Here is a 54,546-nt window from a genome sequence, read left to right as displayed (position 1 = left end):
CGCAGAACCGCTTCTTGTGCGGCTGGAAGGGCATCATGCTGGTGACGCCGTTCTCGTCGATGATGATCATCTCGCCGGGTTTCACGTCGCGGACGAACTCCGCGCCCACGATGTCCAGCGCGCAGGTCTCCGACGCCACCATATGCGCGTCGCCCAGCCGGCCCAGCACCAGCGGCCGCACGCCCAGCGGGTCGCGGATGCCGATCACGCAGCCCTTGGCCAGCGCGACCACCGAATAGGCGCCCTCGATCTGGCGCAGCGCCTCGACCATACGGTCGATCACGCTGCCGCCCCGGCTGGTCGCCATCAGATGGACGATCACCTCGGTATCGGTGGTCGACTGGAACAGGCAGCCGCGCCGCACCAGTTGCCGGCGAAGCTGGTAGGCGTTGGTCAGATTGCCGTTATGGCCGATGGCGAAGCCGCCGAATTCGAAATCCGCGAACAGGGGCTGGACGTTGCGCAGCAGCGTCGCGCCCGTCGTGGCGTAGCGGTTGTGGCCGATGGCGGCATGGCCGCCAAGCTGCGCCATCACCGCCTCGCTGGAGAAATTGTCGCCGACCTGGCCCAGCGCCCGGTGAGCGTTGAAATGCTCGCCATCGTAGCTGACGATGCCGCACGCCTCCTGCCCGCGATGCTGCAGGGCGTGCAGGCCCAGAGCGGTCAGCGCGGCGGCTTCGCCATGGCCGAAGATGCCGAAGACCCCGCATTCCTCCCGCAGCTTGTCGCCGTCGGGGTCGAAGGGGGAGTCAGGCGCTTCAAAAGGGTTTGTCGTGAGCATTCCGAACCCGGATGCGCGGCTCCGATCGGCAGGAGCGGCTACTGTGAATTCTCGATCAGGCGGTCCAGCTGGTTCCGCTGCGGCTGGTTATAGCTGGGTTCGTCCTCCGGCGCACCGTCATTTGTCGGGAGTTGGGGTTGCGTAGAAAGCGCAGGTCCGTCTCCGTCGGAAGGTCGGGTCAGCCGTTGCAGCGTATCCACCGCCTCGACCCCCTGGTCGACCTGTTCGCGCGCGGCGTCCAGGCTCTCCGTCCCGGCCTCCAGCGTGCTTGCCGGCACCATGTCGCGCAGCGCGTCGGCCCCGCGCTCCAGCCAGGGCTGGGTCCTGGCTTCTTGCACCCATTCCGGCCGCTCCGACGGCGTGGGGTAGAAATAGACGATCAGCAGATAGGCCAGACAGACCAGCACGGCCCCGCGCGCCAGCCCGAAGACGAATCCCAGCGACCGGTCCACGGCGTTGACCGCCGATCCGCGCACGCCCTTGGCGATATAGTGGCTGATGGCGGAGAGGATGATCAGCGTGACCACGAAGATGGCGACGCCGGTCAAGAGGTCCGCCAGCAGCTCGATCGTGATGTACTGCCGCAGGAACCAGGTTGTCTTGGGAAAGGCGTAGATCGTGATCAGCGCGGCCCCGACCCAGCCGGCGATCGACAGCACCTCCCGCACGAAACCGCGGATGAAGGCCAGAAGCGCCGACAGCAGCAGGATCACCAGCACGGCGATGTCGCCGGCGCTCACGGGCAATGAATCCAAATCTCGCTTCCAGTTCTCTAGCGGTCGCGCCGGGATCGCTCAGCCGCGTCCCCGAACAACGGAATCAAATCGTCCAGATGCCCAATCTCGCGCAATAGCGGCCCGTCCTTCAAGTTCGCCATCGCCCGGCCCTTGCGCGCCCGCCGACGGGGCATGATCGCGCTGGCGAATCCCAGCTTGGCCGCTTCCTTCAGCCGCGTCTCCGTCTGGCTGACGGCCCGGATCTCCCCGGACAGGCCGATCTCCCCGAAAACCACGGTGTCGGCGGGCACCGGCTCCCCCGACAGGGAGGAGAGCAGCGCCGCCGCGACCGCAAGGTCGGCTGCCGGCTCCGTGACCCGCAGGCCTCCGGCGACGTTCAGATAGACGTCGTTGGCCCCGATCGCGACGCCGCAGCGCGCTTCCAGCACCGCCAGGACCATCGCCAGCCGGGCGGAATCCCAGCCGACGACGGCGCGGCGCGGGGTGCCCAGCGGGGAGGGGGCGACCAGCGCCTGGATCTCCACCAGCACCGGCCGCGTGCCCTCCAGCCCGGCGAAGACGCAGGCGCCGGAAACGTCGCCTCGCCGTTCCGCCAGGAACAGCTCCGACGGGTTGGCGACCTCCATCAGCCCGCCTTCCGTCATCTCGAAGACGCCGATCTCGTCGGTCGGGCCGAAGCGGTTCTTGACGCCGCGCAGGATGCGGAACTGGTGGCCTCGCTCGCCCTCGAAATAGATGACGGCGTCGACCATGTGCTCCAGCACGCGCGGGCCGGCGATCGCGCCTTCCTTGGTGACGTGCCCGACCATCAGGACGCAGATGCCACGCCGCTTGGCGACCCGGATCAGCTCCGCGGCCGACGCGCGGACCTGCGCGACCGTGCCGGGCGCGCTGTCCAGCGCGTCGACATACATGGTCTGGATCGAATCGATGACCACGACCCTGGGCCCGTCGCGCACGTCCAGCGTCGCCACGATGTCGCGGACATTGGTGGCGGCCGCCAGTTGGACCCGCGCCTCCCCCAGCCCCAGCCGGGTCGCGCGCATCCGCACCTGGTCCACCGCCTCCTCGCCGGATATGTAGGCGCAGGGCGTCTCCGCCGACATGCGGCAGACGACCTGGAGCAGCAGGGTGGACTTGCCGATGCCGGGATCGCCGCCGATCAGGATCGCCGATCCGGGGACCAGCCCGCCGCCGGTCACGCGGTCGAACTCCGCGATGCCGCTCGCCCGCCTCGGCTGGTCGGGCGACACCGAATCCAGCCCCACGAATTCCAGCGCCTTGCCGCCGCGCGACCCCAGCCCCTTGGGCGCGGCGTCGGGCACGGCTTCCTCGACGATGGTGTTCCATTCCTGGCAGGAATCGCAGCGGCCGGCCCATTTGGCCGTCACCGCGCCGCAGGCCTGGCAGACGAAGCGGGAGGTCGCGCGGGCCATCAGGCCGCCATCGTTGCGCCGGGCGGCGGCGGGAGTCGGCTCACGACGCCCGCACCTGCATCTGGATCGGGCCTTCGGCGCGGCCATGGACGAACTGGTCGACATAATCGTTGCCGCTGGCGTCGATATCCCCGGCCGGTCCGCTCCAGACGATCCGGCCCTGATGGATCATCGCCACCCGGTCGGCGATCTTGCGGGCGCTCGCCATGTCGTGGGTGATCGACAGCGCCGTCGCGCCCAGCTCGCGGACGCATTTGACGATCAGATCGTTGATGACGTCGCCCATGATCGGGTCCAGGCCGGTGGTCGGTTCGTCGAAGAAGATGATCTCGGGGTCCGCCGCGATGGCGCGGGCGAGGCCGACCCGCTTTTGCATGCCGCCGGAAAGCTCCGCCGGCGACAGGTCGCCGACTTCCGGCCCCAGCCCGACGGCGGCCAGCTTCTCCAGCGCGATCTCCTTCGCCCGGCCGCGTGCCACACCCCGGCCCTGGATCAGGCCGAAGGCAACGTTCTCCCAGACCGGCAGGCTGTCGAACAGGGCGGCGCTCTGGAACAGCATGCCGAACCGGCCCATCAGCTCGACCCGCTCCGATCCGCTCAGGCCCACGACATTCTCGCCGTCGATCCGGATGCTGCCGGAATCGGGGCGGATCAGCCCCAGGACGCATTTCAGCATCACAGACTTTCCGGTGCCCGACCCGCCGATGACGACGACGCTCTCCCCCGCGCCGACCTCCAGATCCAGCCCCCGCAGCACCTGCTTGAGGCCGAAGCTCTTGGTCACGCCGTCCAGCTTGATCTTCGGTGTCGTGCTCATCGCGCGAAGAACAGCTCCGTGATGCCGTAGTTGAAGACCAGGATCAGGATCGAGGCTGAGACGACGGCCCCCGTCGTCGCGGCGCCCACGCCCTGCGCACCGCCGCGGGAATGATAGCCGTGATAGCAGCCCATCAGCGCGATCAGGAAACCGAAGACGGCGGCCTTGACCAGGCCGGACACCACGTCCAGCGGCTCCAGATATTCCCAGGTGGAGGAGATGTAGGCTGCGGAGTTGAAGCCCAGCTTGTAGACGCCGATCAGGAACCCGCCGAAGACGCCGATCAAATCCGCGACCAGCACCAGGAAGGGCAGCATCAGCGTCCCCGCGATCAGCCGGGGCGCCACCAGGTACTTCATCGGGCTGGTCGACAGCGTGGTCAGCGCGTCGATCTGCTCCGTCACCCGCATGGTGCCGATCTCCGCCGCCATCGCCGCGCCGATGCGCCCGGCGACCATCAGCCCGGCCAGCACCGGCCCCAGTTCCCGCGTGACGGAAAGCACCACGACGGTCGCCACCGCGCTTTCGGCATTGAACCGGGCGAAGCCGGTATAGCTCTGCAGCGCCAGCACCATGCCGGTGAACAGGGCGGTCAGCCCGACGACCGGCAGCGAGTAATAGCCGATATCGACGATCTGCCGGCCCAGCAGGCGCGGATAGATCGGCGGCCGCACGCAATGCGACACGGCGTTGGCGGTGAACAGGCTGAGACGGCCGACGCCGGCGAGGAAGCCCAGGAACGTCCGCCCGATTGGCGCCACGAAGTTCATGGTTCCCGCATTTCCGCAGAGGGGCTTCCACCGACATAGCGCCGGGCGTAGCGCCGGCCCAGCGAGGTCAGGATCTCATAGCCGATCGTGCCGGCCTCTTCCGCCACCTCGTCCGGCGTGCGGCGCGGCCCCATGATCTCGGCCGTCGCGCCGGCATGGGCGACGCTGTCCGGCAGCCCGGTCACGTCAACGGTCATCAAATCCATCGACACGCGTCCCACGACAGGGGCCGGATGATCGCCCAGCCACACTCGCCCCACATCGCTCAGGCGCCGTTGATATCCGTCGGCGTAACCTACTGCGATTGTTGCTATTTTGGCCCCTTTGGCCACTTGACGGGTGGCACCGTATCCAACGGTAGACGGCCTGTCAATCGACCGCACCTGAAGGATGTGCCCGTCCAGCCGCACCGTCGTCGCCATCGGATTCCGGCCGTAGGGGGCGGGATTGATCCCGTAGAGCGCGCAGCCGGGCCGGGCGATGTCGAAATGGAAGCCTGGACCCAGGAAGATGCCGGACGAGTTGGCGAGGCTCGCCTTCGCCTTCGGCAGCCGCGCCAGCGCGTCGATGAACCGCTGCCGCTGGGCTTCGTTCACCGAAGCCTCGGGTTCTTCGGCGGAGACCAGATGGCTCATCCAGGCCGCCACCTCGATGCCTTCCAACAGGTCCGGCGAACCGGCCAGCCGGTCGGTCTCCTTCGGCCCCAGCCCCAGCCGGTTCATGCCGGTATCCAGATGGACATAGGCGGACAGGGGCGTTCCGGCGGCGCGCGCCGCCTCCCGCCATTGTTCGATTCCGCCGAGATGGTTCAGGACCGGAATCAGCCCGCGCCGCCGGTATTCATCCTCGCACCCCGGCATCAGCCCGTTCAGCACGCCGATGGAGGCTTGCGCAAGAATTTCGCGCAGGCGGATGGCTTCCTCCAGATGGGCGACGAAGAACCGCCGCGCGCCCGCCGTCCACAGGGCAGGGGCGACCTCCGCCATGCCCAGGCCGTAGGCATCGGCCTTGACCACGGCGGCGCATTCCGCAGGGGCCGCCTTCTCCCTCAGCAGGCGGTAATTGGTGGCGACCGCGCCCAGGTCGATGGTCAGGATCGCGCCCGCGCCCTTCAGGCCGGGCGAGGGTTCAATCGTCAAAGTGGTGGGCCGTGTCCAGATTGGAGAAGCGGGTGAACATGCCTTCGAAATGCAGCCGGACGGTGCCGGTGGGGCCGTGGCGCTGCTTGCCGATGATCACTTCCGCCATATTGTGGACCCGCTCCATGTCCGCCTGCCATTCGGCGTGTTCCGGCGTGTCCATGTTCGGCTCGCGCTTGGAGACGTAGTAGGCCTCCCGATAGATGAACATGACCACGTCGGCGTCCTGCTCGATCGAGCCGGATTCGCGAAGGTCGGCCAGTTGGGGACGCTTGTCCTCCCGTTGCTCGACCGCGCGGGAAAGCTGGGACAGCGCCAGCACCGGCACGTTCAGGTCCTTGGCGATCATCTTCAGGCCACGCGTGATCTCCGAGATTTCCTGGACCCGGTTGTCAGACCGGCCGGTCCCGCTCGGCCGCATCAATTGCAGGTAATCGACGACGATCATGCCCAGATTGTGCTGCCGCTTCAGCCGCATGGCGCGGGTGCGCAGCGCCGTGATGGTCAGGCCCGCCGTGTCGTCGACGAAGATCGGCACCCGTCGCAGGGTCTGTGCCGCCTCCACCAGCCGGGGAAAGTCGCTGCGCTTCATCTCGCCCTTGCGAATCTTCTCCGACGCGATCTTCGCCTCGTCGGACAGGATACGCACGGCCAGCTGCTCGGACGACATCTCCAACGAGAAGAAGGCGACGACCGCGCCCTCCTTGCCGTCGGTCTCGGCATAGGCGCGGGCGGCGTTGAACGCCATGTTGGTCGCCAGCGCCGTCTTGCCCATGGAGGGGCGGGCGGCCAGGATGACAAGGTCGCTGTTCTGCAACCCGCCCAGCATCCGGTCCATGTCTATCAGCCCGGTGGTGGCGCCGGTCAGGCTGGTGTCGCGGTTGAGCGCCTGGCCCGCGCTCTCCAGCGCCCGGTCCAGGATGGCGCCGAAGGCTTCGTAATCCTTCCGGAAATCCCCTTCGTTGGCGAGCGTGTAGAGCTTCTCCTCGGCGTTGCGGATCTGGTCGGCGGCGCTGACCTCCAGATCGTGCTTGTAGGAATCGTTGACCGTCTCCTCGCCGATCGCGATCAGCTGCCGCCGCAGATGCAGGTCGAAGATCGTCTGGGCGTAGTCGTCGATGTTCTGGACCGAGACGATGGCGCCGGCCAGGTCGGCGAGATACTGCGCTCCGCCGATGCTCTGAAGGTCGCCATCCTGTTCGAAATAGGCTTTCAGCGTCACCGGATCGGCGACGCGAAGCTGCTCCCGCAGCCGGAGGCACGCGGCGAAGATGCGGCCGTGGGCGGGGTAGTAGAACTGCTCTGGCTTCAGGAAGTCCGAAACGCGGTCCAGCGCCTCGTTGTTGATCAGCACCGCCCCCAGCAGCGCCATCTCCGCCTCTTCATTGGCGGGCACGGTGCGGTAAGGGGTTGAGGCGGTGTCCGAGACGAGATGAAGCGAGGGTTCGGCGCGTGAGGGTTCCATGCCGAACACCCTAGCAAAACCCTCCGACGGGAGGGGAGGGAATTGCTCCCGACCCCCTGTGGAAACCCGGCACCGAAAAGGGATAAAAGCGGGGATAAGCCGGATATATTTTTTATATCAAAGCTTTGTGCGGCGTTTCAGAAGCGTTTTGTCAGGCGGCCAGTTCGCTCCTCTCCTTCAGCAGGTGCTCCCATTCGCCCACATAGTCCCGTGTCAGCGGCACCGTATCGACTCGCTTGGCGATCTGGATCTGGAAGACCATGTGCCCGCGATGTCGGAAGGTGATCTCGCTTCCGATCAGGTAGAACTCCCACATCCGGCAGAACCGTTCGTCATAGATCGCCGCCACGTCGCTCCAGTGCGCCATGAACCGCTCGCGCCAGTGGCGCAGTGTTTCGGCGTAGTGGAGCCGCAGGATTTCGATATCCGTCACCCACAGCCCCGCCCGCTCGATCGCCGGCAGGACCTCCGACAGGGCGGGGACATAGCCGCCGGGGAAGATGTATTTGCGGATCCAGGGGTTGGTGACGCCGGGGCCGTCGGACCGGCCGATGGCGTGCAGCAGCGCCACGCCGTTGTCGGCCAGCAGGTTCCGCATCTTGCCGAAGAAGGCGGCATAGTGCGGCACGCCGACATGCTCGAACATGCCGACGGAGACGATCCGGTCGTAGAGGCCCCGCTCGGCGCGATAATCCTCCAGCTTGAACTGCACCCTGTTCCCCAGCCCGGCGTCGGCCGACCGCTTCTGGGACAGCGCAAACTGCTCCTTCGACAGGGTGATGCCGGTGACGTCGACATCCGCCGCCTCGGCCAGATAGAGCGCCATGCCGCCCCAGCCGGAGCCGATATCCAGCACCTTTTGCCCCGGCTCCAGCAGCAGTTTTGCCGCGATGTGCCGTTTCTTGGCGAGCTGGGCTTCCTCCAGCGTCGCGTCCGGCCGCTCGAAATAGGCGCAGGAATACTGCCGGTCTTCGTCCAGGAACAGGCTGTAGAGCCTGTCGTTCAGGTCGTAATGGTGGGCGACGTTGCGCTGGGACCGGCTCATCGGGTTGAATTGCTGCAGCCGGCGCAGCGCGCGGCCCAGGAACCGTCGCAGCGACTCGCCCGGCAGCGGATCGGCGACGCCGAAATTGCGGCCGACCAGATCCATCAGCTCGTAGAGGCCGCCCTTCTCGAAGGTCAGCGTGCCGTCCATATAGGCTTCCCCCAGCGCCAGTTGGGGGTGAAGGGCCAGCTTCCGTTCCAGGGCCTTGTCGTGAAGCCTGATGACGATCTGCGCCGCGTGCGCCTTGTCGCCGACGACATGGCGCCGGCCATCCGAATCGATGACGGTGAACCCGCCTTCCCGAATGATGGGGTTGAGAATCCGATCCAACAGCATCGCTCACTCTCCCGCTTCAAACGATCTCCATCGGGATATCTCCCGGCCGCATCAGCCGGTTTCCCTCTCTTCCTCATGACGAAGGTTAATATTAATCATCGCCGCGCCGTGCTTGTAAACAATGCGAACGGGCTCGCGTTCCGCGTCCGGACGCGAAAAAGGGGCGCGGCCCTCTCGGATCGCGCCCCTTCCATTCGGCTTCCGGAAAGAAGCCGCCCCCTTGTCAGTCGACGTCAGGTGGCGGTTTCTTCCTCGGTCGTCTCTTCGCCGGCTTCGGCTTCAGCCTCCTGGGACTGGGCGGCCTCCTCGGCCTCCATGTCGTCCCGGGTGACCATGCCGCCGTGCTGGGCCTGAAGTTCCGCCTCGTCCTTCGACCGGGCGACGTTCACGGTGACCGTGACATGCACTTCCGGATGCAGGTTGATGCGGACCTCGAACAGGCCGAGCGACTTGATCGGCCGGTCGATCTGGACCTGGGCGCGATCGACGGTGAAGCCTTCCTCGGTCACGCTCTCCGCCACGTCGCGGGCGGAGACGGAGCCGTAGAGCTGGCCGCTGTCACCGGCCTGGCGGATCAGGATGACGCGGACGCCGTCCATCTTGGCGCCGGCCTTCTCGGCCTCCTCGCGCTTCTTGAGATTGGTCGTCTCAAGCTGCGCCTTCTGCTTCTCGAAATAGGCCAGGTTCGACTTGGTCGCGCGCAGCGCCTTCCGGGTCGGCAGAAGGTAATTGCGGGCGTAGCCCGGCCGCACCTTCACCAGGTCGCCCATCTGGCCCAGATTCTCGACCCGCTCTAGCAGGATGATATCCATGATTCTTCCTCCTTCTCCGGCCTTACTTCAGCACGTAAGGCAGCAGGCCGAGGAAGCGGGCGCGCTTGATGGCGCGGGCCAGCTCACGCTGCTTCTTGGCGGACACCGCGGTGATGCGGCTGGGGACGATCTTGCCACGTTCGGACACGAACCGACCCATCAGCTTGATGTCCTTGTAGTCGATCTTCGGGGCGCCCTCGCCCGAGAACGGGCAGGTCTTGCGCCGGCGGAAGAACGGGCGGCGTGCGGGGGCTGCGCTCATTCCTCATCTCCCTTGGCTTGAGCCGGACGGTCACCACGATCGCCGCGATCACCACGGTCGCCTCGCGGTCCCCGGTCGTCGCGATCCCCGCGGGGGCCGCGATCGTCACGATCGCGCGGACCGCGGCGGTCGTCGCGGCCGCGGCTCTGCATCATTGCCGACGGGCCTTCCTCAAGCTCGTCAACGCGAATGGTCAGGTTGCGCAGCACATCCTCGTTGAGGCCCATCTGACGCTCCATCTCCGCCACCGCCGGGTGCGGCGCATCGAGATTCATCAGCACGTAGTGGCCCTTCCGGTTCTTCTTGATCCGGTAGGCCAGGCTCTTCAGGCCCCAATACTCGGTCTTGGCGACCTTGCCGCCATTCTCCGAAAGGATGTTGGTGAAGGTCTCGGTCAGCGCCTCGACCTGGGTGGACGGAACGTCCTGGCGCGCGATGAACACGCACTCATAATATGGCATCCGATACTCCTTATGGCTGTTCCGCAGCGCGGCGCTGTGCGGGCCGGAAAACCGGGCCGTCAGCCGCCCGCGCCTAGCCGGCCGAAATGCCAGGGCCGGCAAGGAGCGTTTTCACGAAGCGGCGCACTATAGCGAAAGAAGTTCCCGGCGCAAGCGGCGTTTTGGCCGGGAGACCAGTCGGCCGCTCAGTTGCCCGGCGCGCCCTGCATCATGTCGTCCATCTGCATCCGCATCGCGCCGGCGGGAACGGCGAACAGCGACGGATCCTGCGGCGTGCGCTCCAGCGACTGGACCTCCATGTTGCTGCTGGCGTTGCTTTCCAGCATCGCGTCCAGGCGCATCAGGATGCCATCCTCGGTGATGCAGGCCGTCCCGGTGTTCGGGCTTTCGCCGCTGCCGTCGCCGATGCGGTAGATCTCGCACTCCTCTCCGGCCACCGTTTCGGTGTCGCCGGCCTTCTCGATCTCCGCGCCGCCGAAATCATATCCCGCCGCCATGTCCATCTGGCTCGCGGGCAGGTCCATGACCATCGTCGCGCCCTCGACCGTCATCACCATGACGCCGGTGCCGGCATTCTGGTCGACGATCACCTTCCCCGGCAGGCCGCCGGCATCCATCTCCATCATGAACAGTCCCTCATGATGGCGCATCTGCACCTCATGGCTCTGCCCCGCCGCGTCGACCTGGGCGGTCGCTTGGTAATCGACGGTGGGGAGAGGCAGGGAATCGGCCTCGGCCTCCGTCCCCGAAAAGGCCATGAGGGCGATGGCGGCTACTGCAAGGCGTCGCATGGGGGAGGGGCTCCTCGAAGGGGGCTGAAAGGGCGCGACGCTTATATCACGGGCGCATCCGCATCGCGATTGTTGAAAGCCGGCGGCCGCCGATGCTTGACTTCAAGGACGACGCCGCTATCACTGGCCGCCTTTTTCAGGGCCGCCTTCTTCGGGGCCGCCAGAAGCGTGAGGGCGCGGATGACGCGGGCATTGGTGTTTCCGGGGCAAGGCAGCCAGGCCGTCGGCATGGGCAAGGACCTCGCCGAAAGCTCGGCCACCGCCCGCGCCGTGTTCCAGGAAATCGATGACGCGTTGGGCGAAAAGCTCTCCGCGCTCATGTTCGACGGCGATCCGGAAACCCTCCAGCTTACCGAGAATGCGCAGCCGGCCCTGATGGCCGTCTCGCTGGCCGCCTTCCGCGTGCTGCGGGAGCGGACGGGCAAGGAGCTTCCCGATCTGGCCGCCTTCGTCGCCGGCCATTCGCTCGGCGAATATTCCGCGCTGGCCGCCGCCGGAGCCTTCTCCATCGCCGACGCCGCGCGCCTGCTGCGCCATCGCGGCCGGGCGATGCAGAAGGCCGTGCCGGTGGGCGAGGGGGCGATGGCGGCCCTGCTGGGCCTGGACGTCGACGCCGCGCGGGAGATCGCCGCGGCCGCCGCCGAAGGCGATGTCTGCGCCGCGGCCAACGACAACGCGCCGGGCCAGGTGGTGGTCAGCGGGCACAAGGCCGCCGTGGAGCGCGCGATCGCGCTGGCGTCGGACAGGGGCGCGAAGCGCGCCATCCTGCTGCCGGTCAGCGCACCGTTCCATTGCGTCCTGATGGCGCCCGCCGCCCAGGCGATGGCGACGGCGCTGGCCGATGTCACTATCCACCCGCCTTCCGTGCCCGTGGTCGCCAACGTCACCGCGTCGGCCGTCACCGACCCGTCGGAGATAAGGCGGCTGCTGGTGGAACAGGTGACCAGCGCCGTCCGTTGGCGGGAAAGCGTTCTCTATATGAAGGCCCAGGGCGTGACCGAACTGGTCGAGGTTGGGGCGGGCAAGGTCCTGTCGGGCCTGGCCCGCCGGATCGACCGCGACCTTTCGGCTTCCGCGATCGGCGGGCCGGCCGATCTTGACGCCTTCGCCGGCTGACCCCTTACGAACGAGCCAGAGAGGCATTCCCCAGATGTTCGATCTCACCGGCAAGACCGCTCTCGTCACCGGCGCCTCCGGCGACATCGGCCGCGCGATCGCCGAGGCGCTGCACGGCAGGGGGGCGGAGGTCGCCCTGTCGGGCACGCGCGAAGCCAAATTGAAGGAGGTCGCCGACTCGCTGGGCGACCGGGTGCATGTGACGCCGGGCGATCTCTCCAAGGCGGAAGGCGCGGACGCCGTCGCCAGGGCGGCGGAGGAGGCGATGGGCCGGGTGGACATCCTGGTCAACAATGCCGGCATGACCCGCGACAACCTCGCCATGCGCATGAAGGACGAGGATTTCCTTCAGGTGCTGGAGGTCAATCTGGTGTCGGCCTTCCGCCTGTCGCGCGCCGTCATGCGGGGCATGATGAAACGGCGCTGGGGCCGGATCGTCGGCATAACCTCCGTCGTCGCCTTCACCGGCAACCCTGGGCAGGCGAACTACGCCGCGTCGAAGGCGGGGATGGTCGGCATGACGAAATCGCTGGCGGCGGAACTCGCCGGCCGTGGGATCACCGTCAACTGCGTCGCGCCGGGCTTCATCGCCAGCGCCATGACCGACGTGCTGACGGATGAGCAGAAGGAGCGCATCCTCGGGACCATTCCCGGCGGCCGCCTGGGGAACCCGGCGGAGATCGCCGCCGGCGTGGCCTATCTCGCCAGCGAGGAGGCCGGGTATGTCACCGGCCAGACGCTCCATGTCAACGGAGGCATGGCGATGCCCTGACCGGCCCTTCAGGCCGGTTTGGACGGTCGGTTCGGGCGGCCCCTGACGCTGGTGTCGCCCAACCATGTGTGTTATGTGACGCCCGGATTTCCGGGTCATTGAACTTACCCGGTGATCACGGATCCAACCGGGTAATTGCTCAAAGCAAACGAAAGCAGTCGAAAGGCCCTGATAATGAGTGATGTCGCCGAACGCGTGAAGAAGATCGTCATCGAGCATCTGGGTGTCGAGGAAGCGAAGGTGACCGAGTCCGCCAGCTTCATCGACGATCTGGGGGCCGACAGCCTCGACACCGTCGAACTGGTGATGGCGTTCGAGGAGGAGTTCGGGGTCGAGATTCCCGACGATGCCGCGGAGAAGATCATGACCGTCAAGGACGCGATCGACTTCATCGAGGCCAATACCGGCAAGTAAGCCGTTCGGGCATGGCGTGGGGACCAGCCTTTTGCGTCCCCCGCCGCCCGGTCAATCCGTCGAAACGTTTTCGAGGAACAGCATGCGCCGCGTTGTCGTAACCGGCCTGGGCATGGTCAGCCCCCTTGGCGTGGGGGTGAAGACCAACTGGGACCGGCTCACTAACGCCGAGTCCGGCATCTCCAGAATCGAACGGTTCGACGTTTCCGACCTGCCATCCAGGATCGCGGGGCAGGCGCCGCGCGGCGAGGCGGGGTCGGGCCTGTGGCATCCGGCGGATTTCGTGCCGCCAAAGGAAGTCCGCAAGAACGACGAATTCATCCTGTTCGCGATGGCCGCGGCGAAGGAAGCCGTGGAGGATGCGGACTGGACCCCCGATGACGAGCGGGAGCGGGAACGCACCGGCGTCATGATCGGGTCGGGCATCGGCGGCCTCCAGGGCATCTCCGACGCCCACACGACGCTCCTGGAGCGCGGCCCCCGGCGCATGTCGCCCTTCTTCATCCCGGCCGTGCTGATCAACCTCGCCTCGGGCCAGGTTTCCATCCAGTACGGGTTCAAAGGGCCGAACCATTCGGTCGTCACCGCCTGCTCGACAGGCGCCCACGCGATCGGGGACGCCTCGCGCCTCATCATGTGGGATGACGCCGACGTCATGGTCGCCGGCGGCGCGGAGGCGGCGATCTGCCGTTTGGGCCTCAGCGGGTTCGCCGCCGCCCGTGCGCTCTCCACCAGCTACAACGACACGCCGGAAAAGGCGTCCCGCCCCTACGACAAGGGCCGCGACGGCTTCGTCATGGGCGAAGGCGCCGGCATCGTCGTGCTGGAGGAGCTTGAGCACGCGAAGAAGCGCGGCGCGAAGATCTATGGCGAGATCGTGGGCTACGGCATGTCCGGCGACGCCTACCATGTCACAGCCCCGCCGGAAGACGGCAATGGCGGCTTCCGGGCCATGGACGCGGCGATGAAGCGCGCCGGGCTCAATCCTGAAGACATCGGCTATGTGAATGCCCACGGCACCTCCACCCCGCTGGGCGACGAGATCGAACTGGGGGCGGTCAAGCGGCTGTTCGGACCGGCGATCGACAACCTCTCGATGTCGTCCACCAAATCGGCCATCGGCCACCTGCTGGGCGCAGCCGGGGCGGTGGAAGCGATCTATTCGATCCTCGCCATCCGGGACGGAATTGTGCCGCCGACGCTCAACCTCGACGATCCGTCGGATAGTTGTGTCGGCGTCGATCTGGTGCCCAGGCAGGCGAAGGAGAAGAAGGTGCGGGCCGCGCTGTCCAACAGCTTCGGCTTCGGCGGCACCAACGCCAGCCTGATCTTCAAGCAGTTTAGCTGAGGCCGCGCGTCATGCGGGCGCTGGCGCGGATCTTCGCGGGGCTGACCGCGCTCGCCGTCATCGCGGCGGGCGCGTTCTGGTTCGTCATGCTCGAATTCCAGGAGCCGGGCACGCTCGCCGAGGAGACGATCGTCCAGGTCCCGCGCGGGACCGGCCTCAACGCCATCGCCGACCGGCTGGTCGAAGCCGACGTGATCGACAATCGCTGGATATTCATCGCCGGCGTATACGCCAACCGGCAGGAGCGCGCGCTCCAGGCCGGCGAATACGCCTTTCCGGCGAATGTCAGCCCGGAAGAGGCCATGACGCTGATGGCCACCGGCCAGACCGTCACCTATTCCGTCACGGTCCCGGAGGGCCGGACGTCGGCTGAGATCGTCGCCACCCTCCAGGAGGAGGACCGGCTGACGGGAGAGATCGAAAGCGTTCCACCCGAAGGATCGCTCCTGCCGGAAACCTATCACTATGTCCGGGGCGACAGCCGGGAAAGCATCCTCGACCGTATGGAGGCGGCGATGGACGAGGCGCTGGCGTCAGCGTGGGAGGACCGGGAGGAGGGGTTGCCCTACGAGACGCCGGAGGAAGCCCTCACCATGGCCTCGATCATCGAGAAGGAGACCGGCGTTGCCGGCGAACGGCCGATGGTCGCCAGCGTCTTCGTCAACCGGCTGCGTCGGGGCATGCCGCTGCAATCGGACCCGACGGTGATCTACGCGCTGACGGAAGGGGCCGCCCCGCTGGGCCGGGAATTGCTGCGCACGGATTGGGCGTTCGAATCCCCCTACAACACCTATCACGTTGCAGGACTGCCGCCGGGACCGATCGCCAATCCCGGCATCCAGTCCATCCAGGCGGCCCTGAATCCCGCCGACACCGACTACCTCTATTTCGTCGCCGACGGCACTGGCGGCCATGCCTTCGCCGAGACCCTGGCCGAACACAACCGCAACGTCGCCCAATGGCGCCGCGTCCGCCAGCAGTCGGAGGAGTGACAACAAGCCCCGTACTCCGCCTGCCATGGACACCGTATGGATGCTGGATCAAGTCCAGCATGATGTTGTTTTTATTGGTCATTCCGGACTTGATCCGGAATCCATAGGCCCTTGCCGCATCACCGGCACAGGAAGAGGAAGGCGCTACCCCTGCAGCGCCCCGTGGCCCAGGAGGATGAGCGCGAAGACGCTGGCGCCGAACAGGACCAGCGCGACCGCCTCGCGGACGGCAATGGTGAGTTCGGAACGATCGGCATCCCGATCGAACGGCAGATGGGCCATGGCGAGCCCTCCGATATAGTTTCATCAATATTAGATGAATTTTAAATAGCGCCGTCCAGCGCTCTTTTGGATGACCGCCGTCACAGCGCCGTCTCCCGCGCCCTTTCCTCCTGCTCCAGCGACGGTTTCCGGGGCATCCGCGCCAGCAGCCGGTCGGTCAGCGACGGCGGCAGCGCGCCTACCATCCAGACGCCGAAATAGATGGGGAAGGGGAAGGCAATGCGCGCCCGGTCGCGGGCCAGGCCGCGCCGGATGATCCTCGCCGCCTTCGCGGCGTCCATCAGCAGGGGCATCCGGAACGGGTTGACCGACGTCATCCGCGACCGCACGAAGCCGGGGCAGATGACGCTGACTTGCACGCCCCTGGGCTTCAGCGCGCCGCGCAGGCTTTCGCCATAGATCCTGACGGCGGCCTTCGACGCGCAATAGGCGGGCGTGCTGGGAAAGCCGCGGAAGGCGGCGAGGGAACTCATCAGCGCGATCTGGCCGCGCCTGCGGGCCGCCATGCGCTCGATCAGCGGATGAACGGTGTTCAGGACGCCGTCGAGATTGGTCGCGAAGATCCGCCGTGCCTGCTCATCGCTTTCCTTGCCGCCGCTGGTCCCGCCGGAGATGCCGGCATTGGCGATGACGAGGTCGATCGGCGTCGCCTCGTCGACGGTCGCCAGCCAGTCGGCGAGGAAGTCGCGATCGGTCACGTCGATCGTCGCGGCGCGCACCTCCGCCCCGGCCGCCCGGCACTTGGTCGCGACCTCGTCCAGCCGGTCCAGGTCGCGCCCGGTCAGGATCAGGGTCTTCCCTTCTGCGGCGTAGTCTAGCGCCAGCGCCTCGCCTATGCCGCTCGACGCGCCGGTGATCAGGATCGTCTGGGGCTCGCGCATGAGGCTCCGTTCCGTCGGAAGGTTGTTGCCGTCAGGCATCCGGGGCTATAAGGACCGCGCTTTGCCTCATTGGCAACCCGTTCGGCCGAAACCCTCAAGACCTGAACCCCGCAGACCCATGGACGCCTCCTCACCCGCCCTTTCCAGCATGACCGGCTTCGCGCGCGTCGAAGGCGGGGAGGGCGCGCTCTCCTGGGTGTGGGAGGCGCGCAGCGTCAACGGCAAGGCGCTGGACCTGCGCTGCCGGCTGGCGTCTGGTCACGAGAGGCTGGAGCCCGTGGCGCGGGCGGAGCTCGCCCGCCGCTTCAAGCGCGGCAACGTCACCGTCTCCCTGACCGTCGCGCGCGTCGCCGGCGCGTCGGCCTATGCGATCAACCGGCCGTTCCTGGAGGAGGTGCTGGCGGTCGCCCGCTCCGCCGATCCGGAGACGCCGCCGCGCATCGACGCGCTGCTGGCGGTGCGCGGCGTGGTGGAGCCGGTGACGGGCGATGGCGAGGCCGACGCCGAAGCGAGCGCGGGTCCGATCGAACGCGATCTGCGAATCTTGCTCGACCGTCTGGCCGAAGCCAGGGCGGAGGAGGGGCGACGTCTCGCCTCGGCGCTGGGCGGCCATATGGAGAAGATCGAATCGCTGGTCGCCGAGGCGGCCGCCACCGCCGCCGTCCAGCCGGAGGCGCTGAAGGAGAGGCTGCGCACGCAGGTCACGGCCCTCCTCGACGCCTCGCCGGCGCTGTCGGAGGAACGGCTGGCGCAGGAAGCGGCCCTGCTGATACTGAAGGCCGACGTTAGGGAGGAGCTTGACCGGCTGACCGCCCATATCGCCCAGGCCCGCCAGCTTCTCGGCTCCGGAGAGCCGTCCGGCCGGCGGCTGGATTTCCTCTGCCAGGAATTCAACCGCGAGGCCAACACCCTTTGTTCCAAATCGTCGGACGTGGCGCTGACCCGTATCGGGCTCGACCTCAAGGCGACGATCGATCAGTTCCGTGAGCAGGTGCAGAACATCGAATGACCCCAGAGGCGGCCACCCCGCCGGCCGCGGCCGGCGACACCCATCCCGAAATCCATCGTCGCGGGCTGATGCTTGTGCTGTCCTCGCCCTCGGGCGCGGGGAAGACCACGATCTCCCGGCAGTTGCTGGAGCGTGACGAGAATTTGGCCATGTCCGTCTCCGTCACCACCCGCCCGATGCGGCCGGGGGAAGAGGAGGGGGTGGACTATTATTTCGTCTCGCCCGAACGGTTCCGGCAGATGGTGGCGAACCGGGAGCTTCTTGAACACGCGAAGGTCTTCGGCCACGAATACGGCACGCCCCGTTTCGCCGTGGAGGCAGCGCTGTCCGAAGGCCGCGACGTCCTGTTCGACATCGACTGGCAGGGCACCCAGCAGCTTCGCGATTCCGCGCGCGGCGATTTGGTCAGCATCTTCGTCCTGCCGCCCTCCGCCGAGGCGCTGGAAAGCCGCCTGCGCTCCCGCGCCCAGGACAGCGAGGAGGTGATCGCCGGCCGGATGGCGAAGGCGTCGGAAGAGATCAGCCACTACCCGGAATATGACTACATCATCGTCAACAAGGTGCTGCGCAAGAGCGTAACCCAGGCCGAAGCCATCCTCCGCGCCGAACGCCTGAAACTCGCCCGCCAGACCGGCCTCTCGGACTTCGTGCAGGACTTGAAGAACGACCTATAACCTACCCTCTCCCCTTGTGGGAGAGGGAGGGACCCGCGAAGCGGGAGGGTGAGGGGTCTCGTTCTTCAAACGCCCTCGCCAGCCGCGCGAACCCCGCCACGTCGATCTCCTCCGCGCGCGCGGTCGGCGGCAGTTCCGCCGCTTCCAGCAACGCCTCGGCGTTCCCCAGCGTCTTCAGGCTGGCGCGCAGCATCTTCCGGCGCTGGCCGAAGGCGGCCGCCACCACCGTCTCCATCGCCGCCCAGGATGCCGGCTCCGGCGTCGGGCGCGGCGTCAGATGGACGATTGTCGACTCCACCTTGGGCGGCGGGGTGAAGGCGCGGGGCGGCAGGGTCATGACGGGCCGGGCTTCGGCCTTCCATTGGGTCATGACCGACAGCCGGCCGTAATCCTTTGTGCGGGGACGGGCGACCAGCCGGTCGGCGACCTCCTTCTGGAACATCAGCGTCAGGCTGCGGAACGCGTCCATCCGCTTCAGCCAGCCCAGCAGCAGGGGCGTGGCGACGTTGTAGGGCAGGTTGGCGACCACCGCGCGCGGGGCGGGGGCGAGATCCACCGGATCGGCCTCCAGCGCGTCGCCCTCGACGATGGTGAGCCGCCCTCCCGCCGCCGCCTGGAGGTCGGCCAGCGCCGCGACGCAGCGCGGGTCGCGCTCCACCGCCACCACGGCGCGGGCGTCGGTGGCCAGAAGGGCGCGGGTCAGCCCGCCGGGGCCGGGCCCCACCTCCATCACCGTGACGCCCGAAAGGTCGCCGGCCGACCGCGCGATGCGGGCCGTGAGGTTGAGGTCCAGGAGGAAGTTCTGTCCCAGCGCCTTGCGCGCCCCCAGCTCGTGGCGCGCGATCACCTCCCGCAGCGGCGGCAGGGCGGCAGGATCGAAGGGCGTCCGGCCGGGGCTGTCTCCCGGATCAGCCAAGATCGTTCGCGACGGCGGCGCGGCGCGCCCGCTGGGCGGCGGTGCGGTCGGCCAGCTCCAGCGCGGCGATGAAGCTCTCGGCGCTGGCGATGCCCTTCCCGGCGATGCTGAGCGCCGTGCCATGGTCGGGGGAGGTGCGGACGAAAGGCAGGCCCAGCGTGGTGTTGACGCCCCGGTCGAAATCCAGCGTCTTGATCGGGATCAGCGCCTGATCGTGATACATGCAGATCGCGGCGTCGTACTGCGCCCGCGCCCGCTCGTGGAACATCGTGTCCGCCGGGTGCGGCCCGTCGACCGCCAGCCCCATGGCGCGCAGTTCGTCCACCGCCGGGCGGATGATCTCATCCTCCTCGGTCCCCAAGCCGCCCTTCTCCCCGGCATGGGGGTTGAGGCCGGTGACCGAGAGGCGCGGCGGCGTCAGCGAGAAGTCCCGATTCAGCGCGTCGGCGGTGACCAGCGCGCAATGGATGATGGCTTCCTTCGTCAGCAGCGCCGGCGCCTCGCGCAGCGGCACATGGATCGTGACCGGCACCACGCGCAATTCGGAACAGACCAGCATCATCACCGGCCGGGTCTTGGTTCCCGAAAGATCGGCGAGGAACTCGGTATGGCCGGGGAAGGCGAAGCCGCTTTCGTAGAGGGCGCTCTTCTGGATGGGGTTGGTCACCACCGCCGCCGCGCGTCCTTCGCAAGTCAGCGTTACGGCCTGTCGGATGCTGTCCATCACGGCCCGGCCGTTCTTCGGGTCCGGGCGGCCGGGGATGGATTCGACCGCCATCTCCAGCGGCAGGACCGGTAGCGCCTGGTCGAACGCCTCCACAGCGTCCTCCGGCCGGTCGATGGCTTCGACCGGCAACCGCCAGCCCAGATGATCCGCCAGCGTCTTCACCCGCTGCGGGCTGTCGATCAGGAAGAAGGGCGGCAGGCCGCGATCGTAGCGCACGCTCCAGGCCGCCAGCGTGATCTCCCCGCCGATGCCGGCCGGTTCGCCCATCGTGACGGCAAGCGGCAGAGGCGCGCGCCGCGCCATCACACGCGGACGTCGATGAACGCCGCCGCCCGCAGGTCGCGCAGCAGGCGACGCTGCAGCATGTCCACCCGCTGGATGCCCAGGCTGCGGGCGATGTCCTCGCGGGACGGGCCGGCATTGTCCGGCTCCTCACGGTCGCAGACCATGAAGAAGACGGCCCCGTCCTGCGCCCGCTGAACCCCGGTGGCCTGCCCGACCTCCAGGTCGGCGACCAGCTCGCTCAGCGCCGGCGGCAGGTTGCGGATCTCGCCTCGCCCGGCATCCGTCGTCCCGCCCACGCCCAGCGCGTCGGCTTGCGCCTGAAGGGAATCGCAGCCGTCGACGGCGGCGCGGGCTTCCTCCACCCGCGCCACCACGCCGGCCACGTCGGCCTGGGTCGGATTGGGCGGGTAGGGGATGGCCAGCCGGCGCAGGCTGATGACCGTGTCGCCCGGATCGGGCAGCAGCGCGCGCCGCTGATCGCGCAGCAGCAGGATGTGATAGCCCATCACCGTGCGGATCGGGCTGGACACCGTGCCCGGCTCCATCGCGGCGACCGCCTCATCCAGGGCGGGATCCAACTGTCCTTCGATCACCCAGCCCATGTCGCCGCCCTGGGCCGCGCCGGCGGACTGGCTGAATTGCCTTGCCACGGCAGAGAAGCTGGCGCCGGCCCTGATCTGCTGGACCAGGCTCTCGGCAAGCTGCCGCACCCGGGCCTCCTGGCTCGGCTCGTCAACGGACAGGAAGATCTCCGCCAGCAGATATTCCGGGCGGCCGCGATCGGCCTCCATCCGGCTCAGGACGTCGTTGATTTCCTCCTCGCCGATATTCACCTGGGTCGCCAGCCGCCGCTGCACCATCTCGCTCCAGGCGATGTTGGTGCGGATCTGCGCCTCCAGGGTGGAAAGGGGGATGCCCGCCTGTCCCAGCATCTGGCGCATCTGGTCGGGCGACATGCCGTTCTGCGAGGCGACGGTCGCCACCGCCTCCTCCACGCGCGCCGGGTCGACCTCGATGCTCAGACGCTGCGCCTCCTGGCGTTGCAGCGTCTCGTCGATCAGCGACCGCAGCACCTGGGGACGCAGCCGGTCCCGGTTCTCCGCCGTGTCGGCCAGCCCCGAGGTCAGGAGCCCCAGCCGCAGCCGGGCCTCCAGGTCGGAGGTGGAGACGATGTCGTCATTCACGACGGCCGCGATGCTCTCGCTGGCCGACTGGGCGTAGGCGCCGCCGGCTACCGTCAGGCAGATCAGCAGCAGGGGCGCGAAGATGCGGAAGGCTCGGATCATGGCTCGCCGGATTAACAGGCTTGGAGGCGGCGGTAAACAGTCATGCACGGGTTCAGCCATCCTCCAGATGCAGCAGCGTGGCCGTGCCGATCATCAGCGCGATCAGCGCCGGGCTCCAGGCCGCCATCAGCACGGGGATGCTTTCCGCCAGCCCCAGCGCCAGGACCAGGTCGTTCATCAGGAATAAAGTGAAGCCCGTGACCACCCCGCCGATCACCATCACCAGCGCCCCGCCGCGCCGCGTCTGGCGCAGAGAGAAGGCGGCGGCGAACAGCACCATGGCCGCCAGCAGGAAGGGCTGGGCCAGCAGGGCGTTGTAGTAGATGCGGTGGCGCAGGCTGGAGAAGCCGGTTTCCTCCAGCGTCCGGATGAATTCCGGCAGGTCCCAGAAGGACAGCGTCTCCGGCGTGGCGAAGCTGTCCTCTATGCTCTGCGGCGTCAGGTCGGTCGGCAGCCGGTAGGCCGGCACGAACCGCGGCTGTTCGGCGCCCATGGTTACCCGGGCGGACAGCATCTCCCAATAGCCGTTCCTCAGCGTCATGCGCTCGGCGTCGATGCGACCCTCATATTCGTTCTCCGGCCCGTAGAGGAAGACGATGGCGTTCTCCAGCGCCACCTCCTCCGGATCGGTCTGGGTGGCGAAGATGATCGCGCTGCCGTCCTCGCTGCCCTGGCGCAGCCAGATGCCCCCGCCTGAGATTTCCAGGAAACTGGTCCGGCCCTCGAAATAGGCCGCCTCCATCTGCTCGTACTTGGTCAGCATCGCCGCGCCGATCGGGTTGATCACCCCGATCTTGGCGACGCCCAGCCCGGCGGCGACCACCAGGACGGGGAACAGGAACTGCCAGACTGACACGCCGGCCGCCCGCGCCACCACCAGCTCCTGGCTGCGCGTCAGCCGCCAGAAGGTGAACATGGCGCTGAACAGCACGGCGAAATGGAACAGCGTCTGGACCGTCTCCGGCAGCTTCAGCAGCGTCAGCTTCAGCACCACGCCGAAGCCGATGGCGTCGCGGGACGCCGCGCGGCGCAGCATCTCCACGATCTCGAACAGCCAGATGACGCCGGTGAGGATCAGCATCAGCCCCAGGAACCACATCAGGTACTGGCGGGCGATGTAGAAGGAAAGCGTGCGGGACAGTCTGATCATGTCGCGTTCCGGTCGGTCAGGCCGTCGCGTGGAGGATGCGCCGCCGCCACGCGCCCGGCCGGCGGTGCATCAGCAGGATCCCGGCCACCATGGCCGCCAGCGGCAGCGCGTAGAGCGCGGGGAACAGGGAAGCATTCTCCTGTGATGCGCTCGACAGGCCCATATAGCAGGCCTGCAACAGCACCACGGCGGCGATGGCGCCCAGAAGCCGGCCGTTCTGGCCGCGCCGGCTGAACTCCCCGGACAGCAGCGCGCCCATCGCGATCGCGACGAAGCCGAACGCCATCAGGGGGCTGGACAGGCGCTGGTGGCCCTCGCTGCGCAGTTCCACAGACTGCGCGGCCTCCCAATTGTCCTCCATGTCGGGGTTCAGAAGCTCTCCGATGAAGCGCTCGTCGGCGTCCCGGTTGCGGACGGCGTCGGCCACCTGCGGCTCCAGCGTCTGCAAATCCACCGCATACTGGTCGAAATAGAGGACGTTGACCTGGTTCGTCGCGCGCACCGCTTCCTGCCGGTTGCCGTCGAACAGCACCACCTGCGGGCCGGCATCGGCGTTCACCAGCGCGCCGCGCTCCGCCACCATCGTCACCGGCTCCGCCGGGTCGCGGTTGTCGTGGATCAGGATGCCCGAAAGCTCCCCGTTGCGCGCCCGCTCCCGGATATAGACGGTCAGCCCGTCCGACAGGGCGTTGAACTGGCCCTCGCGCAGGAACAGGGCGGAATAATCGGCGCGGACCACAGTCCGGATGTCACGGAAGGTCTGGTTGGACACCGGCACGAAATAGAGATTGAGCGCCATCACCGCCAGCGCCACGACGATCGCCATGGCCGCCGCCGGCAAGGCCAGCCGCACCGGCCCCATGCCCGCCGCCCGCATCACCACCAGCTCGCTGTCCTGGAGCAGGCGGTTGTAGGTGAACAGCACCGCGCCGACCATCGCCACGGGTATGACGACGGTCAGGAACTTCGGTAGCGACAGCACCACCATCTGGAGGAAGATGCCGAACGGCGCGGACCCGTCGACGATCACCTCGATCAGCCGCAGGGACTGGGTGAGCCAGATCGCGAAGGTCAGCACGGTCGTCGAGATCACGGTCGCGACGGCCAGATGACGGAAGATGTAAAGGCTGATACGGTTCATCGCCGCGCACTATATACGAGCCGCCGGGGCAGGGGGAAAGGCCGTGGACGACCTTTCCGCCATATTGTCCTGGCGCGTCTCCGGATCCTTCTTCGCCGGCCGCCGCCATTTCCTTCCGGCGCGCGGGGCTCAACCGAAACGCAAGACCGAGGGCTTTTGAATGAAGATCAGCTTTGCCGATTTGTCGCTGCCCAAGAAGGGCGCCGTGGTCGCCGGAATCCTGTCCGACGGGGCTCTGACACCGGCCGCCGCCTCGCTTGACGAGAAGACCGGAGGGCTGGTCGGCCGGGCGCTTGCCGCCGCCCCGCGCTTCAAGGGCAAGCGGGAAGACCTCCTGTCCATCGTCGCCCCCTCCGGAATCGACGCCGACCGGATTCTCCTGGTCGGGCTGGGCGACGCGGGCAAGCTGGACGCCATCGCGTTGCAGAAGGTCGGTGGCGTGGTGCTGGCGAACCTCTTTCGCATGAAGGATGCGGAGGCAACGATCCTGCTCGACGGCGTGGAGGCGGAAGATTCGGCGGCGGATGTCGCGTTCGGCGCTCTCCTGCGCTCCTACCGGTTCGACAAGTACCGCACGACCCGGAAGCCGGAGGCGCTGCCTGCCCTCGCCAAACTGACGGTGGGTTCGGCGAACAAGGCCGCGGCCAAGAAGGCGTTCGCCCGGCTGGAGAAGATCGCCGACGGCGTCTTCCTGACCCGCGACCTGGTGACGGAGCCGGCCAACGTCCTCTATCCCGAAAGCTTCGCCGAACGGTGCCTGGAGCTGGCCTCGCTGGGCGTCGAGGTCGAGGTGCTGGACGAAAAGAAGATGAAGAAGCTGGGCATGGGCGCGCTGCTCGGCGTCGGGCAGGGCTCCGTCCGCGACAGCCGGCTCGTCGTCATGCAGTGGAAGGGCGGCAAGGATAAGGACCAGCCCGTCGCCTTCGTCGGCAAGGGCGTGACCTTCGACACCGGCGGCATCTCCATCAAGCCGGCCGGCGGGATGGAGGACATGAAGTGGGACATGGGCGGCGCCGGCGTCGTCACAGGGCTGATGAAGGCGCTGGCCGGCCGGAAGGCGAAGGTGAACGCGGTCGGCGTGATCGGGCTGGCGGAGAACATGCCATCCGGATCGGCGCAGCGCCCGGGCGACGTGGTCACCTCCATGTCCGGTCAGACGATCGAGGTGCTGAATACCGACGCCGAAGGCCGCCTCGTGCTGGCCGACGCACTCTGGTACGCCCAGGACCGGTTCAAGCCCCGCTTCATGGTCAATCTGGCGACCCTGACCGGCGCGATCATCGTGTCGCTCGGCACGGACTATGCCGGCCTGTTCGCCAATGACGACGAACTGTCCGATCGTCTGACCGCCGCCGGCAAGGCGGTGGAGGAGCATCTGTGGCGGATGCCGCTCGGCGACAGCTACGACCGGCAGATCGACAGCGACATCGCTGACGTCAAGAACATCTCAGGCAGCCGCAATGGCGGGGCCATCGTCGCCGGCCAGTTCCTCCAGCGCTTCGTCAACAAGACGCCGTGGGCGCATCTGGACATCGCCGGCGTCACCTGGTCGAAGAAGGATACGCCCACCGTGCCCAAGGGCGGCACGGCCTTCGGTGTCCGCCTGCTCGACCGTCTCGTCGCCGATCATTACGAAGGCTGATGACGGAGATCCGCTTCTACCATCTCGTCCGCAAGTCGCTGGACCAGGCGCTGCCCGAACTCCTGGAGAAATGCCGGGAGCGCGGGTGGCGCGCGGTGGTCATGGCAGGGTCGGAGGACAGGGTGGAATCCCTCGTCCAGACGCTCTGGACCTATAGCGAACGCAGCTTCCTGCCCCATGGCGGCGCGAAGGACGGGGAGGCGACTCGGCAGCCCATCTGGCTGACCGTCCAGGACGAAAACCCGAACGGCGCCACCGTGCTGTTCCTGACCGACGGCGCGAACTCCGCCCGCATCACCGACTACAATCTGGTCTGCGACCTGTTCGATGGCAACGACACCGAAGCGGTCGCGCAGGCGCGGGAACGCTGGAAGCATTGCCAGCAGGCCGGCCATACGCTGGCCTATTGGCAGCAGGGGGAAGCGGGAAACTGGCAGGAGAAGCGCCGCGTGGAAGGCGGCGGCGGGCCTTCGGAGGCGGATGCCTAAAGCGCCAGCGCCGGATCGTCGTCCGCGTCGCGATCCTGTCGAAGCGCGGCTAGAACATTGTCGCGCTCCTCCGCGATGGCGGCCATGTCGCGCGGATGGGCTATCTCCGTCGCGCAGCCATCGTGGACGGCGCGGGCGTGGCGGGCGACCAGCCGTCTCTGGTCGGCAGTCAGCGGCTCCCCCGCGATCAGCCTCAGCACCTGCAACAGCCGGAGGCCCGCGGCGCGCGACCCGTGGACGTGCGGGCGCATATTGTCCAGGAAATGATCGGCCATGGTCTCGAAGGTGATAGGGGTCTCGATCAGCCTCGCCGCGCCGGCTTCATCTCGCCAGACACGGCGCACTGGCGCCTTCCGGGCGAGGAGGCAGAGCGCCGATCCCGCCCAGTTCATGGCCGTGATCGCGGTGAACGGATCGTTGACCGCCGGCGAAAGCGCCCTCACCGCCACCTCGACAAGCTGGTCGATGATGAAGACGATGTCCTGGTTGGCGGTGCGCTCGTCGCCCAGCGCCACCACTTCCGCCAGGGCGTCCGAATCCTCTTCGGTCAGCGGATTCTCCCCCGCAACCGTCAGCAGGGGGCGCCCCTGCACGGCGAACCCGCCCTGCGGACAGGCGAGGCGGACCACCAGTCCGCGCTCTGCCGCCAGCTCTATCAGGGCGTGGCGGTTGACATTCTGTACATAGCCCGATCGCGGCGCGTTCACGGCCTGTCGGCGCCCGGTTTCGGGCGGGACGTCTCCGCCGCCGGCGCCGTCTTCCTCCAGCCCTGCGATATGGTGCTGAAGGTTGTGGCCCAACTGTCCCAGGATGTTTGAGATGTTCAGCATCTCCGGGACGTGGTGGATGAAGTAGATCAGCACCGTCAGGCTCGCCAGCGTCAGGCCCAGCGCCGTTATCACCGAAAGACGCGGGAGGAACGCCTCTTCACCGTCGCCACGGGTCGAAACCAGGACGGTTATGCAGAAGGCGAAAGTGGCGACGAAGACGCCCAGCGTGACCTGATTGCCCCGATCGCTCATGAAATTGGTGATCAACCGGGGACCGAACGTGCCGGAGGCGTGGGCGAAGGCAGCGATGGTGAGGGAGAAGGCCACGCCGGCGACCGTGATCATCGATCCAGCGATGGCGCCCATCAGGGTGCGGATCGCGCCCGCATCGTCTGGCGTCAACCAGCCGACGGCGCGGGGCCAGCCATCGACGCGGTAATCGATAAATAGGGTGAGGGCGGCTACTGCCAGAGCGAGAATCAGCAGCAGGGTAGGCAGGAACCAGTAGCTGGCGCTGACCGACCGGAACAGCCGGAAGGGCAGGCGGTGGACGGCCCGGAGGTTCATCCGGTCGCCTCCAGAGCCTCCTGGGCGGCCAGCCAGCTTTCCTCGGCTTCCGCGATTCGGCTGGCGGTCTCGTGCAGCCTGATCTGCAATTCCGTCACCTTTTCAGGCGGGCCGTCATAGAGGCCGGAATCGGCCAGCTTGCCCTCCAGCGCCGCGCGCTCCCTCTCCAGCTTCGCGATCAGCGCCTCCGCCTCCTTCGCCCGGCGGCGCAACGGGGCCTGGGCGGCGCGGTTCTCCGCCGCCGCCCGCCGGACATCCTTGCGGTTGGCGATGTCGGCGCCGTCCGTCTTTTCCGCCCGAAGCTCCGCCCGTTCCTGGCGACGCTGTTCGTTCAGCAGTTTCCGGTAATCGTCGATATCGCCGTCGAACGGGCTGACCGTCCCGTCGGCGACCAGCCACAGCCGGTCGGCCGTCAACTCGATCAGGTGCGGGTCATGGGTGATCAGCACCACCGCGCCTTCATAGGCGTTGATCGCCTGGACCAGCGCCTGCCGGCTGTCGACGTCCAGATGGTTGGTCGGCTCGTCCAGCAGCAGGATGTGCGGCGCGTCGCGGCTGACCAGCGCGAACAGCAGCCGCGCCTTCTCGCCGCCGGACATGTCGGCGATCTTCGTCTCCGCCCGCTTCTGGGGGAAGCCGAAGCGGCCCAGATGGGCGCGGACCTTCTCCTCCGTGGCCGGCTTCATCCAGGCCATCGCCTGGGCCAGCGCCGTCAGGCGCGTGTCCAGCTCCTCCGTCTGGTGCTGGGCGAAATAGCCGACCTTCAGCTTCGACGACTTGCGGACCGTGCCGTCCAGCGGCTTCAGCCGGTCGCCCAGCAGCTTGACGAAGGTGGATTTGCCGTTGCCGTTCGCGCCCAGCAGCGCGATCCGGTCCTCCCCGTCCAGCCGCAGAGACAGGCCGGACAGCACGATTTTCTCCCCATAACCGGCCTTGACGCCCTCCAGCGTCAACAGCGGGGGGGACAGGGGTTCCGGCGAGGGGAAGTCGAAGGTGACGGTCCGCTCATCGGCGACCGACGCGATCGGCTCCATCCGCTCCAGCGCTTTGATGCGGCTCTGCGCCTGCCGGGCCTTCGACGCCTTGTAGCGGAACCGGTCGATGAAGGCCTGCATGTGCCGCCGCTGGGCAAGCTGCTTGGTCTGCTGGGCCGCCAGATGCTCCAGCTTCATCCGCCGCGTGCGTTCGAACTGGTCGTAGCCGCCGGCGTAGGAGATCAGCTTGCCGTTATCCAGATGGATGGTGGTGTCGACGACGCGGTTCAGCAGGCCGCGGTCATGGCTGACCATCAGCATGGTCGCCGGATAGGATTTCAGGAACCCCTCCAGCCACAGCGCCGCCTCCAGGTCCAGATGGTTGGTCGGCTCGTCCAGCAGCAGCAGGTCGGGGCGGGTGAAAAGCGTCGCGGCCAGGGCCACGCGCATCCTCATGCCGCCGGAGAATTCCCGGCAGGGGCGGGCCTGCGCGCTGTCGTCGAAGCCAAGGCCGCTCAGGATCGCGCCGGCCCGCGCCGGGGCGGCATGGGCCTCGATGTCGGCCAGCCGTGTGTGGATTTCCGCGATCCGGTGCGGGTCGGTCGCCGTCTCGGCATCCGCCAGCAGGGAGGCGCGTTCCTTGTCGGCGGCCAGCACCGTCTCCAGCAGGCTCCGATCGCCGTCGGGCGCCTCCTGCGCGACGGTGCCGATTCGCCAGCGTTGCGGCACGGCGATTGACCCGCCGTCGGACGCGATAGTCCCCAGGATCAGGCGCAGAAGCGTCGTCTTGCCGGTGCCGTTCGGACCCACGAGGCCGACGCGATGGCCCTCATGGACGGCCACCGTCGCCTCGTCGAACAGGGTACGGGCGCCGATGCGGTAGGTGAGGTCATTGATCTGAAGCATGGCGGGGGCTTGATAGCATGGCTTTCCGGGGTCGGCGAGGCGGGCGGTTGCCCCGCGACGCCGGGCCGTATATAAGGCCGCGCACTTTCAATCCCAACAGCGCTTCCAAGGAACTGCAATGGCCGTCGAACGGACCCTTTCGATCATCAAGCCGGACGCCACCCGCCGCAACCTGACCGGCAAGATCAACGCCCGGTTCGAGGAGCAGGGCCTGCGCATCGTCGCGCAGAAGCGCCTTCACCTGACCGGCGATCAGGCCGGCAAGTTCTACGCCGTCCACGCCGAACGCGCCTTCTTCAACGATCTCTGCGCCTTCATGACCTCCGGCCCGGTGGTCGTCCAGGTGCTGGAGGGTGAGAACGCCGTCGCCCGCAACCGCGAGATCATGGGCGCCACCAACCCGGCGAACGCCGCGGAAGGCACCATCCGCAAGGATTTCGCGGAATCGATCGAGGCCAACTCGGTCCACGGCTCCGACAGCGCGGAAAACGCCGCGACGGAAATCGCCTTCTTCTTCAGCCAGACCGAAATCGTCGGCTGAGCCCGGACGTTCCGGCTTCCTTGACGTCAGTCGAGGACAAGGGGAGGCTCCGGCCTCCCCTTTTTGTTTCTGGAAGTGGCCTCTCTCTCACCGCCAGTGGAGCGGCGGCGGCCCATGGAATCCAGCCTCCGCTGGAATGACCAATAAAAACAATGTCATGCTGGACTTGATCCAGCATCCATGGGAAGTCAACGCCGTACGGATTCCGGCTCGAAGGCCGGAATGACCAACATGGGAAACCTCACAGCCGAACTGTCAGAACATGTGTGACGCTCATGACGACCTCGTCACCTATCCGCCGCTCGGTACGCTGAAGCCGGTCGCCGACGATGTCTGGATCGTCGACGGGCCGGTCATCCGGTTCGGGCCCGCCTGGGCGCGGATGCCGTTCCCGACGCGGATGACCATCATCCGCCTTCCCGGAAACGCGCTGTTCGTCCATTCGCCGACGCCGCTGACGGACGGGTTGAGGGAGGAGGTTGCGCGGATCGGACGGCCGGCATGGATCGTCGGCCCGAACCGCATCCACTATTGGTGGATACCCGACTGGCGGGATGCCTATCCCGATGCCGAGATTTACCTGGCCCCGCGCATCCGGGAGCAGGCGCGCGGCCGGATCGACTTTCCCGCCCGCGAGCTGGCCGGCGAAACCGGCTATCCCTGGGACGAAGCCGTCGCGACCCTGCCGATCGAAAGCGGCTACATGACGGAGGTGGAGTTCTTCCATCGCCCCAGCCGGACGCTGGTCCTCACCGACCTGATCGAGAATTTCGAGCCGGAGAAGCTTGGGTCCCTCTGGACGCGCTGGCTGACCCGCCTCGGCGGCGTTCAGGATCCCGACGGGCAGATGCCTCGGGACATGCGCCTCACCTTCTCCCGCCACAAGGCGACGCTCCGCCGGGCGGTGGAGACGATGATCGGCTGGAAGCCCGATCGGGTCATCCTCGCCCACGGGCGCTGGTATCAGGAGGATGGAGAGGCGGAACTCCGCCGCGCGTTCCGCTGGCTTCTATGAATCGGGAAGGGCCATCGGCCCCGCGATCATCAGAGCAGGAACAGCGCCATGATGATCAGCAGCAGCGACACGCCGACGATGCTGTACGTGCTGAACTTGAGGAACCCGGACCAGAAAGCCTGCCGCGCCTCCAGCATCTCGTCTTCTCCAAGGCGCTTACCGTCGGTCGCCATCGATGCCTCACGATCGTCACAGAAACTAAGGGCTAATTAGAGTCCCGGCGGCGCTTAATCAAGCGAAATCAGGTCATCTCGTCGCAGGACGATCAGCGCGGCGGGGACAGCAGAACCTCTTGTTCCCAAACAGTTCCGTCCAGTTCGACCTCGCCGCCGCCCATCCGGGCGCGGCCTTCGGCGACCAGCTTCAACGCCATCGGATAGGCCTTGTGCTCCGCCACCAGCACCCGCGCCGCCAGCGCGTCGGGCGTGTCGCCCGGCATCACCGGGACGGCGGCCTGCGCGATGATCGGTCCGTCATCCATCTCCGCCGTCACATAATGGACGGTGCAGCCGGTGACGCGCACGCCGGCCGCCAGCGCCTGCTCATGGACATGCAGCCCCTTGAAGGCCGGCAGCAGGGAAGGGTGGATGTTGACCATCCGTCCCGCCCAGCGGTCGACGAAGCCCGGGGTCAGCAGCCGCATGAAGCCGGCGAGGCAGACCAGCTCCGCTCCCACCTCCTCCAGCGCCGCCGTCAGCGACGCCTCGAAATCCTCCCGCCCCGGATGGGCGCGGTGGTCGATGACCCGCGTCGGGATGCCGGCCGCTTCCGCCCTGGCCAGACCGGCGGCTCCGGGACGGTTGGAGATGACGGTGACGATCTCCGCCGGGAAGGCGGGATCGGCGCAGGAGTCCAGCAGGGCCACCATGTTGCTGCCCCGCCCGGAAATCAGCACGGCCGCCTTCAGGCGCGCCACGCCGCCTCCGCCCCGTCGATGCGGACCCGCTCGCCATCGCCGTCCTGGGCGCGTTCGACATGGCCGATGCGGCTGGCGGTCTCGCCATGGTCGCGCAGCAGCGCCAGGGCCTCCTCCGCGCGCGCCTCAGGCACGAGCACGACCATGCCAATGCCGCTGTTGAAGGTGCGCGCCATCTCGGTTTCGCTCAAATCCCCCGCGCGCTTCAGCCAGCCGAAAACCGGCGGCATCGTCCAGGCGGCGGCGTCCAGCCGCACGCCCAGCCCGTCGGGCAGCACCCGCGGGATATTCTCCAGAAGCCCGCCGCCGGTGATGTGGGCGAAGGCGTTCGCCGCCCCGGCTTCCAGCAGCGCCAGCGCGCTCTTCACATAGATGCGGGTCGGCGTCAGAAGCGCCTTGCCCAGCGTCCGCCCGCTGTCGAATGGCGCCGGCGCATCGTAGCGCAGCCCCTGCTCCTCCACGATCCGGCGGACCAGCGAGAAACCGTTGGAATGGACGCCGGTTGAGGCCAGCCCCAGCACGACGTCGCTTTCCGCCACCCTGTCGCCGGTCAGCAGTCGGTCGCGTTCCGCCGCGCCGACGGCGAAGCCGGCCAGATCGTAGTCGCCACCCGCATAGAGCCCCGGCATCTCCGCCGTCTCTCCGCCGATCAGCGCGCAGCCCGCCTGCCGGCAGCCTTCCGCGATGCCGGCGACGACGGCTTCGGCCTGGTCGACCTCCAGCTTGCCGGTGGCGAAATAATCCAGGAAGAACAGCGGCTCGGCGCCCTGCACCACCAGATCGTTCACGCACATCGCAACAAGATCGATGCCGACCGTGTTGTGCATACCGGCATCGATCGCGATCTTCAGCTTCGTGCCGACCCCATCGGTCGCCGCAACCAGCACGGGGTCCTTGAACCCTGCGGCCCTGGGATCGAAAAGGGCGCCGAAACCGCCCAGCCCGCCCATCGCGCCGTTGCGAAGCGTGCTTTTGGCGTGGGGTTTCAGGGCGTCGACGAACCTGTTGCCGGCATCGATGTCCACGCCGGCGCGCCGGTAGGCGTCGCCCCTGGCGGGAGGGCTGGCGGAAGATGGGGTGGTGATGGCAACCTCGCGCATGCTGGCGTATAACGGGCCTGCCTCGGCCGCGCCGAACATAGCCGAAACGGAACTCTTTGCAATGCTCCAACGCCTCGCGACTCTCGCCATCCTGTCCGTTCTGCTGGCCCTTCCGACGGGCGTCCGGGCGCAGGATGGCGCGGTGATCGAAACGCTGCCGCTGGAGCCGCCGGGAGCCGCGCAGGCTCAACCCGCGCCCGCGCCTCCTCCCGCGCCGGCGGCGACGCAGTCCGACGCCCTCTATACCGTGTCGGGGGTGGAGGTCGACGTCACCGCCGGCACGGCCTCCGAGGCGCGGGACCAGGCCTTTTTCCAGGGGCAGGGCATCGCGCTCGGCCAGCTCGCAGAACGGCTCGGCGTCAGCCAGGCGGAGCTTGATCCATCCAGCCTGCCGCCGGAGACGGTCGCGCGCCTGCTGCAGAGCTTCCAGGTGGAGGAGGAGCAGACGGCCGCCGGCCGCTACATCGCGACCCTCACCTATTCCTTCCGGCCCGAAGAGGTCCGCCAACTCCTGAGCAGCCGCGGCGCGACTTTCGCCGCGCCGCCGACCCAGCCGGCGCTCATCATCCCGGTCTATCGGGGCGAATCGGGCACGCGCCTCTGGGACAGCCCGAACCCCTGGCTCGCCGCCTGGCTGGACTTCCCGGACGGCAACAGCCTGGTGCCGGTCGTGGTGCCGTTCGGCGACCTCCAGGACATGCGGGAGGTCGACATCGACGCCGCGCTGTCGGGCGACACGGCGGCGCTGGAGACGATGGCGCAGCGCTATGGCGCGCGGGAGGTGGTGGTCGCGGTCGCCGAACCGCAGGGCGAATCCCTGTCGGTGACCGTCAACCGCTATGGCGGCCGGACGTCGGGCGGTTCCGAACAGATTTCCGTCCCACAGGCGGCAGAGGGGGAGGAGGGGGCGAACCAGCTTGCACTGGCGGTCGAACAGACCACCGCCCTCCTGGACGAATCCTGGCGCTCGCAGGCGCAGGTCCAGTCGGGCGAGCGCAACAGCATGACGGTGCTGGTGCCGCTCGCGGGGACCGGAGACAGCTGGTTCAACATCCAGGAGCGGCTGCGCCAGGTGCCGACGGTGGTCGAGGCCGACATCCTCAGCCTGTCCCCGCGCGAGGCGGTGGTCGATATCCGCTTCATGGGCAGCGAGGCGCAGTTTCGGGAGGCGATCGCCCAGCAGAACCTGACCATCCGCGAAGGCGTCTATGCACCCGAGCTTCGGCTGACGGGCGCGTTCTGATCCTGACAGGTGTCTGCGACAGGTATTGCCGCCCGTGTTCGAACGTGTCTTCAAGATGGGCGCGACGCTGCCCAACCTCGTCAGCCTGGGCCGCCTCTGCGCGTCGCCGGTCACCGTCTGGCTCGTCCTGATCGGGGAGTTCCAGTGGGCCTTCTGGCTGTTCGTCGTGTCCGGCGTCAGCGATGCCGTGGACGGCATCCTGGCCCGCCTGCTGAAGGCGCGGAGCGTGCTGGGCACCTATCTCGATCCGATGGCGGACAAGGCGATGCTCGTTGGCGCGTTCTTCGCTTTGGGCTATGCAGGCGTGATGCCGGTGTGGATCGTGGTCCTGGTCGTGTCGCGGGACCTCTTCATCATCGGCGGCGCGGTGCTGGTCCACACGCTGGCCGCGGGCGACGGGCCGATAAGGCCGTCGGCGATCAGCAAGATCAACACCTTCCTTCAGATCGTGCTCGCGGGCATCGGCCTGGCGGTGGGGGCGTTCGAGCTTGAGGCCTACGGGCTGGTGCCGCCGCTGGCCTGGGCGGTGGCGGTCACCTCGGTGGTGTCGGGCCTCGGTTATCTGGTAGAGGCGGGCCGCCGGATCGGATTGGAGGAAGTCTCATGACGGAAGCACGGAATCTGCGCTTCTGGCTGATCGGGCTGGTCGTCCTCTGCCTGCTGCTGTGGCTGCTGTCGGGCATGCTGATGCCCTTCGTCATCGGCATGGCGATCGCCTATCTGCTCGACCCGCTGGCCGATCGGCTGCAAAGGCTCGGCCTGCCTCGCTGGGTGGCGACCACGCTGGTGCTGCTGCTCTTCGCGGTCATCGTGATCCTGCTGCTGGTGCTGCTGGTGCCGATCCTCCAGAACCAGATAGCCCAGTTCATCGAGGCGCTGCCCTCCTACCGTGAATCGCTTCAGAACCTTCTGGCCCCGATCATCGGCCAGCTTCGCGACCAGATCGCCCAGCAGGATTTCGAGGAGGTCCGGTCCGCCGTCGGGGATTATGCCGGCAAGGCGCTGTCATGGCTGGGCACGGCGCTCGGCGGTCTCTGGCGCGGCGGGCTCGCCGTCATCGACGTGGTGTCGATCCTGGTCATCACGCCGGTCGTCGCCTTCTACCTGCTGCGCGACTGGGACGTGATGACGGACCATATCGACGAGCTGCTGCCCCGCCGGAGCGCCGCCACCATCCGGAGCCTTGCTCGTGAGGTCGACCGCACGCTCGCCAGCTTTGTGCGCGGGCAGGGGACGGTCTGCCTCGTGCTGGGCAGCTTCTACGCCATCGCGCTCGCCTTTGCTGGTCTGGATTTCGGCATCCTTGTCGGGCTGATGTCCGGCATCCTCAGCTTCATCCCCTTTGTCGGCACGATCGTCGGCTTCGTGGCCTCGATGGGCATCGCGCTCGTCCAGTTCGACAGCTGGACGATGTGGGCCGTAATCGCCGGCATATTCGTCTTCGGCCAGGTGGTGGAGGGCAACTTCCTGACGCCCAAGCTGGTTGGCGATTCCGTCGGGCTGCATCCGGTCTGGGTGATGTTCGCACTGCTCGCCGGCGGCAGCCTGTTCGGCTTCACCGGCGTGCTGCTGGCGGTGCCGGTGGCGGCGATCATCGGCGTGCTGATTCGGTTCTTCATCGGCCGCTACCGGGCCAGCGCCTATTATCATGATGAGGCGGTGATCCTTGATTCCGGCGGCGAACGCGCCCCCGCTTCGGACAATCCCTCCGCCATCGACGGCCGGCCGTGACGCCGGCCCGGCAGCTTCCGCTCGACCTCGGCCATCGGCCGGCGATGGGGGCGGAGGATTTTCTGGTCGCAGACAGCAATTCCGACGCCGTCGCCTGGCTGGACCGCTGGCCCGACTGGCCGGCCCCGGCGCTCGTGCTCCACGGCCCTGCCGGATCGGGCAAGACGCATCTGACCCAGGTCTGGCGGCATCGCACGAACGCCGTGACCGCGGACCCCGCGACCCTCGCCGACGCCAACCCCCTGGCGCTGATCTCCGCGCGCGGCGCGGTCGCCATCGACGATGCGGAGGCCGTGTGCGGCACGCCTGGCGAAACGATTCTCTTCCATCTCTACAATCTGGCGCGCGAACAGGGCGGCCATCTGCTGCTGACGGCGGGGCGTCCGCCCTCCCGCTGGCCGATCCGGCTGCCGGACCTCGCCTCCCGCCTTCGCGCCGCCCCGGCGGTAGCGGTCGCCGAACCCGACGACAGCCTGCTGGGCGCAGTGATGGTGAAGCTGTTCGCCGACCGGCAGGTGAGGGTGGGGGTGGAGGTGGTGGCCTATCTGCTGCCGCGCATCGAACGCAGCTTCGCCGCCGCGCGGCGGGTGGTGGCGGCGCTGGACGCCGCCAGTCTCGCCCGAAGGGGGCCGATCACCGTGCCGCTGGCGCGCACGGTTCTGGACGAACTTGAAAGACAGGAAGGATAGGAACGATGGATCTGGGCCTTAAGGGACGCAAGGCGATCGTCTGCGCCGCCAGCAAGGGGCTGGGCCGTGCCTGCGCCATGGCGCTGGCGGCCGAAGGGGTCGACCTCGTCATCACCGCGCGGACGGAGGCGACGCTGGAGAAGACGGCGCGGGAGATCACGGACGCGACCGGCGTCCACGTCACCCCCGTCGCCGGCGACATCACCACCGATGCCGGGCGCGCCGCCGCGCTGGCGGCCTGCCCGTCGCCGGACATACTGGTCAACAATGCCGGCGGCCCGCCGCCCGGCGATTATCATGATTGGGGGCGGGAGGAATGGCTTGCGGCCGTGGAGGCCAACATGCTGACCCCGATCCTGCTGATCAAGGCGGTCGCTGACGGGATGATCGAGCGGAAGTTCGGCCGCATCGTCAACATCACCTCCAGCGCGGTGAAGGCGCCGATCGGCATCCTCGGCCTGTCCAACGGCGCGCGGGCCGGCCTCACCGGTTTCGTCGCCGGGCTGGCGCGGGAGACGGTGGCCCACAACGTCACGATCAACAATCTGCTGCCCGGCCCGTTCGACACCGACCGGCTGCAGCAGAACATCGTCGCCGGGGCCAAGCGCACCGGTAAGGACGCGGAGGAGATTCGGAAGGCCCGCATGGCCTCCAACCCGGCCCGCCGTTTCGGCCGGCCGGAGGAATTCGGCGCCGCCTGCGCCTTCCTCTGCGCCTCGGGGTCCGGCTTCATCACGGGGCAGAACCTGCTCCTGGACGGCGGCGCGTTCCCCGGCACCCTCTAGAGAGGTTCCAGGCGGCGGGAGGCGGCGTTAATTCCGGGTCAAGGATTGAGGACTAAAGCTGGGAGGGTGACCGGACAACCATAGAGCCCCGAATCGAATGAGGATAAGCGGCGTCAGGCCCACCTTCCTGGTCTGGACATTGTCCGCGCTCTTCATGGCGATGATCGTCGGCGTCTTCCTGTCCCATTCCCTGCATGACTACCGTCACCGCCGGCAGGTGATCCTGGACGACGTTTCCTCCATCGCCCGTATCGTCAGCTCCCGCGCCGCCCATTCCTACGCCAGCGCGGTCAACCTGCTGCTCAAGACCCGGCAGCGGCTCCAGATGGCCGACCTCTCCCCCGGTCAAATCCTGGCCGAGGAATCGTATCAGGGGGTCGGCGTCGCGGCGATGGGGCTGATCGGTCTCGACGGCAGGATGATCGCCACCTCCAGCGGCGAGGGCGTCGGGGCCGACTTTTCCGGCCGTGACTATTTCCGGGCCATCGTCGACGGCAAGGTCTGGGACGAAGCCGCCATCGGCTCGGCCGTTGTCGGCGACGTCAGCGGCGCGCGGATCATCCCGTTCGCGCTCCCCATCCGGGAAGCGGACGGGACGCTGATTGCGGTCCTGGCCGTCGGCTACGATCTGGGCGCTCGCGTCAACGCCTTCGATGACCAGAGGCTGGGCGACAGCGGTTACGTCTCCCTTACCCGGCTGGACGGCTCCACCATCTATCACGACGGAGGGGACGGCGATCACGGCCAATCCAGGGAAGGGCTGGCCGCCATCGCCAAGGCCCTGCCCGATCGGAACGCCAGCGGCGATCCGCTGCTGAGGGAGATCGCGGTCATCGGGCTCGATGGGAAGGCCGCCTTCTTCGGTCGGGTCGAGGGCGTGCCGATCCTCTCCCACGTCGCGGTCGATGTCGGCGAACTGATGCAGCCCTGGTGGACGCAGGAGCTTATCCACGGCTCTGTCATCCTGCTCAGCCTTTCCGGCCTCGGCGTCCTGACCTTCCTGCTGTCCGTCCAGGTCGCCCGCCGGGAGAGGCTTCAGCAGCGGGTCCAGGCGGCGGTCGGGCGGCTCGCCCGGCAGTCGGAAACGATCGGCCGGCTGCTGGAGGTCGCCCACGGCGCCGATGGCGTGCGCCCCGACGCCGCAGCGGAACTCGCCCGGACGCTGGGCGCCGACCATGCCAGCCTCTGGCGGCTGGGAAGCTCGGGCTTCCGGTGCATCGGCGTCCGTGACGCCGCCTTCCCCTCCCATGAGGGGCTGTCGCTGGATGCCGGACCGCTCGCCGACATGCACGATCCCGACTGCCGGGTCGCGCGGGTCCTGCCGGACGGGCTGGTCTTCCGCCAGGACGGAATGGCGCATTTCCGCTCCAACGTGGCGGTCGCGCCGATCAGGGTCGATGGCGCGCTGTGGGGAATCCTCGCCGTCGCCTGCTCCGTCGATTCATGGGCCGCGGACGAGCTGAACTTCATCACCGCCGCGACGCTGCTGGCGGCGCTGGACGTCCAGTCGGAAGCGCGCCTGCGGGCGCAGCGGGAGGCCGAGGCCGCCAGCCAGGCCAAGTCCGACTTCCTCGCCAATATGAGCCATGAGCTGCGGACCCCGCTCAACGCCGTCATCGGCTTCGCCCAGGCGGTGCGCCACCTGCCCGACCTCAGCCGGGACCGAATACAGGGCTATGCCGACAATATCGATTCCGCCGGCCGGCACCTGCTGTCGATCATCGACGACGTGCTGGACACCATCCGCATCGGCTCCGGCGCGCTGGAGGTCGACCGCGAACGGCAGCCGCTGGCCGGCGTGGTGGAGGAGGCGGTCGCCATGGTCTCGCCCCTGGCCGACTCCGGCGGCGTCCGGATAGAGATCCTGGCCCCGCCGGACCTTGCCGCCGTGATCGACCGGCGGCGGTTTCGCCAGGTGCTCATCAACCTTCTGGGCAACGCCATCAAGTTCACGCCGCGCGACGGGTCGGTCACGGTGGCGCTGGCGTCCGGCCCGGACGACACGGTCGAAATCCGCATCGTCGACACCGGCATAGGCATGGCGCCCGATAAGGTGGAGGAGGCGTTCCGCCCGTTCCAGCAACTGGCGTCCCCGCTCTCGAAATCCGTCGGCGGCGTTGGTTTGGGCCTGCCCCTGTCCAAGCAACTGGTCGAACTCCAGGGCGGCTCCCTCGTGATCTCGACCGCCCCCGCCAGAGGCCTGACCGCCATCATCACCCTCCCCGCCGCCGCCTGACGATTCTCCTTTTTGGTCATTCCCGACTTGATCGGGAATCCATAGGCCCTCTCCGCGTCGCCGACGGAGCAGGAGCAGGCAGCGTCAAGGCTTTCGTCGACACCGTATGGATGCCGGATCAAGTCCGGCATGACGGACTTTGGGAAGACAGCGGGCCCACATGGTTCGACAGGCTCACCATGAGGAAGCGGAGCGAACCTTCCCCTTTTTGGTCATTCCCGACTTGATCGGGAATCCATAGGCCCTCTCCGCGTCGCCGACGGAGCAGGAGCAGGCAGCGTCAAGGCTTCCGTCGACACCGTATGGATGCCGGATCAAGTCCGGCATGACGGTCTTTGGGAGGACAGCGTGCCCACATGGTTCGACAGGCTCACCATGAGGAGGAAGGGGGATGCTTTTCCCCTCACCGCAGCGTGCGGGGCGTCGTGAAATGGATCAGCGTGCCTTCCGCGCCCTCCACCTCCGACCAGCGGTCGATCGGCAGTTCGATCGCGGCGAAAGCGCATGTCGGGAACTTCTCCGCCGCGTTCCGGCGCGCCTCGTCGTCGCCATGGACGGCCAGCCGCTCCAGGACCTGGTTGAGGCCTGGATTGTGGCCGACCACCATGAGGCTCGCCGCCTCGTCCGGCGCGGCCGCCACCCGGCGCAGGGCTCGTCCTGGCGAGGCAAGATAGAGCGCCTCTTCATAATCGATCGGCGGCGTCCGGTCCCATTGCGAGGCCATCCTCGCCAGCGTGTCCCGCGCCCGCCGGGCGGTGGAGCAGAGGATGCGGTCGGGGACGAATCCGTGGTCGGCGAGATACCGTCCCATGGCGGGACAGGCCTTCTCACCCCTCGCCGCCAGGGGGCGGTCATGATCGGACAGCCCGTCATCGCTCCAGTCCGACTTGGCGTGGCGCAGCAAATAGAGGGTCTTCATCGGTCGCCGGACTCCGGGATTCCATCGCTTCGCTTGGCGTGGTCGCGCGAACCGCTATATAACATTGAAGGGAGGACTTGGCAGGGAAGTCCTTGAAATTACGAAATTGTTACGTCGCTTCCCGCAGCGGCGGCGACATCCAGGACGACTTGTCCCATGACCATCGTTCCAGAGCCCATTCAGCCCGCGGTCGATCCCGCCTCGCCCGAACGCTTCATCAACCGTGAACTCTCCTGGCTCGCCTTCAATCAGCGCGTCCTGGAAGAGGCGATGAACGTCGCCCACCCGTTGCTGGAACGCGTGCGGTTCCTCGCGATCTCCGCCAGCAATCTGGATGAATTCTACATGGTCCGGGTCGCCGGACTGAAGGCGCAGGTGACGCTCGGCGTGAAATCGCCCAGCGCGGAGGGCCTGACCCCCCCGCAGCAATTGACGGCGATCCAGGCGAGGGTGACGGACCTGATGCAGGACCAGCAGGTCTGCTGGGGCCAGTTGCGGGAGGAGGCAGCAAAAGTCGGCATCCACGTTCTCGACGAATCGGAGCTGACGGACGCCGACCGCGACTGGCTCAACGGCAAGTTCCAGAACGACATCTTCCCGATCCTGACGCCGCTCGCCCTCGACCCGGCCCACCCGTTCCCGTTCATCCCGAATCTGGGATTCAGCGTCGCGCTGCTGCTGGAGAACCAGGCGGAGGGGGTGGAATTGAACGCGCTGGTTCCGATCCCCGGCCAGCTCGACCGCTTCATCCGCCTGCCGGGGGAGGGCATCCGTTTCTTTCTGGTGGAAGATCTGGTGATGATGTGCCTGGACATGCTGTTCCCGGGCTTTAAGGCGCTGGCCCACGGCGCTTTCCGCGTCATCCGCGACAGCGAGATGGAGATCGACGAGGAGGCGGAGGATCTGGTCAAGACCTTCGAAAGCGCGCTCAAGCGCCGCCGCCGGGGCAGCGTCATCCGGCTGGCATTCAACGCCGGGATGCCGGAAAGCCTGCGGGATTTCGTGCGCAAGGAGATCGGTGCCTCCCCGGATGACGTGTTCCCGCTGGACGGGCTGATCGGCCTCGTCGATACCAAGCAGATCATCGTGGATGAACGGCTGGACCTCCTGTTCCCGCCCTATAATCCCCGCTTTCCTGAGCGTATCCGCGATTTCGGCGGCGACTGCTTCGCGGCCATCCGGGCGAAGGACATCGTCGTCCACCACCCCTATGAGAGCTTCGACGTCGTGGTGCAGTTCCTGCGCCAGGCGGCGCGCGACCCGGATGTCGTCGCGATCAAGCAGACGCTCTACCGCACGTCCAAGAATTCGCCTATCGTAAGCGCGCTTATTGAAGCCGCCGATGCCGGTAAGTCGGTCACCGCGATGGTCGAGTTGAAGGCCCGCTTCGATGAGGAGGCGAACATCCGCTGGGCGCGCGACCTGGAACGCGCGGGCGCCCAGGTGGTCTACGGCTTCATGAACCTCAAGACCCACGCCAAGCTGTCGATGGTTGTCCGGCGGGAGGCGGGGGGCTTGCGCTCCTACGCCCATTTCGGGACCGGCAACTATCATCCGATCACGGCCAGAATCTATACGGATCTCAGCTTCTTCACCTGCGACCCGGACCTCTGCCACGATTCAGGGGCTATGTTCAACTACATGACCGGCTACGCCACGCCGCGGAAGATGGAGAAGGTGTCGATCGCGCCGCTGACGCTGCGCCGCCGGCTGATCGACCTGATCGAGACGGAGATCGCGAACGCCAAGGCGGGTCTGCCCGCCCAGATCTGGATAAAGCTGAACGCGCTGGTCGACAACGCCATCATCGACAAGCTCTATGAGGCCTCTCAGGCCGGCGTTGACATCGACATGGTGATCCGCGGCATCTGCTGCCTGCGCCCCGGCGTTCCCGGCCTGTCGGAGAATATCAGGGTCCGGAGCATCGTCGGCCGGTTCCTGGAGCACAGCCGCATCGTCTGCTTCGCCAATGGCGCAAAGCTGCCTTCGCGCGACGCCAAGGTCTTCATCTCATCGGCCGACTGGATGGAGCGGAATTTCGACTGGCGGATCGAGACGCTGGTGCCCATGGAGAATCCGACCGTCCACCGGCAGGTGATGGAGGAGATCATGGTCACCAACTTCTCCGACGAAACGAATAGCTGGACACTGGCGCCCGACGGGTCTTATCACCGGGTGACGGCCGCGGAGGGTGCGTTCAGCGCCCATCGCTACTTCATGACCAATCCCAGCCTGTCCGGTCGGGGAAGCGCGCTCAAGGAGCAGGCTCATCGCGGACCCAGGCTGGTAAGGAAGATGCAGACCTGATCGATGCCGCGATCGGCCTTCAAGATCGGCCTGATAGACCGGATCCGGACCCGCCGGGTCGGCGTCATCGATATCGGCTCGAACTCCATCCGGCTGGTCGTCTATGACCGGCTCGCCCGCTCTCCTGTTCCGGTCTTCAATGAAAAGGTGCTGTGCGGCCTGGGCCGTGACCTGGGACGCACCGGTCGCCTCAACCCCGACGGGGTCAGGCTGGCGATCGCGAACCTCTCCCGCTTCGTCCAGCTTCTGGAGGGGATGAGGGTCGACCGGGTGGACGTGCTGGCCACCGCCGCCGTCCGCGATGCGGAGGATGGGGAGGCCTTCGTCGCTGAGGTTCATCGCCGCAACGGGCTACGCATGTCCATCGTCAGCGGCACGGAGGAGGCACGGTTGAGCGCCATGGGCGTGCTCTCCGGCCAGCCCGACGCCGACGGCGTGATGGGCGATCTCGGTGGCGCGTCGGTGGAGCTTGTCGGCCTCGACCGGGCGGAGATCGGGGAGCAGGTGACCCTGCCGCTCGGCCCCTTCCGTCTGATGGATGCGAAAGGCGACCTCAGGGATGTCGTCTCGGACCAGTTCGCCGGCCAGGAATGGCTCAGGGACTATCGCGGCCGGACCTTCTATCCCGTCGGCGGCAATTGGCGGGCGCTGGCGAAGATCCACATGATCCAGCGCGGCCATCCGGTTCACATCATCCATCAATATGCCGTTCCGGCCGCCGACCTCGCCCAGCTCGCCGGGCTGATCGCCCGGCAGCACAAGGGGTCGCTGGAGAAGGTCGCCGGGGTTTCCAAGCGCCGGCTCGAGACACTGCCCTATGCCGCGCTGGTGATGGAAGGCCTGCTCGCGGCGCTCAAGCCCCGGCACGTCGTCTTCTCCGCCTTCGGCCTGCGGGAGGGGCACCTGTTCGACCTTCTGTCGCCGGAGGAACGCGCGCTCGATCCGCTCATCGAAGGCTGCCTGGACATCGCGCGCAGCCATGACCGGTTCGGCAAGGTCGGGCGGCTTGCCGACTGGATCGCCGGCCTGTTCGCCGACGAACCGGCGCCTCACGCCAGGCTGCGGCGGGCGGCGTCGCTGCTCAGCGACTTCTGCTGGGACGAACATCCCGACTACCGCTCCAACCATGCCTTCTTCCGCACGCTCCGCCTGCCGATCGCCGGGCTGGACCATGCCGATCGCGTCTTCCTGGCCTCGGCGCTCTACGCCCGCTATGGCGGCAATCCCGGCGACAAGCTGACCCGCTCCATGTGCGACCTCCTGAGCGACGACGATCGGGGGCGGGCGTCTCTCGTCGGCGCAGCGCTCCGCCTCGGCCACACACTTTCCGGCGGCGCGGTGTCGGTCCTCGACGACACAAGACTGCAACTGACGGACGATTCCGTCCTGCTCTGGCTGCCGGCGGAAAATGAATGCCTGGGCGGCGACGTGGTCCAGCGCCGCCTCGACTCCGTCGCCAAGGCCCTCGGCCGCACCGGCCGCATCATGGTCGACCCTCCCACGGAGCTTCGGGTCGGCGCCTGACAGGTACTTTGTCGGTCTTTCCCGACCTGATCGGGAATCCATAGGCCCTCGCGGCGTCCCCGACGGCGCAAGCACTGCCGCCGTCTTGGCTTCCATCGATACCGTATGGGATTCCCGATCAAGTCCGGAATGACCAATAAAAACAATGTTATGCTGGACTGATCCAGCATCCATAGGTCCTTTCTGCGTCGCCGACGGTGCAGGAGCTGGCGTCGTCCTCGGACCTAACCCACCGGCACCGCCTTCACCTGTCCGGCCTCGATCGCCAGAGCGACCCGGCCGTGTTTCAACGCCAGGGCGTCCTCGCCGAACATCTCCCGCCGCCAGCCATGGAGCGCCGGCACGTCGGCCTCGTCGTCAGCCGCGATCAGTTCCAGATCGCTGGCGCTGGCGACCAGCTTCTGCGCCACGTCGTTGGCCTCGCACTTCATCTTCAGCAGCACGCGCAGAAGATCCACCGTCGGCCCCAGCCCCTGGGGAAGGGCCGGCTTCTGCTCCGGCTTCGGACGCTGGTCCCTGGGCAGCGCCAGCGCGCGCTCTATCCCCGCCAGCAGGCCCGTCCCCTGCCAGCCCTCGGCCATGGATTTGCTGAGGCCGCGCGTCCGCGCCAGCTCCTCGGTCGTCTTCGGGGCGTGGGCCGCGATCTCCATCAGCGCGTCGTCGCGCAGGATGCGGCCGCGCGGCTGGTTGCGCTTCTGCGCCTCTGTCTCCCTCCACGCCGCCAGTTCCCGCAGGATCGCAAGGAACCTCGGATCGCTGGATCGGGTCTTGATCCGCTGCCAAGCGTCTTCCGGCTGTGTGATGTAGGTGCCGGCATCGGTCAGCACCTTGAGTTCTTCTCCCAGCCATTTCTCCCGGCCGGTCTCCGCAAGCTGTGCCCTCAGCTTCTCATAGGCCGGGCGCAGATGGATCACGTCCGCAAGCGCGTAGTGAAGCTGCTTTTCGGTGAGCGGACGGCGCGACCAGTCGGTGAAGCGGGAGCTTTTGTCGATCCGCGCGCCCGCCAGCTTCGTCACCAGCGTCTCATAGCCCACCGAATCGCCGAACCCGCAGACCATCGCGGCGATCTGCGTGTCGAAGATCGGCGTCGGCACCGCGCCGGTCAGCTTGACGAAGATCTCCACATCCTGCCGCGCCGAATGGAAGACCTTCAGCACGTTCTGGTCGGCCATTAGCGCGAACAGCGGCGCCAGGTCGATCCCCGGCGCCAGCGGATCGATCGCCGCGGCTTCCTCCGGCCCCGCGATCTGCACCAGGCACAGGATCGGCCAATAGGTGCTCTCGCGCATGAATTCGGTGTCGATGGCGATGTAGTCGGCGGACGCCTGCCGGGCGCAGAACGCCGCCAGTTCGGCCTGATCGGTGATGAGAGTCGTCATGACAGGGGCTTTACCACGCGGAACGCGCGGGCGGAAGCCGGGCGGAACCCCTGTTCCTTGGCCGGAACATGCGCTAAGACGTGCGCCCGTTATTCTCTTGCATCCCCCGTGAAGAAAAGCTTTCCCATGCACGCCTATCGCACCCACACCTGCGGCGAACTGCGCGACAGCCACGCCGGCGAGACCGTCCGGCTTTCGGGCTGGGTCCATCGCAAGCGCGATCACGGCAACCTGCTGTTCATCGATCTGCGGGACGCCTACGGGCTGACCCAGTGCGTGATCGACACCGACAAAGCCCATTTCGCGGCGGCGGAGCAGGTGCGGGTGGAAAGCGTCCTCACGGTCACCGGCAGGGTCGTCGACCGCACGACTGAGACGGTGAACGACAAGCTGCCCACCGGCCGGATCGAAGTGAAGATCGAGGATCTGGAGCTTCAGTCCGCGGCCCAGGTGGTCCCGCTCCAGGTCAATTCCGATGAGGATGCGGGCGAGGATGTGCGCCTCCGCTACCGGTTCCTCGACCTCCGGCGCCAGAAGATGCAGAAGAACATCGCGCTTCGCTCCGACGTCATCTCCTCCATCCGCCGGCGGATGATCGAGCAGGGGTTCCGCGAGTTCCAGACGCCGATCCTCACCGCCTCCAGCCCCGAGGGCGCGCGCGACTTCCTGGTGCCGGCGCGCCAGCATCCGGGCAAGTTCTACGCGCTGCCCCAGGCCCCGCAGCAGTTCAAGCAGCTTCTGATGATGGCCGGCTTCGACCGGTACTTCCAGATCGCGCCCTGTTTCCGGGATGAGGACAGCCGCGCCGATCGCAGCCCCGGCGAATTCTACCAGCTCGATTTCGAGATGAGCTTCGTCACCCAAGAGGACGTGTTCGCGGCCATCGAACCCGTGCTCTACGGCGTGTTCGAGGAATTCGCCTCGTTCACCGGCGCGCCCCGCGCCGTGACGAAGCCGCCGTTCCCGCGCATCGCCTATGCCGATGCGATGCTGTCCTACGGCACCGATAAGCCGGACCTCCGCAACCCGCTGGTCATCGTCGACGTGACGGAGGTGTTCTCCCGCGAGGATGTGGAGTTCAAGGCGTTCCGGAACGTCATCGCCAAGGGCGGCGTCGTCCGCGCCATCCGCGCGCCGAAGGTCGCCGACCGGCCGCGCAGCTTCTTTGACAAGCTGAACGGCTGGGCGCAGGAGGAAGGGGCCCCCGGCCTCGGCTACATCCTGTTCCAGGATGGGCAGGGCAAAGGCCCGATCGCCAAGTTCGTGCCGGAGGCGGCCCAGGCCGCCCTGAAGGACGCGGCCGGGCTGGCGGACGGCGACGCCATCTTCTTCGTCTGCGACCAGCGGCCGGCGGCGGAGAAGATGGCCGGCAAGGCGCGCACCCGGATCGGCCAGGAGATGGACCTGATCCGCGACGACGAGTTCAAGTTCTGCTGGATCGTCGACTTCCCGATGTACGAGCTGAACGAGGAAACCGGCCAGGTCGATTTCAGCCACAACCCGTTCTCCATGCCCCAGGGCGGGCTGGAGGCGCTGGAGACGATGAACCCGCTGGACATCAAGGCCTTCCAGTACGACATCGTCTGCAACGGCGTGGAGCTGTCCTCAGGCGCGATCCGGAACCACAAGCCGGAGATCATGTACAAGGCCTTCGCCATCGCCGGCTATGCGCCCGAGGTGCTGGAGGAGAAGTTCGGCGGCATGCTGTCGGCCATGAAGTTCGGCGCCCCGCCCCATGGCGGCTCCGCCCCCGGCATCGACCGGATCGTCATGCTGCTGGCCGACGAGCCCAACATCCGCGAGGTCATCGCCTTCCCGATGAACCAGCGCGCCGAGGATCTCCTGATGGGCGCCCCGGCGGAAGTCGACCCGGCCCGTCTGAGGGAACTCCACATCCGCCTGGAACTGCCCAAGACGATGGTCACGAAGGCGGGGTAGAAGCCGCCTTTTCAGCATTGTTTTTATTGGTCATTCCGGACTTGATCCGGAATCCATGCGATGTCGACGGTGGCAGGGACCGTACACGCTCTTGCGCCGCCGGTGACGCGTCGAGGGCCTATGGATTCCCGATCAAGTCCGGAATGATCAATTAAGTCGCCATCGGCCCCAGCAGGTGAAGCTCCGCGGCCTCTCCCGCCTCGATCGTCACGATGGCGTGCTGGTCGAAGATCGCGGCGATCTCGATGGCGCGGTCCAGCGGCAGGTCGAGCACGAACAGACCTTCCTCCGGCGTCCATTCCGGGTCTTCACCGACGCCCAGATGGGGCAGGGCGGTCAGGCCGGCCATGCGGATCATCCGGTCGAGGCGCGTTCCGGCCAGCCGGTTCTCTTCCTCCGGTGTTTCGATGCTGCGCGGGTTCCAGGCCGTGATGAAGGTGCCGGTCCGCGCGTTCAGCCGGGAGAACAGGGCGTCGATCTCCGTCGACGGCTGACCGATCGTGACCGTCAGTTCCAGCTCGCCATCATGGGCGATATAGCGAGTGCCGTGGTAGGCGTCGATCAGGGCGGTGTCTGGCATGGCGCCAGCATCATGTCATCCTAATCTATGATTCGCCAGAACCCGTTCTCCTCCTGGCAGGCGACCCCCGACACCGTCTGCTCGATGCCGTTCTCGATCACCGGCCGCTGATAGGGCGCGCATGCCTCCGGCGCCTGCTTCGCGCCGCCGCCACGCAGGACCAGCGGCATGTCCGCCCCGCCGGGCTGCGCCACCTGCACCGTATCCGTATCGACGCTGGCGACGATCGTTTCCGTCGTCGCGGAGGTCACCAGCGCACCGAAGGCGACGCCCGCGACAAGGGCGAGCGGCGCGCCGATCAGCGCATATCTGAGGAAGGGGGTGAGGGTGAACGCCATGGCCGGTCGCCTTCTTCTGCTGTTCCCGGAAAGGGAAGGGTCGCAGCGAGGGAACGTCGGCGCCGGGCATTCGATCCGCCGCCCCGATCATACCACGCGATCGCCCGGATTCCGCCCTGAGAAGAAGGCGTCCAGATTGTCCAGCGCACGGAATCCCATGGCGTTGCGCGTCTCCACCGTCGCGCTGCCCAGATGGGGCAGGAGGAAGGTGTTGGCCAGGTCCCGATAGCCCGGGTGGACATTGGGCTCTCCCTCGAACACGTCCAGCCCGGCGGCGGCCAGCTTCCCGGTCTTCAGCGCGGCGATCAACGCCTCGTCGTCGACCACCGCGCCACGCGCCGTGTTCACCACGATCGCCCCGTCCGGCAGCTTCGCGATCGTCTCCGCGTTCAGCAGCCGGTTCGTCTCCGGCGTCGCCGGACAATGCAGCGACAGGAAGTCGGAAACCGCCAGCAGACTGTCGAGATCGCCATGGAAGATCGCGCCCTCGGCCTCCCCGTCCGGCAGCGGGCGGCGGTTGTGATAGTGGATCTCCATGTCGAAGGCGCGGGCGCGGCGGGCGAGCGTGCGGCCGATCCGCCCCATCCCGACGATGCCCAGCCGCTTGCCGGTCATGTGCGTCGCCAGCATCTGGGTCGGCGTCCAGCCGGTCCAGCCATCGGCGCGGATCATCCTGTCGCCCTCGCTGGCCCGCCGCGCCGCGCCCAGCATCAGCAGCAGCGCGACATCCGCCGTCGCGTCGGTCAGCACGTCGGGCGTATTGCTGACCATCAGCCCGCGCTCCTTCGCGGCGGCGAGATCGATATGGTCGACGCCGACGGAGAAGGTGGCGACCGCCCTGACGCTTTCGGGCAGGCCTTCGATCGCCGCTTGATCCAGCCGGTCGGACGCGCAGGCCAGGATGGCGTCCGCCCCCTCCGCCTTCCGGGTCAGCGTCGGCCCGTCATAGGCCGTATCCTCCGGATTGAGGCGCACATCGTAGTCGCGGGCGGCGCGATCCTCGACCGCCTGGGGCAGGCGGCGCGTGATCAGGAGCGTGGGGCGGGTTGTGGGCACGGGTGGCGTCTCCTCGGAAAAGCCGCATTGACAGGGCTTGGTCTTGTGGAATTTCGCTTTAAGCTGCTTATCCGATTATCGCGTCGGCGGAAACCCGGAGCCCAGCCCGTTGTATCACCATTCCTCCCACCCTCTCGCCGCCGCCGCCGCAACTCTGGCTGCGATCCTGGCGATGGTCCCCACCGCTCCGACCGTCGCGGCGTCGTGGGAGATCGCGCCCCACCGGGCGGTCTACAGCCTCGACCTTGCGATCGCGCGGGGCGGGGCGACCGTCTCCGACGTCGACGGACGGATGGAATTCCAGTGGGGCGAAAGCTGCGACGGCTGGACGGTCGAGCAGACCTACGACATGACGCTCTATTACCAGCAGGGCGGGGCGGTCACGCTGGAATCCCGCTATGCAAGCTGGGAATCGAAGGACGGGCTGCACTTCACCTTCACCAACCGCAACAGCACCAACGGCGTCGTCGACGAGGAGACGAGGGGCGAGGCGACCCTGCCGGCCGCCGGGGAGGCGGGCGAAGCCATCCTCCGGCTGCCGGAGGAGGTGGTCTATTCGCTGCCGGCCGGCACCATGTTCCCGACCGACCACACGCTGCGCCTGCTCGACATGGCGACCGGCGATTCCGGGGATCGGTTCTTCGTCACCTACCTGTTCGACGGGACGGAGGCGGACGAGACGCTGGAACTGTCCTCCGTGATCGGCCCGCGCGTGGCGCCCGCCGATACCGGCGATCCGCTGCTCGACAGGCCGTCATGGCGGGTCGACATGGCCTATTTCACGGCCTCCGGCCAAACCTCCACGCCGGACTATGAGATCGGGGTTCAGCTTCTGGACAATGGCGTGGTCACGGAAATCCTCATCGACTATGGCGATTTCTCCGTCCGGGCCGACCTGGAGGAGGTGGAGCCGATCGAAGGCGGCTGCTGACGCTCCGGCCGCCTTCGCCGGCCTACCGGCGCGCGGGGAAGCCGCGCCCCCTGATGATCGCACCCTTGCCCAGCTTCGCCCGCACCGCGTCGATCGCCTGGTCGATCTTCTTCCGCCGGCCCGTATCGGGGTCCAGCAGATCGGGCGGGTCGGCTTCCGCCCCCGGCCGCAATTCTCCCGCCCCGATTCCGATCAGCCGGTAGCGCGGGCCGGTCGTCTCCGCCGCCAGCATCGGCAGCGCCGTCTCATAAAGCGTTTCGCTAAGCTGCGTCGGGCTTCCCAGGCGGCGGCTTCGCGTCAGGATGCGGAAATCCGCCGTCTTCAGCTTCAGCGTCACCGACCGCCCGGCCAGCCCCTTGGCCTTCAGCCGGTCGGCGACCTTCTCGCACAGCGGCCAGAGAATCGCCTTCAGGGACTCCAGGTCGCCGATGTCCCGGTCGAACGTCGTTTCCGACGATATGCTCTTCGTCTCCCCGCGCGGGTCGACGCCGCGGTCGTCCAGCCCGCGCGCGAATCGGTAGAGACGCCGGCCGATGATGCCGTAGCGGCGCATCAGCTCCGTCTCCTCATGGCGCAGCAGGTCGGCGATCGTCCTGATCCCGTCGGCCGCAAGCGTTCCCTGGAACACCTTGCCGACGCCCCAGATGTCGCCGACGGGCCGGACGGCGAGGAAGCCCGGCGCCTCCGCCCGGCCGATCACCGCGAACCCACGCGGTTTGTCCAGGTCCGACGCCAGCTTGGCCAGGAACTTGTTGTAGCTGAGGCCGATCGACGCCGTGATGCCGATCTCGGTCTCGATCCGCCGCACCAGCCGGGCGCAGGTCTGCGCCGGGCTGCCATGGTGGAGGAGGGCGGTGCCCGAAAGGTCCAGGAACGCCTCGTCGATGGAGATCGGCTCGACCAGCGGCGTCACCGATTCCATCAGCGCACGCACCTGGCGCCCGACCTCGACATATTTCCGCATGTCGGGCTTGATGACCACCGCGCCGGGGCAGGCGGCCAGCGCTTTGAACATCGGCATCGCGGAGCGCACGCCATAGAGCCGGGCGACATAGCAGGCGGCCGTCACCACGCCGCGCACGCCGCCGCCGACGATCACCGGCTTGTCCGCCAACTCAGGCTTGTCCCGCTTCTCCACCGTGGCGTAGAAGGCGTCGCAATCCAGATGGGCGATCGACAGGTCGTGAAGCTCGTCATGGATCGTGAGGCGCGGCGACCCGCAGCCGGGGCAGCGGCCGTTAGCCGGCCTGGAGGGCAGGGAAGCCGCGCAATCCCGGCAAAGGCCCCGCCGGAGAGCGATGTCCGTCATCCCAGGATCATCGCCTGTCTCCGCCCCCGGCGGAATATCGTTCGTGACGCGTTCTCACTATTTTTTAACGAATTCACGTTAACCAAAAAAGGTGTATTGGTGAGTTCGATTATGAACTCGCCTCATCCGGTGCTTTGGTTGTGCCGGTCAACCTTAGGGCGTAGTCTCGATATAGCTAATATACTGCGCCTGGGCGACTTTAAGGGACCAAGGAATGGCCAAGACCGTTTTGATCGTCGAAGACAATGAGCTGAACATGAAGCTCTTCCACGATCTGCTTGAGGCGCACGGCTACACCACGCTGCAGACCAAGGACGGCATGGAAGCCCTGAAGATCGCCCGGAAGGAACGTCCGGACCTGATCCTCATGGATATCCAGCTTCCTGAGGTCTCCGGCCTGGAGGTGACCAAATGGATCAAGGAGGATGACGATCTCCGCGCCATTCCGGTCATCGCCGTCACGGCCTTCGCGATGAAGGGCGATGAGGAGAAGATCCGGGAGGGCGGCTGCGAGGATTATATCGCCAAGCCGATCTCCGTCGCCAGGTTCCTGGAAACCGTTCAGCGCTATCTGAATTAGGAATCCGATGTCCGCACGTATCCTCGTCGTCGACGACGTTCCGCCGAACGTCAAACTGCTCGAAGCCAAGCTGTCGCGGGAATATTACGATGTCGTCACGGCGTCGGACGGCTATCAGGCGCTGGAGCGGGCGGGCGCGGATGCGCCGGACATCATCCTGCTGGACGTCATGATGCCGGGCATGGACGGGTTCGAGGTCTGCCAGCGCCTGAAGTCCGATCCGAAGACCATGCACATCCCGGTCGTGATGGTGACGGCGCTCAGCGATGTCGCCGACCGGGTGCGCGGGCTGGAGGCCGGCGCCGATGATTTCCTGACCAAGCCGGTCAACGACGTGGCGCTGTTCGCCCGCGTCCGCTCGCTCATCCGCCTGAAAATGATGATGGATGAATGGCGCGCCCGGGAACATACCTCGGGCGAACTGGGGGTCATCTCCTCCCAGGCGTCGGAGCTCATGGAGGCGGCCGACTGCGCCCGTGTGCTGATCGTGGAGGACAGCGCCGTCGACCTTGAGAAGATCGTGGAGACGCTGGAGCGCGACCATGACCAGATCGCCGCGTCCGGTAATTGCAAGCAGGCGCTGGACCTTGCCCTCAACGGCGACTACGAACTGGTGGTGCTCAGCCTGACGCTGCTGGATGAGGACGGGCTTCGCCTGCTGTCCCAGATCAGAAGCCACGAACGCACGCGCCAGACGCCCGTCCTGCTGCTGGCCGACGATGGCGACCTGCCGCGCATCGCCAAGGGGCTGGAGCTCGGGGCCAATGACTATCTCCTGAAGCCGATCGACCGGAACGAGCTGCTGGCCCGCGCTCGCACGCAGATCCGCCGCAAGCGCTATCAGGACCGTCTGCGCCTGAATTATGAGCAGAGCCTGTCGATGGCGCTGACCGACAGCCTGACCGGCCTGTTCAACCGGCGCTACCTGAACGCCCATCTGGGCCGGGTGCTCCAGAGGATCGAAGAGACGCGCAAGCCCGTCTCCGCCATCCTGTTCGACATCGATCATTTCAAGAAGGTCAACGACACTCACGGCCACATGATCGGCGACGAGGTGCTGAAGGAGGTCTCCGAACGCATCCGCCGCAATCTGCGGAATTTCGACATGGTCGCGCGGTTTGGGGGGGAGGAGTTCATCATCGTGATGCCCGACGCCCCGGTCGACGCCGCCGCCCTGGTCGCCGAACGGCTGCGCCTGCGCATCGCCGACGAGCCGTTCCAGGTCTCCGGCCCCGCCGGCACGCTGGACATCACGGTCAGCCTGGGCGTCACCACGACCGACGACCCCTCGATCCGGCCGGAGGAATTCATCCGCAAGGCCGATGTCGCGCTCTACGAAGCCAAGGGCATGGGCCGCAACCGCGTCGTCATAGACGGCATGGACGACCTCCCCCCCGACATCCGCGCCGCCGCGAATATGCGGTGAGGCGACTTGATTGTATCTCAATCGAGATACATATTAAGTGCAGCCTTGGAGGATGAAATGAACGCACAGACATCGATGCTGCATGTCCGCGTGGATGACGAGACGAAGCGGGAGGCTACTGCCGCGCTGAACGCCATGGGCCTTTCGATGTCCGACGCCGTCCGCCTGTTCCTCCGGCGGGTGGTGACCGACCAGGCGCTTCCGCTGGAACTGAAGGTCCCGAACGCCGAAACCCGCGCGGCCATGACGGAGGCTGAACACCTGACCCAGCTTCACGCAGCGCGGTTTGCATCTTCCGAAGAACTGTTTGCCGATCTTGAAAAGAACCGCGGCAAGTAAGCGGGCGTCGCTGCCGCGGCTGGCGGATTACGCGAAATCGTTTCTGAAGGACTGGGAACGGCTATCCCGCTCCGGCCGATACGACATGAACCGGCTGAAGGAAGCGATGCTGCTATTAATGATGAACGAAGGGCAACTCGGACCTGAATGGCTCGATCATCCGCTCAAGGGCGGATGGGACGGATTCCGGGAATGCCATATCGGCGGCGACTTCCTGTTGATCTACAAGGTCACCGAGAAGGGCAAGGTCGGAACAGTCATCTTCGTCCGCGCCGGGACTCATGCCGAACTGTTTGAGGAATAAACATCCCTCACCCAACCCTCTCCCACAAGGGGAGAGGGCTAACAATGAGCAACCGGAAAGAGGGGTGACAAGTTAGCCCGGAGACATGGGTTACAGGTTTTGTGGTTTGTTCTGTAGCGCATGGGGTCTGGACGGCCGTCCAGACCCCATGCGCATGAATCCTTGCCT

56 protein-coding genes (1 of these 56 only partly in view) are annotated in these 54,546 nt (G+C 67.1%); 25 read left to right on the top strand and 31 right to left on the bottom strand.

Going from position 1 to position 54,546, the window contains the following annotated elements; genetic code table 11:
• The 13 genes from purF to AAFN89_RS10275 form a co-directional block, all read right to left on the bottom strand.
• Nucleotides 1–781, bottom strand: the 5' portion of a protein-coding gene (gene purF / locus AAFN89_RS10335) for an amidophosphoribosyltransferase (RefSeq protein WP_347538728.1). Its footprint begins 704 nt before the window's first position; 781 of the gene's 1,485 nt are visible here — the first part of the coding sequence; it begins with the start codon at nucleotides 779–781; its stop codon lies off the left edge, out of view.
• 38 nt (nucleotides 782–819) lie between these two features.
• A complete protein-coding gene (locus AAFN89_RS10330; protein ID WP_347538726.1) occupies nucleotides 820–1,521 on the bottom strand; it encodes a CvpA family protein in 702 nt (233 codons plus the stop codon).
• A gap of 32 nt (nucleotides 1,522–1,553) precedes the next feature.
• Complete coding sequence (gene radA / locus AAFN89_RS10325; RefSeq protein ID WP_347538724.1) at nucleotides 1,554–2,954, bottom strand: DNA repair protein RadA; 1,401 nt, start codon at nucleotides 2,952–2,954, stop codon at nucleotides 1,554–1,556.
• A 40-nt stretch (nucleotides 2,955–2,994) separates the two neighbouring features.
• Nucleotides 2,995–3,771: an ATP-binding cassette domain-containing protein gene (locus tag AAFN89_RS10320; protein WP_347538722.1), complete on the bottom strand. Its 777-nt coding sequence runs from the start codon at nucleotides 3,769–3,771 to the stop codon at nucleotides 2,995–2,997.
• A complete protein-coding gene (locus AAFN89_RS10315) occupies nucleotides 3,768–4,541 on the bottom strand; it encodes an ABC transporter permease (protein WP_347538720.1) in 774 nt (257 codons plus the stop codon). Before AAFN89_RS10315 ends, AAFN89_RS10320 begins: the two co-directional genes overlap by 4 nt.
• Complete coding sequence (gene alr, locus AAFN89_RS10310; protein ID WP_347538718.1) at nucleotides 4,538–5,680, bottom strand: alanine racemase; 1,143 nt, start codon at nucleotides 5,678–5,680, stop codon at nucleotides 4,538–4,540. The genes AAFN89_RS10315 and alr overlap by 4 nt, the downstream gene beginning before the upstream one ends.
• Nucleotides 5,670–7,145, bottom strand: a complete 1,476-nt coding sequence (locus AAFN89_RS10305; protein ID WP_347538716.1) for a replicative DNA helicase — start codon at nucleotides 7,143–7,145, stop codon at nucleotides 5,670–5,672. Before AAFN89_RS10305 ends, alr begins: the two co-directional genes overlap by 11 nt.
• 151 nt (nucleotides 7,146–7,296) lie before the next feature.
• Nucleotides 7,297–8,526, bottom strand: a complete 1,230-nt coding sequence (locus AAFN89_RS10300) for a cyclopropane-fatty-acyl-phospholipid synthase family protein (protein WP_347538714.1) — start codon at nucleotides 8,524–8,526, stop codon at nucleotides 7,297–7,299.
• Nucleotides 8,527–8,759: 233 nt separating this feature from the next.
• Nucleotides 8,760–9,338, bottom strand: a complete 579-nt coding sequence (gene rplI, locus AAFN89_RS10295; protein WP_347538712.1) for a 50S ribosomal protein L9 — start codon at nucleotides 9,336–9,338, stop codon at nucleotides 8,760–8,762.
• A 22-nt stretch (nucleotides 9,339–9,360) separates the two neighbouring features.
• Nucleotides 9,361–9,600 carry a 30S ribosomal protein S18 gene (gene rpsR, locus AAFN89_RS10290; RefSeq protein WP_347538710.1) on the bottom strand — a complete coding sequence of 80 codons (240 nt, stop codon included), beginning with the start codon at nucleotides 9,598–9,600 and terminating at the stop codon, nucleotides 9,361–9,363.
• Nucleotides 9,597–10,061 (bottom strand): 30S ribosomal protein S6, encoded by a 465-nt coding sequence (gene rpsF, locus AAFN89_RS10285; protein ID WP_347538709.1) that lies wholly within the window; start codon nucleotides 10,059–10,061, stop codon nucleotides 9,597–9,599. The genes rpsR and rpsF overlap by 4 nt, the downstream gene beginning before the upstream one ends.
• 185 nt (nucleotides 10,062–10,246) lie before the next feature.
• On the bottom strand, nucleotides 10,247–10,852 hold the full coding sequence (locus tag AAFN89_RS10280; protein ID WP_347538707.1) for a DUF4412 domain-containing protein: 606 nt from the start codon (nucleotides 10,850–10,852) through the stop codon (nucleotides 10,247–10,249).
• A gap of 41 nt (nucleotides 10,853–10,893) precedes the next feature.
• Nucleotides 10,894–11,082: a hypothetical protein gene (locus AAFN89_RS10275; RefSeq protein ID WP_347539071.1), complete on the bottom strand. Its 189-nt coding sequence runs from the start codon at nucleotides 11,080–11,082 to the stop codon at nucleotides 10,894–10,896.
• Between AAFN89_RS10275 and fabD the strand changes: the two genes are divergently transcribed.
• The 5 genes from fabD (at nucleotide 11,033) to mltG (ending at nucleotide 15,494) form a co-directional block, all read left to right on the top strand.
• Nucleotides 11,033–11,968: an ACP S-malonyltransferase gene (gene fabD / locus AAFN89_RS10270; protein WP_347538705.1), complete on the top strand. Its 936-nt coding sequence runs from the start codon at nucleotides 11,033–11,035 to the stop codon at nucleotides 11,966–11,968. The two genes, AAFN89_RS10275 and fabD, sit on opposite strands and share 50 nt — an antisense overlap.
• A 34-nt stretch (nucleotides 11,969–12,002) precedes the next feature.
• Nucleotides 12,003–12,740 carry a 3-oxoacyl-[acyl-carrier-protein] reductase gene (gene fabG / locus AAFN89_RS10265; protein ID WP_347538703.1) on the top strand — a complete coding sequence of 246 codons (738 nt, stop codon included), beginning with the start codon at nucleotides 12,003–12,005 and terminating at the stop codon, nucleotides 12,738–12,740.
• A 174-nt stretch (nucleotides 12,741–12,914) separates the two neighbouring features.
• The gene (locus AAFN89_RS10260) at nucleotides 12,915–13,154 is read left to right on the top strand and encodes an acyl carrier protein (protein WP_347538701.1); all 240 of its coding nucleotides are present in this window, start codon (nucleotides 12,915–12,917) and stop codon (nucleotides 13,152–13,154) included.
• 82 nt (nucleotides 13,155–13,236) lie between these two features.
• On the top strand, nucleotides 13,237–14,502 hold the full coding sequence (gene fabF, locus AAFN89_RS10255) for a beta-ketoacyl-ACP synthase II (RefSeq protein WP_347538699.1): 1,266 nt from the start codon (nucleotides 13,237–13,239) through the stop codon (nucleotides 14,500–14,502).
• Between the two features lie 11 nt (nucleotides 14,503–14,513).
• Entirely contained in the window at nucleotides 14,514–15,494 is a 981-nt protein-coding gene (gene mltG, locus AAFN89_RS10250) for an endolytic transglycosylase MltG (protein WP_347538697.1), read from the top strand.
• A 144-nt stretch (nucleotides 15,495–15,638) separates the two neighbouring features.
• On the opposite strand, the gene AAFN89_RS10245 is transcribed toward mltG, so the two are convergent.
• Both AAFN89_RS10245 and AAFN89_RS10240 read right to left on the bottom strand, forming a co-directional pair.
• A complete protein-coding gene (locus tag AAFN89_RS10245) occupies nucleotides 15,639–15,776 on the bottom strand; it encodes a hypothetical protein (RefSeq protein ID WP_347538695.1) in 138 nt (45 codons plus the stop codon).
• An 80-nt stretch (nucleotides 15,777–15,856) separates the two neighbouring features.
• Nucleotides 15,857–16,657, bottom strand: a complete 801-nt coding sequence (locus tag AAFN89_RS10240) for an SDR family NAD(P)-dependent oxidoreductase (RefSeq protein ID WP_347538693.1) — start codon at nucleotides 16,655–16,657, stop codon at nucleotides 15,857–15,859.
• Nucleotides 16,658–16,775: 118 nt separating this feature from the next.
• Here AAFN89_RS10240 and AAFN89_RS10235 point away from each other — a divergent pair, with 118 nt between their 5' ends.
• Together AAFN89_RS10235 and gmk are read left to right on the top strand one after the other, a co-directional pair.
• A complete protein-coding gene (locus AAFN89_RS10235) occupies nucleotides 16,776–17,666 on the top strand; it encodes a YicC/YloC family endoribonuclease (RefSeq protein WP_347538691.1) in 891 nt (296 codons plus the stop codon).
• On the top strand, nucleotides 17,663–18,340 hold the full coding sequence (gene gmk / locus AAFN89_RS10230; protein ID WP_347538689.1) for a guanylate kinase: 678 nt from the start codon (nucleotides 17,663–17,665) through the stop codon (nucleotides 18,338–18,340). Before AAFN89_RS10235 ends, gmk begins: the two co-directional genes overlap by 4 nt.
• 1 nt (nucleotide 18,341) lies before the next feature.
• Here gmk and rsmA read toward each other — a convergent pair whose 3' ends face one another.
• Genes rsmA through lptF form a run of 5 tightly spaced genes read right to left on the bottom strand, consistent with a single transcriptional unit; the run spans nucleotide 18,342 to nucleotide 23,845 of the window.
• Nucleotides 18,342–19,256, bottom strand: coding sequence for a 16S rRNA (adenine(1518)-N(6)/adenine(1519)-N(6))-dimethyltransferase RsmA (gene rsmA / locus AAFN89_RS10225; protein WP_347538688.1), 915 nt, complete (start codon nucleotides 19,254–19,256; stop codon nucleotides 18,342–18,344).
• Nucleotides 19,249–20,286 (bottom strand): 4-hydroxythreonine-4-phosphate dehydrogenase PdxA, encoded by a 1,038-nt coding sequence (gene pdxA / locus AAFN89_RS10220; RefSeq protein WP_347538686.1) that lies wholly within the window; start codon nucleotides 20,284–20,286, stop codon nucleotides 19,249–19,251. Before pdxA ends, rsmA begins: the two co-directional genes overlap by 8 nt.
• On the bottom strand, nucleotides 20,286–21,554 hold the full coding sequence (locus tag AAFN89_RS10215) for a peptidylprolyl isomerase (protein WP_347538684.1): 1,269 nt from the start codon (nucleotides 21,552–21,554) through the stop codon (nucleotides 20,286–20,288). Before AAFN89_RS10215 ends, pdxA begins: the two co-directional genes overlap by 1 nt.
• A 52-nt stretch (nucleotides 21,555–21,606) precedes the next feature.
• On the bottom strand, nucleotides 21,607–22,704 hold the full coding sequence (lptG, locus tag AAFN89_RS10210) for an LPS export ABC transporter permease LptG (protein WP_347538682.1): 1,098 nt from the start codon (nucleotides 22,702–22,704) through the stop codon (nucleotides 21,607–21,609).
• A 16-nt stretch (nucleotides 22,705–22,720) separates the two neighbouring features.
• On the bottom strand, nucleotides 22,721–23,845 hold the full coding sequence (lptF, locus tag AAFN89_RS10205) for an LPS export ABC transporter permease LptF (RefSeq protein WP_347538680.1): 1,125 nt from the start codon (nucleotides 23,843–23,845) through the stop codon (nucleotides 22,721–22,723).
• Nucleotides 23,846–24,005: 160 nt separating this feature from the next.
• Here lptF and AAFN89_RS10200 point away from each other — a divergent pair, with 160 nt between their 5' ends.
• On the top strand, nucleotides 24,006–25,487 hold the full coding sequence (locus tag AAFN89_RS10200; protein ID WP_347538678.1) for a leucyl aminopeptidase: 1,482 nt from the start codon (nucleotides 24,006–24,008) through the stop codon (nucleotides 25,485–25,487).
• Nucleotides 25,487–25,975, top strand: a complete 489-nt coding sequence (locus AAFN89_RS10195) for a DNA polymerase III subunit chi (protein ID WP_347538676.1) — start codon at nucleotides 25,487–25,489, stop codon at nucleotides 25,973–25,975. The genes AAFN89_RS10200 and AAFN89_RS10195 overlap by 1 nt, the downstream gene beginning before the upstream one ends.
• On the opposite strand, the gene AAFN89_RS10190 is transcribed toward AAFN89_RS10195, so the two are convergent.
• On the bottom strand, nucleotides 25,972–27,312 hold the full coding sequence (locus AAFN89_RS10190; RefSeq protein ID WP_347538674.1) for a DUF2254 domain-containing protein: 1,341 nt from the start codon (nucleotides 27,310–27,312) through the stop codon (nucleotides 25,972–25,974). The genes AAFN89_RS10195 and AAFN89_RS10190 overlap by 4 nt on opposite strands.
• A complete protein-coding gene (abc-f, locus tag AAFN89_RS10185) occupies nucleotides 27,309–29,192 on the bottom strand; it encodes a ribosomal protection-like ABC-F family protein (RefSeq protein WP_347538671.1) in 1,884 nt (627 codons plus the stop codon). The genes AAFN89_RS10190 and abc-f overlap by 4 nt, the downstream gene beginning before the upstream one ends.
• Before the next feature lie 118 nt (nucleotides 29,193–29,310).
• Here abc-f and ndk point away from each other — a divergent pair, with 118 nt between their 5' ends.
• On the top strand, nucleotides 29,311–29,733 hold the full coding sequence (gene ndk, locus AAFN89_RS10180; protein WP_347538669.1) for a nucleoside-diphosphate kinase: 423 nt from the start codon (nucleotides 29,311–29,313) through the stop codon (nucleotides 29,731–29,733).
• A 262-nt stretch (nucleotides 29,734–29,995) separates the two neighbouring features.
• Nucleotides 29,996–30,748: a DUF4336 domain-containing protein gene (locus tag AAFN89_RS10175; protein WP_347538667.1), complete on the top strand. Its 753-nt coding sequence runs from the start codon at nucleotides 29,996–29,998 to the stop codon at nucleotides 30,746–30,748.
• Between the two features lie 29 nt (nucleotides 30,749–30,777).
• Here AAFN89_RS10175 and AAFN89_RS10170 read toward each other — a convergent pair whose 3' ends face one another.
• The 3 genes from AAFN89_RS10170 to purM form a co-directional block, all read right to left on the bottom strand.
• Nucleotides 30,778–30,921, bottom strand: coding sequence for a hypothetical protein (locus AAFN89_RS10170; RefSeq protein WP_347538665.1), 144 nt, complete (start codon nucleotides 30,919–30,921; stop codon nucleotides 30,778–30,780).
• A 92-nt stretch (nucleotides 30,922–31,013) separates the two neighbouring features.
• Complete coding sequence (purN, locus tag AAFN89_RS10165) at nucleotides 31,014–31,664, bottom strand: phosphoribosylglycinamide formyltransferase (protein ID WP_347538663.1); 651 nt, start codon at nucleotides 31,662–31,664, stop codon at nucleotides 31,014–31,016.
• A complete protein-coding gene (purM, locus tag AAFN89_RS10160) occupies nucleotides 31,652–32,764 on the bottom strand; it encodes a phosphoribosylformylglycinamidine cyclo-ligase (RefSeq protein ID WP_347538661.1) in 1,113 nt (370 codons plus the stop codon). Before purM ends, purN begins: the two co-directional genes overlap by 13 nt.
• 61 nt (nucleotides 32,765–32,825) lie before the next feature.
• Between purM and AAFN89_RS10155 the strand changes: the two genes are divergently transcribed.
• The 6 genes from AAFN89_RS10155 to AAFN89_RS10130 all read left to right on the top strand — a co-directional run bounded on the left by AAFN89_RS10155 (nucleotide 32,826) and on the right by AAFN89_RS10130 (nucleotide 39,448).
• Nucleotides 32,826–34,007, top strand: a complete 1,182-nt coding sequence (locus AAFN89_RS10155) for a DUF2066 domain-containing protein (RefSeq protein ID WP_347538659.1) — start codon at nucleotides 32,826–32,828, stop codon at nucleotides 34,005–34,007.
• Between the two features lie 34 nt (nucleotides 34,008–34,041).
• Nucleotides 34,042–34,614 carry a CDP-alcohol phosphatidyltransferase family protein gene (locus AAFN89_RS10150; protein WP_347538657.1) on the top strand — a complete coding sequence of 191 codons (573 nt, stop codon included), beginning with the start codon at nucleotides 34,042–34,044 and terminating at the stop codon, nucleotides 34,612–34,614.
• On the top strand, nucleotides 34,611–35,738 hold the full coding sequence (locus AAFN89_RS10145; RefSeq protein ID WP_347538655.1) for an AI-2E family transporter: 1,128 nt from the start codon (nucleotides 34,611–34,613) through the stop codon (nucleotides 35,736–35,738). Before AAFN89_RS10150 ends, AAFN89_RS10145 begins: the two co-directional genes overlap by 4 nt.
• Nucleotides 35,735–36,427, top strand: a complete 693-nt coding sequence (locus tag AAFN89_RS10140) for a DnaA/Hda family protein (protein WP_347538653.1) — start codon at nucleotides 35,735–35,737, stop codon at nucleotides 36,425–36,427. The genes AAFN89_RS10145 and AAFN89_RS10140 overlap by 4 nt, the downstream gene beginning before the upstream one ends.
• 5 nt (nucleotides 36,428–36,432) lie before the next feature.
• Entirely contained in the window at nucleotides 36,433–37,212 is a 780-nt protein-coding gene (locus AAFN89_RS10135) for an SDR family oxidoreductase (protein ID WP_347538651.1), read from the top strand.
• Nucleotides 37,213–37,309: 97 nt separating this feature from the next.
• Nucleotides 37,310–39,448, top strand: coding sequence for an ATP-binding protein (locus AAFN89_RS10130; RefSeq protein ID WP_347538649.1), 2,139 nt, complete (start codon nucleotides 37,310–37,312; stop codon nucleotides 39,446–39,448).
• Nucleotides 39,449–39,851: 403 nt separating this feature from the next.
• Here AAFN89_RS10130 and AAFN89_RS10125 read toward each other — a convergent pair whose 3' ends face one another.
• Entirely contained in the window at nucleotides 39,852–40,367 is a 516-nt protein-coding gene (locus tag AAFN89_RS10125; protein WP_347538647.1) for a histidine phosphatase family protein, read from the bottom strand.
• Nucleotides 40,368–40,523: 156 nt separating this feature from the next.
• Here AAFN89_RS10125 and AAFN89_RS10120 point away from each other — a divergent pair, with 156 nt between their 5' ends.
• Complete coding sequence (locus tag AAFN89_RS10120; protein WP_347538646.1) at nucleotides 40,524–42,674, top strand: RNA degradosome polyphosphate kinase; 2,151 nt, start codon at nucleotides 40,524–40,526, stop codon at nucleotides 42,672–42,674.
• A 3-nt stretch (nucleotides 42,675–42,677) separates the two neighbouring features.
• On the top strand, nucleotides 42,678–44,198 hold the full coding sequence (locus tag AAFN89_RS10115; RefSeq protein ID WP_347538645.1) for a Ppx/GppA family phosphatase: 1,521 nt from the start codon (nucleotides 42,678–42,680) through the stop codon (nucleotides 44,196–44,198).
• Between the two features lie 224 nt (nucleotides 44,199–44,422).
• Here AAFN89_RS10115 and rnd read toward each other — a convergent pair whose 3' ends face one another.
• Entirely contained in the window at nucleotides 44,423–45,577 is a 1,155-nt protein-coding gene (rnd, locus tag AAFN89_RS10110) for a ribonuclease D (protein WP_347538643.1), read from the bottom strand.
• A 126-nt stretch (nucleotides 45,578–45,703) separates the two neighbouring features.
• Here rnd and aspS point away from each other — a divergent pair, with 126 nt between their 5' ends.
• A complete protein-coding gene (aspS, locus tag AAFN89_RS10105) occupies nucleotides 45,704–47,515 on the top strand; it encodes an aspartate--tRNA ligase (protein WP_347538641.1) in 1,812 nt (603 codons plus the stop codon).
• A gap of 151 nt (nucleotides 47,516–47,666) precedes the next feature.
• On the opposite strand, the gene AAFN89_RS10100 is transcribed toward aspS, so the two are convergent.
• The 3 genes from AAFN89_RS10100 to AAFN89_RS10090 all read right to left on the bottom strand — a co-directional run bounded on the left by AAFN89_RS10100 (nucleotide 47,667) and on the right by AAFN89_RS10090 (nucleotide 49,489).
• Nucleotides 47,667–48,095, bottom strand: coding sequence for a DUF3293 domain-containing protein (locus AAFN89_RS10100; RefSeq protein WP_347538639.1), 429 nt, complete (start codon nucleotides 48,093–48,095; stop codon nucleotides 47,667–47,669).
• Nucleotides 48,096–48,115: 20 nt separating this feature from the next.
• Complete coding sequence (locus AAFN89_RS10095; RefSeq protein ID WP_347538637.1) at nucleotides 48,116–48,433, bottom strand: hypothetical protein; 318 nt, start codon at nucleotides 48,431–48,433, stop codon at nucleotides 48,116–48,118.
• A gap of 87 nt (nucleotides 48,434–48,520) precedes the next feature.
• Entirely contained in the window at nucleotides 48,521–49,489 is a 969-nt protein-coding gene (locus AAFN89_RS10090; RefSeq protein WP_347538635.1) for a D-glycerate dehydrogenase, read from the bottom strand.
• A 109-nt stretch (nucleotides 49,490–49,598) separates the two neighbouring features.
• On the opposite strand from AAFN89_RS10090, the gene AAFN89_RS10085 reads away from it, so the two are divergent.
• Nucleotides 49,599–50,420: a DUF1849 family protein gene (locus AAFN89_RS10085; protein WP_347538633.1), complete on the top strand. Its 822-nt coding sequence runs from the start codon at nucleotides 49,599–49,601 to the stop codon at nucleotides 50,418–50,420.
• Nucleotides 50,421–50,442: 22 nt separating this feature from the next.
• Here the strand turns inward: AAFN89_RS10085 and AAFN89_RS10080 are convergent, their stop codons facing one another.
• On the bottom strand, nucleotides 50,443–51,729 hold the full coding sequence (locus AAFN89_RS10080) for a DNA polymerase IV (RefSeq protein WP_347538631.1): 1,287 nt from the start codon (nucleotides 51,727–51,729) through the stop codon (nucleotides 50,443–50,445).
• Between the two features lie 214 nt (nucleotides 51,730–51,943).
• Between AAFN89_RS10080 and AAFN89_RS10075 the strand changes: the two genes are divergently transcribed.
• From AAFN89_RS10075 to AAFN89_RS10060, 4 genes are read left to right on the top strand one after another with little or no spacing between them, the layout of a single operon-like run.
• Entirely contained in the window at nucleotides 51,944–52,309 is a 366-nt protein-coding gene (locus AAFN89_RS10075; protein ID WP_347538629.1) for a response regulator, read from the top strand.
• 7 nt (nucleotides 52,310–52,316) lie between these two features.
• A complete protein-coding gene (locus AAFN89_RS10070; RefSeq protein ID WP_347538627.1) occupies nucleotides 52,317–53,735 on the top strand; it encodes a PleD family two-component system response regulator in 1,419 nt (472 codons plus the stop codon).
• Nucleotides 53,736–53,792: 57 nt separating this feature from the next.
• Nucleotides 53,793–54,074: a type II toxin-antitoxin system RelB/DinJ family antitoxin gene (locus AAFN89_RS10065; protein WP_347538625.1), complete on the top strand. Its 282-nt coding sequence runs from the start codon at nucleotides 53,793–53,795 to the stop codon at nucleotides 54,072–54,074.
• Complete coding sequence (locus tag AAFN89_RS10060) at nucleotides 54,022–54,378, top strand: type II toxin-antitoxin system YafQ family toxin (protein WP_347538623.1); 357 nt, start codon at nucleotides 54,022–54,024, stop codon at nucleotides 54,376–54,378. Before AAFN89_RS10065 ends, AAFN89_RS10060 begins: the two co-directional genes overlap by 53 nt.
• Nucleotides 54,379–54,546 lie beyond the last annotated feature (168 nt).

The sequence above is a fragment of the Inquilinus sp. CAU 1745 genome, from assembly GCF_039839375.1.
In the GTDB taxonomy this organism is placed as follows: domain Bacteria; phylum Pseudomonadota; class Alphaproteobacteria; order DSM-16000; family Inquilinaceae; genus JBDOQU01.
This window is presented reverse-complemented; position numbering and strand designations above follow the sequence as displayed.

Excerpts from the sequence above, each read along its gene's own strand:
- AAFN89_RS10305 (WP_347538716.1), bottom strand. The coding sequence starts at position 7,145 with ATGGAACCCTCACGCGCCGAACCCTCGCTTCATCTCGTCTCGGACACC.
- lptF (WP_347538680.1), bottom strand. The coding sequence starts at position 23,845 with ATGAACCGTATCAGCCTTTACATCTTCCGTCATCTGGCCGTCGCGACC.
- rpsR (WP_347538710.1), bottom strand. The coding sequence starts at position 9,600 with ATGAGCGCAGCCCCCGCACGCCGCCCGTTCTTCCGCCGGCGCAAGACC.
- abc-f (WP_347538671.1), bottom strand. The coding sequence starts at position 29,192 with ATGCTTCAGATCAATGACCTCACCTACCGCATCGGCGCCCGTACCCTG.
- radA (WP_347538724.1), bottom strand. The coding sequence starts at position 2,954 with ATGGCCCGCGCGACCTCCCGCTTCGTCTGCCAGGCCTGCGGCGCGGTG.
- AAFN89_RS10320 (WP_347538722.1), bottom strand. The coding sequence starts at position 3,771 with ATGAGCACGACACCGAAGATCAAGCTGGACGGCGTGACCAAGAGCTTC.
- AAFN89_RS10120 (WP_347538646.1), top strand. The coding sequence starts at position 40,524 with ATGACCATCGTTCCAGAGCCCATTCAGCCCGCGGTCGATCCCGCCTCG.
- AAFN89_RS10095 (WP_347538637.1), bottom strand. The coding sequence starts at position 48,433 with ATGGCGTTCACCCTCACCCCCTTCCTCAGATATGCGCTGATCGGCGCG.
- AAFN89_RS10260 (WP_347538701.1), top strand. The coding sequence starts at position 12,915 with ATGAGTGATGTCGCCGAACGCGTGAAGAAGATCGTCATCGAGCATCTG.
- fabF (WP_347538699.1), top strand. The coding sequence starts at position 13,237 with ATGCGCCGCGTTGTCGTAACCGGCCTGGGCATGGTCAGCCCCCTTGGC.
- AAFN89_RS10315 (WP_347538720.1), bottom strand. The coding sequence starts at position 4,541 with ATGAACTTCGTGGCGCCAATCGGGCGGACGTTCCTGGGCTTCCTCGCC.
- AAFN89_RS10175 (WP_347538667.1), top strand. The coding sequence starts at position 29,996 with ATGTGTGACGCTCATGACGACCTCGTCACCTATCCGCCGCTCGGTACG.
- AAFN89_RS10075 (WP_347538629.1), top strand. The coding sequence starts at position 51,944 with ATGGCCAAGACCGTTTTGATCGTCGAAGACAATGAGCTGAACATGAAG.
- AAFN89_RS10245 (WP_347538695.1), bottom strand. The coding sequence starts at position 15,776 with ATGGCCCATCTGCCGTTCGATCGGGATGCCGATCGTTCCGAACTCACC.
- AAFN89_RS10130 (WP_347538649.1), top strand. The coding sequence starts at position 37,310 with ATGAGGATAAGCGGCGTCAGGCCCACCTTCCTGGTCTGGACATTGTCC.
- AAFN89_RS10275 (WP_347539071.1), bottom strand. The coding sequence starts at position 11,082 with ATGCCGACGGCCTGGCTGCCTTGCCCCGGAAACACCAATGCCCGCGTC.
- fabD (WP_347538705.1), top strand. The coding sequence starts at position 11,033 with ATGACGCGGGCATTGGTGTTTCCGGGGCAAGGCAGCCAGGCCGTCGGC.
- AAFN89_RS10235 (WP_347538691.1), top strand. The coding sequence starts at position 16,776 with ATGGACGCCTCCTCACCCGCCCTTTCCAGCATGACCGGCTTCGCGCGC.
- AAFN89_RS10115 (WP_347538645.1), top strand. The coding sequence starts at position 42,678 with ATGCCGCGATCGGCCTTCAAGATCGGCCTGATAGACCGGATCCGGACC.
- AAFN89_RS10280 (WP_347538707.1), bottom strand. The coding sequence starts at position 10,852 with ATGCGACGCCTTGCAGTAGCCGCCATCGCCCTCATGGCCTTTTCGGGG.
- AAFN89_RS10195 (WP_347538676.1), top strand. The coding sequence starts at position 25,487 with ATGACGGAGATCCGCTTCTACCATCTCGTCCGCAAGTCGCTGGACCAG.
- lptG (WP_347538682.1), bottom strand. The coding sequence starts at position 22,704 with ATGATCAGACTGTCCCGCACGCTTTCCTTCTACATCGCCCGCCAGTAC.
- AAFN89_RS10215 (WP_347538684.1), bottom strand. The coding sequence starts at position 21,554 with ATGATCCGAGCCTTCCGCATCTTCGCGCCCCTGCTGCTGATCTGCCTG.
- rplI (WP_347538712.1), bottom strand. The coding sequence starts at position 9,338 with ATGGATATCATCCTGCTAGAGCGGGTCGAGAATCTGGGCCAGATGGGC.
- AAFN89_RS10100 (WP_347538639.1), bottom strand. The coding sequence starts at position 48,095 with ATGCCAGACACCGCCCTGATCGACGCCTACCACGGCACTCGCTATATC.
- fabG (WP_347538703.1), top strand. The coding sequence starts at position 12,003 with ATGTTCGATCTCACCGGCAAGACCGCTCTCGTCACCGGCGCCTCCGGC.
- pdxA (WP_347538686.1), bottom strand. The coding sequence starts at position 20,286 with ATGGCGCGGCGCGCGCCTCTGCCGCTTGCCGTCACGATGGGCGAACCG.
- AAFN89_RS10240 (WP_347538693.1), bottom strand. The coding sequence starts at position 16,657 with ATGCGCGAGCCCCAGACGATCCTGATCACCGGCGCGTCGAGCGGCATA.
- mltG (WP_347538697.1), top strand. The coding sequence starts at position 14,514 with ATGCGGGCGCTGGCGCGGATCTTCGCGGGGCTGACCGCGCTCGCCGTC.
- ndk (WP_347538669.1), top strand. The coding sequence starts at position 29,311 with ATGGCCGTCGAACGGACCCTTTCGATCATCAAGCCGGACGCCACCCGC.
- aspS (WP_347538641.1), top strand. The coding sequence starts at position 45,704 with ATGCACGCCTATCGCACCCACACCTGCGGCGAACTGCGCGACAGCCAC.
- AAFN89_RS10065 (WP_347538625.1), top strand. The coding sequence starts at position 53,793 with ATGAACGCACAGACATCGATGCTGCATGTCCGCGTGGATGACGAGACG.
- AAFN89_RS10135 (WP_347538651.1), top strand. The coding sequence starts at position 36,433 with ATGGATCTGGGCCTTAAGGGACGCAAGGCGATCGTCTGCGCCGCCAGC.
- rnd (WP_347538643.1), bottom strand. The coding sequence starts at position 45,577 with ATGACGACTCTCATCACCGATCAGGCCGAACTGGCGGCGTTCTGCGCC.
- AAFN89_RS10170 (WP_347538665.1), bottom strand. The coding sequence starts at position 30,921 with ATGGCGACCGACGGTAAGCGCCTTGGAGAAGACGAGATGCTGGAGGCG.
- AAFN89_RS10070 (WP_347538627.1), top strand. The coding sequence starts at position 52,317 with ATGTCCGCACGTATCCTCGTCGTCGACGACGTTCCGCCGAACGTCAAA.
- rpsF (WP_347538709.1), bottom strand. The coding sequence starts at position 10,061 with ATGCCATATTATGAGTGCGTGTTCATCGCGCGCCAGGACGTTCCGTCC.
- AAFN89_RS10190 (WP_347538674.1), bottom strand. The coding sequence starts at position 27,312 with ATGAACCTCCGGGCCGTCCACCGCCTGCCCTTCCGGCTGTTCCGGTCG.
- gmk (WP_347538689.1), top strand. The coding sequence starts at position 17,663 with ATGACCCCAGAGGCGGCCACCCCGCCGGCCGCGGCCGGCGACACCCAT.
- AAFN89_RS10125 (WP_347538647.1), bottom strand. The coding sequence starts at position 40,367 with ATGAAGACCCTCTATTTGCTGCGCCACGCCAAGTCGGACTGGAGCGAT.
- purM (WP_347538661.1), bottom strand. The coding sequence starts at position 32,764 with ATGCGCGAGGTTGCCATCACCACCCCATCTTCCGCCAGCCCTCCCGCC.
- AAFN89_RS10200 (WP_347538678.1), top strand. The coding sequence starts at position 24,006 with ATGAAGATCAGCTTTGCCGATTTGTCGCTGCCCAAGAAGGGCGCCGTG.
- AAFN89_RS10145 (WP_347538655.1), top strand. The coding sequence starts at position 34,611 with ATGACGGAAGCACGGAATCTGCGCTTCTGGCTGATCGGGCTGGTCGTC.
- AAFN89_RS10155 (WP_347538659.1), top strand. The coding sequence starts at position 32,826 with ATGCTCCAACGCCTCGCGACTCTCGCCATCCTGTCCGTTCTGCTGGCC.
- AAFN89_RS10300 (WP_347538714.1), bottom strand. The coding sequence starts at position 8,526 with ATGCTGTTGGATCGGATTCTCAACCCCATCATTCGGGAAGGCGGGTTC.
- AAFN89_RS10080 (WP_347538631.1), bottom strand. The coding sequence starts at position 51,729 with ATGACGGACATCGCTCTCCGGCGGGGCCTTTGCCGGGATTGCGCGGCT.